Source organism: Labrys methylaminiphilus subsp. lupini (genome assembly GCF_051161885.1).
Lineage (GTDB): Bacteria > Pseudomonadota > Alphaproteobacteria > Rhizobiales > Labraceae > Labrys.
Map to the genome: position 1 here is coordinate 119,088 of NZ_JBMDIH010000002.1, position 57,671 is coordinate 176,758.

47 protein-coding genes (2 of these 47 cut by a window edge) are annotated in these 57,671 nt (G+C 63.7%); 29 read left to right on the top strand and 18 right to left on the bottom strand.

What is annotated here, in order from left to right; genetic code table 11:
• Together ACN6KF_RS26270 and ACN6KF_RS26275 are read right to left on the bottom strand one after the other, a co-directional pair.
• Positions 1 to 465, bottom strand: the 5' portion of a protein-coding gene (locus ACN6KF_RS26270) for an ABC transporter permease (RefSeq protein ID WP_434959868.1). Its footprint begins 297 nt before the window's first position; the window shows 465 of its 762 coding nt (coding positions 1-465); its start codon is at positions 463 to 465; its stop codon lies beyond the left edge, outside the window.
• Positions 465 to 1,415: an ABC transporter ATP-binding protein gene (locus ACN6KF_RS26275; RefSeq protein ID WP_434959869.1), complete on the bottom strand. Its 951-nt coding sequence runs from the start codon at positions 1,413 to 1,415 to the stop codon at positions 465 to 467. The genes ACN6KF_RS26270 and ACN6KF_RS26275 overlap by 1 nt, the downstream gene beginning before the upstream one ends.
• Before the next feature lie 93 nt (positions 1,416 to 1,508).
• On the opposite strand from ACN6KF_RS26275, the gene ACN6KF_RS26280 reads away from it, so the two are divergent.
• The 11 genes from ACN6KF_RS26280 (at position 1,509) to ACN6KF_RS26330 (ending at position 15,510) form a co-directional block, all read left to right on the top strand.
• Positions 1,509 to 3,320, top strand: coding sequence for an amidohydrolase (locus tag ACN6KF_RS26280; RefSeq protein WP_434959870.1), 1,812 nt, complete (start codon positions 1,509 to 1,511; stop codon positions 3,318 to 3,320).
• Between the two features lie 154 nt (positions 3,321 to 3,474).
• Positions 3,475 to 4,536 carry an ABC transporter ATP-binding protein gene (locus tag ACN6KF_RS26285; RefSeq protein ID WP_434959871.1) on the top strand — a complete coding sequence of 354 codons (1,062 nt, stop codon included), beginning with the start codon at positions 3,475 to 3,477 and terminating at the stop codon, positions 4,534 to 4,536.
• A 240-nt stretch (positions 4,537 to 4,776) separates the two neighbouring features.
• Positions 4,777 to 6,447, top strand: a complete 1,671-nt coding sequence (locus ACN6KF_RS26290) for a substrate-binding domain-containing protein (RefSeq protein ID WP_434959872.1) — start codon at positions 4,777 to 4,779, stop codon at positions 6,445 to 6,447.
• Between the two features lie 219 nt (positions 6,448 to 6,666).
• Positions 6,667 to 7,773, top strand: a complete 1,107-nt coding sequence (locus ACN6KF_RS26295; RefSeq protein ID WP_434959873.1) for a carbohydrate ABC transporter permease — start codon at positions 6,667 to 6,669, stop codon at positions 7,771 to 7,773.
• 16 nt (positions 7,774 to 7,789) lie between these two features.
• The gene (locus ACN6KF_RS26300; RefSeq protein WP_434959874.1) at positions 7,790 to 8,710 is read left to right on the top strand and encodes a carbohydrate ABC transporter permease; all 921 of its coding nucleotides are present in this window, start codon (positions 7,790 to 7,792) and stop codon (positions 8,708 to 8,710) included.
• A 140-nt stretch (positions 8,711 to 8,850) separates the two neighbouring features.
• Positions 8,851 to 9,156 carry a cupin domain-containing protein gene (locus ACN6KF_RS26305; RefSeq protein WP_434961305.1) on the top strand — a complete coding sequence of 102 codons (306 nt, stop codon included), beginning with the start codon at positions 8,851 to 8,853 and terminating at the stop codon, positions 9,154 to 9,156.
• Positions 9,157 to 9,335: 179 nt separating this feature from the next.
• On the top strand, positions 9,336 to 10,502 hold the full coding sequence (locus tag ACN6KF_RS26310) for a phosphoserine transaminase (protein WP_434959875.1): 1,167 nt from the start codon (positions 9,336 to 9,338) through the stop codon (positions 10,500 to 10,502).
• A gap of 115 nt (positions 10,503 to 10,617) precedes the next feature.
• Positions 10,618 to 12,207, top strand: coding sequence for a phosphoglycerate dehydrogenase (serA, locus tag ACN6KF_RS26315; RefSeq protein ID WP_434959876.1), 1,590 nt, complete (start codon positions 10,618 to 10,620; stop codon positions 12,205 to 12,207).
• 72 nt (positions 12,208 to 12,279) lie between these two features.
• Positions 12,280 to 12,621 (top strand): ADP-ribosylation/crystallin J1, encoded by a 342-nt coding sequence (locus ACN6KF_RS26320; protein ID WP_434959877.1) that lies wholly within the window; start codon positions 12,280 to 12,282, stop codon positions 12,619 to 12,621.
• Positions 12,622 to 12,786: 165 nt separating this feature from the next.
• Entirely contained in the window at positions 12,787 to 13,644 is an 858-nt protein-coding gene (locus ACN6KF_RS26325) for a type 1 glutamine amidotransferase (protein WP_434959878.1), read from the top strand.
• 234 nt (positions 13,645 to 13,878) lie between these two features.
• Positions 13,879 to 15,510 (top strand): mucoidy inhibitor MuiA family protein, encoded by a 1,632-nt coding sequence (locus ACN6KF_RS26330; protein ID WP_434959879.1) that lies wholly within the window; start codon positions 13,879 to 13,881, stop codon positions 15,508 to 15,510.
• A 218-nt stretch (positions 15,511 to 15,728) separates the two neighbouring features.
• On the opposite strand, the gene ACN6KF_RS26335 is transcribed toward ACN6KF_RS26330, so the two are convergent.
• A complete protein-coding gene (locus ACN6KF_RS26335) occupies positions 15,729 to 17,213 on the bottom strand; it encodes a mannitol dehydrogenase family protein (RefSeq protein WP_434959880.1) in 1,485 nt (494 codons plus the stop codon).
• A gap of 640 nt (positions 17,214 to 17,853) precedes the next feature.
• On the opposite strand from ACN6KF_RS26335, the gene ACN6KF_RS26340 reads away from it, so the two are divergent.
• The 8 genes from ACN6KF_RS26340 (at position 17,854) to ACN6KF_RS26375 (ending at position 25,883) form a co-directional block, all read left to right on the top strand.
• Entirely contained in the window at positions 17,854 to 18,627 is a 774-nt protein-coding gene (locus ACN6KF_RS26340; protein ID WP_434959881.1) for a ferredoxin--NADP reductase, read from the top strand.
• Positions 18,628 to 18,664: 37 nt separating this feature from the next.
• A complete protein-coding gene (locus tag ACN6KF_RS26345; RefSeq protein WP_434959882.1) occupies positions 18,665 to 19,078 on the top strand; it encodes a MarR family winged helix-turn-helix transcriptional regulator in 414 nt (137 codons plus the stop codon).
• Positions 19,079 to 19,260: 182 nt separating this feature from the next.
• Complete coding sequence (locus ACN6KF_RS26350) at positions 19,261 to 20,217, top strand: sugar-binding transcriptional regulator (RefSeq protein ID WP_434959883.1); 957 nt, start codon at positions 19,261 to 19,263, stop codon at positions 20,215 to 20,217.
• 389 nt (positions 20,218 to 20,606) lie between these two features.
• On the top strand, positions 20,607 to 21,863 hold the full coding sequence (locus tag ACN6KF_RS26355) for an ABC transporter substrate-binding protein (protein WP_434961306.1): 1,257 nt from the start codon (positions 20,607 to 20,609) through the stop codon (positions 21,861 to 21,863).
• Positions 21,864 to 22,129: 266 nt separating this feature from the next.
• Positions 22,130 to 22,996: a carbohydrate ABC transporter permease gene (locus tag ACN6KF_RS26360; protein ID WP_434959884.1), complete on the top strand. Its 867-nt coding sequence runs from the start codon at positions 22,130 to 22,132 to the stop codon at positions 22,994 to 22,996.
• 3 nt (positions 22,997 to 22,999) lie between these two features.
• Complete coding sequence (locus tag ACN6KF_RS26365; protein ID WP_105863843.1) at positions 23,000 to 23,830, top strand: carbohydrate ABC transporter permease; 831 nt, start codon at positions 23,000 to 23,002, stop codon at positions 23,828 to 23,830.
• Between the two features lie 35 nt (positions 23,831 to 23,865).
• Entirely contained in the window at positions 23,866 to 24,867 is a 1,002-nt protein-coding gene (locus ACN6KF_RS26370; protein ID WP_434959885.1) for an ABC transporter ATP-binding protein, read from the top strand.
• A gap of 233 nt (positions 24,868 to 25,100) precedes the next feature.
• Positions 25,101 to 25,883, top strand: coding sequence for an SDR family NAD(P)-dependent oxidoreductase (locus tag ACN6KF_RS26375; protein WP_434961307.1), 783 nt, complete (start codon positions 25,101 to 25,103; stop codon positions 25,881 to 25,883).
• A 215-nt stretch (positions 25,884 to 26,098) separates the two neighbouring features.
• Here the strand turns inward: ACN6KF_RS26375 and ACN6KF_RS26380 are convergent, their stop codons facing one another.
• Positions 26,099 to 27,520: a mannose-1-phosphate guanylyltransferase/mannose-6-phosphate isomerase gene (locus tag ACN6KF_RS26380; protein WP_434961308.1), complete on the bottom strand. Its 1,422-nt coding sequence runs from the start codon at positions 27,518 to 27,520 to the stop codon at positions 26,099 to 26,101.
• A gap of 188 nt (positions 27,521 to 27,708) precedes the next feature.
• The gene (locus tag ACN6KF_RS26385; RefSeq protein ID WP_434959886.1) at positions 27,709 to 29,226 is read right to left on the bottom strand and encodes a helicase HerA domain-containing protein; all 1,518 of its coding nucleotides are present in this window, start codon (positions 29,224 to 29,226) and stop codon (positions 27,709 to 27,711) included.
• Between the two features lie 89 nt (positions 29,227 to 29,315).
• Between ACN6KF_RS26385 and ACN6KF_RS26390 the strand changes: the two genes are divergently transcribed.
• Positions 29,316 to 30,848: a COG3904 family protein gene (locus ACN6KF_RS26390; RefSeq protein ID WP_434959887.1), complete on the top strand. Its 1,533-nt coding sequence runs from the start codon at positions 29,316 to 29,318 to the stop codon at positions 30,846 to 30,848.
• Positions 30,849 to 30,908: 60 nt separating this feature from the next.
• Here ACN6KF_RS26390 and hexR read toward each other — a convergent pair whose 3' ends face one another.
• Genes hexR through ACN6KF_RS26415 form a run of 5 tightly spaced genes read right to left on the bottom strand, consistent with a single transcriptional unit; the run spans position 30,909 to position 35,279 of the window.
• Complete coding sequence (hexR, locus tag ACN6KF_RS26395) at positions 30,909 to 31,802, bottom strand: transcriptional regulator HexR (RefSeq protein WP_434959888.1); 894 nt, start codon at positions 31,800 to 31,802, stop codon at positions 30,909 to 30,911.
• A 43-nt stretch (positions 31,803 to 31,845) separates the two neighbouring features.
• A complete protein-coding gene (locus ACN6KF_RS26400; RefSeq protein WP_434959889.1) occupies positions 31,846 to 32,721 on the bottom strand; it encodes an MBL fold metallo-hydrolase in 876 nt (291 codons plus the stop codon).
• A gap of 1 nt (position 32,722) precedes the next feature.
• Positions 32,723 to 33,655 carry a phosphoglycerate dehydrogenase gene (locus ACN6KF_RS26405; protein WP_434959890.1) on the bottom strand — a complete coding sequence of 311 codons (933 nt, stop codon included), beginning with the start codon at positions 33,653 to 33,655 and terminating at the stop codon, positions 32,723 to 32,725.
• A gap of 17 nt (positions 33,656 to 33,672) precedes the next feature.
• Positions 33,673 to 34,626 (bottom strand): shikimate dehydrogenase family protein, encoded by a 954-nt coding sequence (locus ACN6KF_RS26410; RefSeq protein ID WP_434959891.1) that lies wholly within the window; start codon positions 34,624 to 34,626, stop codon positions 33,673 to 33,675.
• Positions 34,623 to 35,279 (bottom strand): bifunctional 4-hydroxy-2-oxoglutarate aldolase/2-dehydro-3-deoxy-phosphogluconate aldolase, encoded by a 657-nt coding sequence (locus tag ACN6KF_RS26415; RefSeq protein WP_434959892.1) that lies wholly within the window; start codon positions 35,277 to 35,279, stop codon positions 34,623 to 34,625. The genes ACN6KF_RS26410 and ACN6KF_RS26415 overlap by 4 nt, the downstream gene beginning before the upstream one ends.
• Positions 35,280 to 35,521: 242 nt before the next feature.
• On the opposite strand from ACN6KF_RS26415, the gene ACN6KF_RS26420 reads away from it, so the two are divergent.
• Positions 35,522 to 37,030, top strand: coding sequence for a xylulokinase (locus ACN6KF_RS26420; protein WP_434959893.1), 1,509 nt, complete (start codon positions 35,522 to 35,524; stop codon positions 37,028 to 37,030).
• Between the two features lie 142 nt (positions 37,031 to 37,172).
• A complete protein-coding gene (locus ACN6KF_RS26425) occupies positions 37,173 to 37,931 on the top strand; it encodes an SDR family NAD(P)-dependent oxidoreductase (RefSeq protein WP_434959894.1) in 759 nt (252 codons plus the stop codon).
• A gap of 197 nt (positions 37,932 to 38,128) precedes the next feature.
• On the opposite strand, the gene ACN6KF_RS26430 is transcribed toward ACN6KF_RS26425, so the two are convergent.
• Both ACN6KF_RS26430 and ACN6KF_RS26435 read right to left on the bottom strand, forming a co-directional pair.
• Complete coding sequence (locus ACN6KF_RS26430) at positions 38,129 to 41,008, bottom strand: caspase family protein (RefSeq protein WP_434959895.1); 2,880 nt, start codon at positions 41,006 to 41,008, stop codon at positions 38,129 to 38,131.
• A 176-nt stretch (positions 41,009 to 41,184) separates the two neighbouring features.
• Positions 41,185 to 41,547 carry a hypothetical protein gene (locus ACN6KF_RS26435; protein ID WP_434959896.1) on the bottom strand — a complete coding sequence of 121 codons (363 nt, stop codon included), beginning with the start codon at positions 41,545 to 41,547 and terminating at the stop codon, positions 41,185 to 41,187.
• A 101-nt stretch (positions 41,548 to 41,648) separates the two neighbouring features.
• Here ACN6KF_RS26435 and ACN6KF_RS26440 point away from each other — a divergent pair, with 101 nt between their 5' ends.
• The 4 genes from ACN6KF_RS26440 to ACN6KF_RS26455 all read left to right on the top strand — a co-directional run bounded on the left by ACN6KF_RS26440 (position 41,649) and on the right by ACN6KF_RS26455 (position 45,802).
• Positions 41,649 to 42,113: a MarR family winged helix-turn-helix transcriptional regulator gene (locus tag ACN6KF_RS26440; RefSeq protein WP_434959897.1), complete on the top strand. Its 465-nt coding sequence runs from the start codon at positions 41,649 to 41,651 to the stop codon at positions 42,111 to 42,113.
• Positions 42,106 to 43,278 carry an HlyD family secretion protein gene (locus ACN6KF_RS26445; RefSeq protein ID WP_434959898.1) on the top strand — a complete coding sequence of 391 codons (1,173 nt, stop codon included), beginning with the start codon at positions 42,106 to 42,108 and terminating at the stop codon, positions 43,276 to 43,278. Before ACN6KF_RS26440 ends, ACN6KF_RS26445 begins: the two co-directional genes overlap by 8 nt.
• 97 nt (positions 43,279 to 43,375) lie before the next feature.
• Positions 43,376 to 44,950, top strand: a complete 1,575-nt coding sequence (locus ACN6KF_RS26450) for a DHA2 family efflux MFS transporter permease subunit (protein ID WP_434959899.1) — start codon at positions 43,376 to 43,378, stop codon at positions 44,948 to 44,950.
• A gap of 99 nt (positions 44,951 to 45,049) precedes the next feature.
• A complete protein-coding gene (locus tag ACN6KF_RS26455; protein WP_434959900.1) occupies positions 45,050 to 45,802 on the top strand; it encodes a helix-turn-helix transcriptional regulator in 753 nt (250 codons plus the stop codon).
• A gap of 20 nt (positions 45,803 to 45,822) precedes the next feature.
• Here the strand turns inward: ACN6KF_RS26455 and ACN6KF_RS26460 are convergent, their stop codons facing one another.
• From ACN6KF_RS26460 to ACN6KF_RS26470, 3 genes are all read right to left on the bottom strand, one after another.
• Positions 45,823 to 46,926, bottom strand: coding sequence for a polyamine ABC transporter substrate-binding protein (locus ACN6KF_RS26460; RefSeq protein WP_434959901.1), 1,104 nt, complete (start codon positions 46,924 to 46,926; stop codon positions 45,823 to 45,825).
• 108 nt (positions 46,927 to 47,034) lie between these two features.
• Positions 47,035 to 48,141, bottom strand: a complete 1,107-nt coding sequence (gene aguA / locus ACN6KF_RS26465; protein WP_434959902.1) for an agmatine deiminase — start codon at positions 48,139 to 48,141, stop codon at positions 47,035 to 47,037.
• Positions 48,142 to 48,335: 194 nt separating this feature from the next.
• Positions 48,336 to 49,667 (bottom strand): glycoside hydrolase family 15 protein, encoded by a 1,332-nt coding sequence (locus ACN6KF_RS26470; protein WP_434959903.1) that lies wholly within the window; start codon positions 49,665 to 49,667, stop codon positions 48,336 to 48,338.
• A gap of 266 nt (positions 49,668 to 49,933) precedes the next feature.
• On the opposite strand from ACN6KF_RS26470, the gene ACN6KF_RS26475 reads away from it, so the two are divergent.
• A complete protein-coding gene (locus tag ACN6KF_RS26475) occupies positions 49,934 to 52,063 on the top strand; it encodes a glycoside hydrolase family 3 N-terminal domain-containing protein (RefSeq protein WP_434959904.1) in 2,130 nt (709 codons plus the stop codon).
• A gap of 119 nt (positions 52,064 to 52,182) precedes the next feature.
• On the opposite strand, the gene ACN6KF_RS26480 is transcribed toward ACN6KF_RS26475, so the two are convergent.
• Positions 52,183 to 53,331: an alpha-hydroxy acid oxidase gene (locus tag ACN6KF_RS26480; RefSeq protein ID WP_434959905.1), complete on the bottom strand. Its 1,149-nt coding sequence runs from the start codon at positions 53,329 to 53,331 to the stop codon at positions 52,183 to 52,185.
• Between the two features lie 136 nt (positions 53,332 to 53,467).
• Positions 53,468 to 53,896 (bottom strand): RES family NAD+ phosphorylase, encoded by a 429-nt coding sequence (locus ACN6KF_RS26485; protein WP_434959906.1) that lies wholly within the window; start codon positions 53,894 to 53,896, stop codon positions 53,468 to 53,470.
• Between the two features lie 258 nt (positions 53,897 to 54,154).
• Here ACN6KF_RS26485 and ACN6KF_RS26490 point away from each other — a divergent pair, with 258 nt between their 5' ends.
• Positions 54,155 to 54,556: a DoxX family protein gene (locus ACN6KF_RS26490; protein WP_434959907.1), complete on the top strand. Its 402-nt coding sequence runs from the start codon at positions 54,155 to 54,157 to the stop codon at positions 54,554 to 54,556.
• 13 nt (positions 54,557 to 54,569) lie between these two features.
• On the opposite strand, the gene opgC is transcribed toward ACN6KF_RS26490, so the two are convergent.
• Entirely contained in the window at positions 54,570 to 56,066 is a 1,497-nt protein-coding gene (opgC, locus tag ACN6KF_RS26495) for an OpgC domain-containing protein (RefSeq protein WP_434959908.1), read from the bottom strand.
• Positions 56,067 to 56,633: 567 nt separating this feature from the next.
• On the opposite strand from opgC, the gene ACN6KF_RS26500 reads away from it, so the two are divergent.
• Positions 56,634 to 57,671, top strand: partial view of an alpha/beta hydrolase-fold protein gene (locus tag ACN6KF_RS26500; RefSeq protein WP_434959909.1) — the 5' portion only. Its footprint extends 3 nt past the window's final position; the window shows 1,038 of its 1,041 coding nt (coding positions 1-1,038); its start codon is at positions 56,634 to 56,636; its stop codon lies beyond the right edge, outside the window.

A 57,671-nucleotide genomic window follows, 5' to 3' on the forward strand; every position in this document is an offset into this window, starting at 1 on the left:
AAAGCCGAACAGGCTGAAGGTCACCGAAGTCAGCACCAGAAAGGCCAGCATCCAGAACGGGTGCTGGATGGAATAATGCGAAAAGGGCCAGGCGGTGATCAGGATGATGCAGCCCAGCAGGATGGATTTGGATGCCGCCGCGCCGACATAGCCGATGACGATCTCCACCACCGAGACCGGGGCCGACAGCACCTCGTAAATGGTGCCGATGAATTTCGGCATGTAGATGCCGAAGGAGGCGTTGGAAATGCTCTCGGTCAGGATCGCCAGCATGACCAGGCCGGGCACGATGAAGGCGCCGTAATTCACGCCGCCCACCGTGGGCATGTGGCTGCCGATGGCCGAGCCGAACACGATGAAATAGAGCGAGGTCGAGATCACCGGCGAGGCGATCGACTGCAGAAGCGTGCGGAAAGTGCGCGACATCTCGAAGACGTAGATCGCGCGAATGGCGTGAATGTTCATCAGTGCGCCCCCACCAGGCTGACGAAGATGTCCTCGAGCGAGGACTGGCTGGTCTGCAGGTCCTTGAAGCCGATGCCGGCTTCGCCGACGTCGTGGAGCAGGCGCGAGAGCACTTCCGGATCGTCCTTGGCATCGAAGGTGTAGATGAGCTGGTTGCCATTGTCGGCGATATCCAGGCGATAGGCGGCGAGGTCAGCCGGCACCGCATCGAGAGGCTGCTGCAGGCTGAGGGTGAGCTGCTTCTTGCCGAGCTTGCGCATCAGCTCGGCCTTGTCCTCCACCAGGATGATCTCGCCCTTGTTGATCACGCCGATGCGATCGGCCATCTCCTCGGCTTCCTCGATATAGTGGGTGGTGAGGATGATGGTCACGCCGTTCTCGCGCAGCCCGCGCACCATCTCCCACATGTCACGGCGCAGCTCGACGTCGACGCCCGCCGTCGGCTCGTCGAGGAAGAGGATGGTCGGCTCGTGCGAGAGCGCCTTGGCGATCATCACGCGGCGCTTCATCCCGCCCGACAATGCCATGATCTTGCTGTCTTTCTTCTCCCACAACGAGAGGTCGCGCAGGATCTTTTCCAGGAAGGCGGGGTTGGGTGGCTTGCCGAATAGGCCGCGCGAGAAATTCACCGTCGCCCACACCGTCTCGAAGGCATCGGTCGACAGTTCCTGCGGCACCAGGCCGATCTTGGTGCGGGCGGCCCTGTAATCCCCGACGATGTCATACCCGTCGGCGCGGATCGTGCCGCCCGAGGGATTGACGATACCGCAGATGATCGAGATCAGCGTGGTCTTGCCCGCCCCGTTCGGGCCGAGCAAAGCGAAGATCTCGCCGCGGCGCAGGTCGAGATCGATCCTTTTCAGGGCCTGGAAGCCGGACTTGTAGGTCTTGCTGACGCCGGACACCGCGACGATGACGTCCGCAGCGGACGGTGAATTGTTGGCTTTCATGACTGCCTCCCTGCGGGGAAATGGCGCCTTTCCAAACCAAGCGCAACCATGTTTCTTGAAAGATAGTGCGGAGTGGGAGGGGTCTTAGGGGGAATGAAGATGGTTAGCCATGGCCTGAAGGCAGGCTTGTTCGGCGCGGCTTTCACCGCGATTTCAGTGTTCGGCTCAGCGGGCGCCCGCGCCGAGGGGAGCGCCCCTGCCGACACGGTTTATCTCAACGGCACGATCTATACGGCGGACAGCAAGGACAGCGTGGCCGGGGCCCTGGCCGTGCGCGAAGGGCGCATCGTCTTCGTGGGCAGCAGCGGGGATGCCAAGCCCCATATCGGCCCACAGACCAAGGTGATCGATCTCGGTGGCCGTATGGCCATGCCGGGCCTGATCGACGGCCACATGCATCCCCTCGGCGGCGGCAAGAGCCTGACGGGCTGCAATCTCGCCTATGCCGCCCTCACCCTCGACCAGACCCTGGCGGCCATCCAGGCCTGCCTCGACCAGGAGACCAAAGCGGGAGACGATGACTTCCTGATCGTCAACAACTGGTTCCGCCAGAAGATGCTGCCCGCAGGCACCGACATGGCCCGCGGCGAGCTCGACAAGCTCAAGACCAAGCGTCCCATCCTGGTGATCAATTTCGACTATCACTCCAAGCTCGCCAACAGCCGGGCCCTGTCGCTCGCCAAGGTTAGCAAGGACACGCCGGATCCCAAGGACGGCAAGATCGTCCGTGACGCCGCCGGCGAGCCGACGGGCATGCTGGAGGATGGCGGCGACGCACTGGTGATGGCGGCGATGCCCAAGCTCTCGCCCGAACAGGAGGCGGAGCAGAATCTCGCTTTCGGGCGCACCGCCCTCGACGCCCTGCGCAAGGGTGGCATCACCAGCTTCCTCGAAGCGGCGGCCGAGCCGGGTGAGATGAACGCCTGGGCCACCTTGCAAAAGCGGGGCGAACTGACCGCGCGTGCCCATCTGGCCCCGAAAATTGCTACCGATACCGACCAGACGGCCGAAGCCCTGGTCAAGACCGTCAGCGACTACGCGGCTCGCTTCGATCAAGGACCGCTGCGGCCAGAACCGGGTATCACGCTGCGCAACGCCAAGATCTTCATGGACGGCGTCGTCCAGGCGCCGGCGCAGACGGGCTATACGTTGGCTCCCTACTTCGTCAACAAGGGCAGCGCCGACAAGCCGGACTGGCAGCCGGGCACGGTGAGCGGTTCGCTCTATGTCGCGCCCGACCGCCTCTCGCCTTTGCTGATCGGCCTCGCCGAGGCGGGAATCGATCCCCATCTGCATACCGATGGCGATGGCGCCGTCCATGTCACGCTCAATGCGATCGAGGCGATGCGCGCCAAGGTGCCCGGCAAGGACATCCGGCCGGCGCTGGCGCATAACGAAATGGTCGACCCGGCGGACCTGCCGCGTTTCGCCAAGCTCGGCGCCATTCCCGTCCTCTCCTTCCAATGGGGCGCGGCTTCGCCCGACCAGGTGGCCTCGATCAAGGAACAGGCCGGGCCGAAGCGCCTGCCCTTCGTCGAACCCTATGGGCAGATCTACAAGGCGGGCGCCCGCGTCGCTTTCGGCAGCGACTGGCCGGTCGATCCGCTCAACGAATGGTATGCCTTCCAGATCGCCGTCACCCGCAGCGACCCCAGCAATCCGGGCCGGCTCAATGCCGATCCCGGCCTGACCATCGGCCAGGCGCTCAGGGCGGCCACCATCGACGCCGCCTATGAGCTGCATCAGGACGAGGTCACCGGCTCGCTGGAGCCGGGCAAGTTCGCCGATTTGATCGTGCTCGACCGCAATCCGCTCAAGATCGCGCCGGAGGAGGTCTCCAAGACCAAGGTGCTGCTGACGGTGGTCGGCGGCAAGGAAGTTCATCGGGCAGAGGAGTTCAAATAGGGGGCAGTCGTGGCGGATTAGCCAGGCAGCTCCCGCAGGGAATGGTGCCATTCTCTCCGGCACATGGGAAAGAATGGCACCGACCTTGCCGAATGGCGAAGCATTCGGCTACCAATCTTCGTCCGACAAATCCAGGCAGAGGAAACCCCGCCGCATGGCCTCCGTTGATGTCATCGACGTCAAGAAATCCTATGGCACCCAGAAGGTCATTCATGGCGTGTCTGTCAGCATCGAGGACGGCGAATTCGTCACCCTGGTCGGGCCTTCCGGCTGCGGCAAGTCCACGCTGCTGCGCATGATCGCCGGCCTCGAGCCGATCACCGAGGGAAGCCTCAAGATCGGTGATCGCTTCGTCAACGACCTGCCGCCGCGCGATCGTGACATCGCCATGGTATTCCAGAGCTATGCGCTCTACCCGCATAAGACCGTGGCCGAAAACATGGGCTTCGCGCTCAAGATCCGGAAGACGCCGAAGACCGAGATCGACGAACGGGTGAAACGGGCGGCTGAGATCCTCGATCTCGGCCCCTATCTGGCGCGCTATCCACGCCAGCTCTCCGGCGGCCAGCGCCAGCGCGTTGCCATGGGCCGTGCCATCGTGCGCGCGCCCCAGGTGTTCCTGTTCGATGAACCGCTTTCCAATCTCGACGCCAAGCTGCGCGTGCAGATGCGCGCCGAGATCAAGGAACTGCATCAGCGCCTGAAGACCACCACCATCTATGTCACCCACGACCAGATCGAGGCCATGACTATGGCCGATCGCATCGTGGTGCTGCATGACGGCATCATCGAGCAGATCGGCTCACCCCTCGAGCTCTACGACCGCCCGGCAAACCTGTTCGTCGCAGGCTTCATCGGCTCGCCCGCCATGAATTTCATCAAGGGCCGGCTGGAAACCAGCCCGACGCCGCGCTTCGTCACCGATGACGGCATGGAGCTGCCCGTATCAGCCGTTCCGGCGGGGGGCGAGGGCCGGCGTGTCGTCTACGGCATCCGCCCCGAGCATTTTTCCCTCGGCGGCAGCCTGCAGGCCAGGATCAGCGTGGTGGAGCCCACCGGTGCCGAAACCCAGGTCTTCGCCCAGCTCGGCGAACAGCGGGTGCTCGGCGTCTTCCGCGAGCGGGTGACGGCCGGCTCGGGCGAAATCCTGGCGCTCCAGCCCGATCTGGCCGCCGTGCATCTTTTCGATGCCGAGACCGGTTTGAGGCTGAACTGAGATTTCCGGGTGCACGGACGTCCCGTCCGTTCTTGGAGCGATCGCGCTCGTTGCAGAAAAAGAACGGGCAAGATGCCCGTGCACCCGGAATGGTCTGACCTTTTTGTTGACGAGCAAACGAGGCCTTCCTAGCATCCGCACACTTCGCCACAACCAAGCGTTGTCGGAGCGGTTCGAAGAAACGTCCCTGCTGCGAAACAGCCAAGAATAAAACAAGCCATTCAGAACGGGAGAATCGACGTGAGAACGGAAGACTACAAGAATCTCCTCGCCCTGCAGGCGAGCCGCCGCGGGCTGCTCAAGGGCGCCGCCAGCGTCGGCGCTCTGGCTGCGATGGGCAGCCTGGGCGTCACCGCCGCCATCGAGCCGGCCCTGGCGGACGAAGCCAGCGACCTGCGCGCCAAGATCCTGCAAATCCCAGGGGTCGGCAAGGGTTCGCCCACCGATGCGGACTGGCAGAAGGTCGGCGAACTTTGCCTCAGCGCCACCAAGGCCTCCATCAAGGAAGGCGAATTCAAGGGCGTCGAGCTCTCCTTCATGGGGCTCAACAACCAGAACCTGCACAACCTCCTGTTCCGCGGTTTCCTCAAGCCCTGGGAGGCCTATACCGGCGCCAAGATCAACTGGATCGATCTCGCCCAGGCCGACTACAACCCTCGGCTGCAACAAGCCATCGCGACAGGCACGGTCGATTTCGACCTGCTCGAGATGGGGGCGCCCTTCGAGGGCGACGTCTGCGGCAAGGGCCTTGCTTCGGAAATGCCTGACTGGGTGAAGAAGCAGATCGACATGGACGATCTCGTCTCCTACCTCAAGCCACCCGTCGGCACATGGGACGGCAAGCAGTATCGCGTCACCATCGACGGCGACACCCACAATTTCAACTACCGCACCGACTACTTCAAGGACGAGGCCCTGGCCAAAGCCTGGAAGGAAGCCGGCAACACCACCGAATGGGCAGCGCCCCGCACCTGGCAGCAGGTGCAGGCGGTGACCAAATTCCTCAAGGGCAAGCAGGTCGACGGCCAGGATGCCTATGGCTATCTCGACGCCTGCAAGGCATGGGGCGGCTTCGGCTTCTATTTCCTCGGCAGCCGCGCCACCGCCTATGCCAAGCACCCCGACGACAAGGCCTGGCTGTTCGATATCGACACCATGAAGCCGCGCATCAACAACCCGGCCTGGGTGCGCGCCATCCAGGACGTGCTCGACGCCCTACCCTCCGAGCCCGCCGACCAGCTCAACGCCGACCCCAACACCACCGGCTTCCAACAGTTCCTCGGCGGCACCGGCTCGATGTGCGTGTGGTGGGGCGATATCGGTTCCAACGCCAAGACCAATGATTCCTCGGTCATCGGCGACAAATGCGGCTTCGACATCCTGCCGGGCTCGGACGATGTCTACAATGCCAAGACCGGCAAGTGGGACAAGCTGGCAAGCGGCCCGAACTTCGCACCCAACCTCGCCTATCTCGGCTGGGGCGTCTATGTGATGGCGCGCGTCGACAAGGACGAAAAGAAGCACAAGGCCGCCTGGAGCGCCGCCGCCCATCTCGGCGGCAAGGATCTGGCGCTGTGGACGGCGGTCTATCCCTCCGGCTTCCAGTGCTACCGCAACAGCCAGCACAATATCGAGGAGTGGGTGGCGGCCGGTTACGACAAGACCTTCATCTCCAACTATCTCGACTCGCAGTTCAACTCCTACAACCACCCCAACGGAGCGATCGAGCCGCGCATCCCCGGCATCTTCCAATATTACAGCCTGGCCGAGGACATCCTCGCCAAGATCTATGCCGGCCAGCTCAAGGCCCAGGAAGGCGCCGACCAGATCGCCGCGGCCTGGGAAAAGCTGACCGACCAGATCGGCCGCGAGAAGCAGATCAAGCTCTACAAGGCCTCGCTGGGACTGTAGGGTTAAGCACCCCCACGCCGATAAGGTACCTTCTCCCCTTGCGGGACCTGGCACTTTCCATGAAAGTGCCTTGGGTCCCGGCAGGGGGATGAAGGGTCTTGCGACCAATCCTGAGTCTGGCGGAGCCACCCCTCATCCGGCGCTTCGCGCCACCCTCTCCTGCGAGGGGAGAAGGCGGGAATCGCGCTTTTCAATCTCGTTTCGCGTCCTGGGGATCTGATGCCGCCGACCTCGTCTGCAACCGCCACACGCGCCTCCTCCTCCATCTCAGGCAGCCGCATCCTGCTTGGCCGGCTGCTGATCGGCCTGGCCTCCGTTCTCCTGGTCGTTGCCGCCCTGGTGCAGTTCCTACATGAAAAACAAGGCTTGGCTTTCGGCTTCGACAATTGGCGGCCCGTGCTCTACGCCTTCGTGCTGTGGTCGATGGCGCTCGGCGTCGGGCAGGTACTAATGCGAGGGGAAGCGGGCGAGCGCGCTTTGTTCATTCTGCCAGCCGTGCTGTTCACCGTGGCGATGGTGATCTTCCCCACCATTTTCGGCTTCTACATCGCCCTGACCGACTGGAACCTCTCCTCCTTCGCCGGCCAGCGCTTCAACGGCCTCGACAATCTCGTCGCGCTCTTCCACGACGCCGATTTCTGGAACGCCCTCGCCAACATGGTGTTCTACGTGCTGATGGTGCTGGTGGAATATGCCATCGCCTTCGGCCTCGCCCTCCTGCTCAACGCCGAGATCAAGGCCCGCAAATTCTTCCGTGTCGCCTTCCTCCTGCCTTTCATGCTCAGCCCCGTGGCGGTGAGCTGGATGGTCGGCAAGTCGATGATGGAATATCGCTACGGCCCGGTAGCCAAGCTGATGCGCGAACTGGGCTGGAAGAGCCCCTCCTTCTTCACCGATCCCTGGATCGCCCGCCTCTCGATCGAGGCGATGGACGCCTGGGTTTCGATTCCTTTCCTGATGATCCTGCTGCTGGCTGGCCTGCAGGCCCTGCCCAAGGAAGTGATGGAAGCCTCCAAGATCGACGGCGCCTCCGGCTGGCAGCAGTTCAAGGAGATGATCTTCCCCCTGATGCTGCCCGTCTCGATCACGGCGATCGTGCTGCGCATCATCTTCAAGCTCAAGCTCGCCGATATCGTGATCAACACTACCTCCGGCGGGCCCGGCGGGGCAACGGACACGGTATCGAGCTTCATCTACCGCGAATATCGGGACCGCTCGAATGTCGGCTACGGCACCATGCTGGCGATGTTCTATCTGGTGGCGATCATCGTCTTCGTCACCCTGCTTTTGAACGTTGCCAACCGCTTCATACAGCGCAGCAGTTGACCGGGAAGAGATCGACATGACGACGACAGCCATCCCGACCGCAGCGCCCCGCGACACCGCCTTCCGCCTGACCACCGTGCTCAGCCGCGTGCTGATCTATGGCGCGCTGATCGCCTGGGCCTTCATCTGCCTGTTTCCGATCTACTGGACGCTGACCACCTCGATGAAATCGGCTGTTGATGTCACCCAGGGGCATCTCATTCCCTGGCTCGACTTCCAGCCTGATTGGAAGGGCTGGCGCTCGCTCGGCCTTTCGCCCGATACGCTCGGCTCGACCTCGACGGTGCGCTCGGAATTCCTGTCGCGCTTCTTGAACAGCGTGATCACCTCGCTCGGCGCCTCGCTGCTCGCCGTGGTGATCGGCTCCCTGGCCGCCTATGGCCTCAGCCGCTTTCAGTACAAATTCGGCTGGATGCGCAACCGCGACATCTCCTTCTTCTTCCTGTCTCAGCTGATCCTGCCGCCGGTGGTGCTGGCCCTGCCCTTCCTGGTGCTTTACCGCGAGCTCGCTTTGCTCGACACCCGCATCGGCTTGATCCTGCTCTACACCCTCACCGTGCTGCCGATCGTGATCTGGATCATGCGAGACCAGTTCGACACTATTCCCACCGAACTCGACGAAGCCGCTTTGGTCGACGGCCTGTCGCTCTGGGGCGCCTTCTGGCACATCATCCTGCCGATCGCCCTGCCCGGGATGGTAGCGGCCTTCATCCTCGCGCTGGTGCTGACCTGGAACGAATATTTCTTCGCGGCCTTGCTGACCTCCTCGGATGCCAAGACCCTGCCGGTGATGGTGGCGAGCCAGACCGGCTCGCAGGGCATCAACTGGTGGTCGATGGCCGCGCTCGCCACCACGGCGATCGCCCCGCTCGCTTTGATCGGCATCTTCCTGGAGCGCTACATCGTCAAGGGCCTAACGGCCGGCTCGGTGAAGTGACGGGCAGTGCCCGGCCGAAATCCGTCGCTTTGCGATAAGGGCGTCACCGGTGGTCTGGTAGCTTCCGACCATCCACAACAGGAGTAATCGATTTGGCCCATCCCACCGTTTTCAAGTTTCCCGCTCCCGGCGCCGACCCGATGACCACCGACCTCGAAGGTTGGGTCGTGCGCGCCGGCTCGCCGACGATGAAGACCTGGGTGCAGCACACCTCGGCGGACGGAAAGATCATTTCGGGCACCTGGGCGGCGACACCAGGCACCTATCACGCCACCTATTCGGCCTATGAGTTCGTCCATCTCATCGAGGGCGAGATCATCATCACGCCCGACGGCGGCGAGGCAGTCACGCTCCGTCCCGGCGACGCCTTCGTCATCGAGGCCGACTTCAAGGGCGTGTGGGAGATCACCAAGCCCGTGCTGAAGCATTTCGTGGTGCAGGTCTGACAATACCAGGCGCGGCCGCGGCGTTTCTGCCACGGCCGCGCCGTCGAAAGGCTTACGTCAAAGTTTCCTGTATCCGACCATCAAAAGTCTCTTGACGCCATCCTCGCCGCAGCGCATACGGGCTGCGGGACATTCCTCCCCAACGAGGAACGCCCATCTGCGAGGATGGAGACATCGCGATGACACTGACAATGCCAGCGGCCAAGCCCGCTGTAGTCAACTTTTCGTCCGGCCCCTGCGCCAAGCGCCCCGGATGGACCCCCGACTCCCTCAAATCCGCCGCCCTCGGCCGTTCGCATCGTGCGAAGCTTGGCAAGACCAAGCTGGAACAGGCGATCGAACTGACCCGTGACGTGCTCGGCGTGCCGGCGGACTACCGCATCGGCATCGTGCCGGCTTCCGACACGGGTGCTGTCGAGATGGCGCTGTGGTCGCTGCTCGGCGCACGCGGCGTCGACGTGGTGGCCTGGGAGTCCTTCGGTGCCGAATGGGTCACCGACGTCGTCAAGCAGCTGAAGCTTGAAGATGCCCGCATCTTCAAGGCCGGTTATGGCGATATCGTCGACTTCCGCGAGATCGACGCCAGGAATCGCGACATCGTCTTCACCTGGAACGGCACCACCTCCGGCGTACGCGTACCGAACGCCGACTGGATCCCGGCCGATCGTGAAGGCCTCACCATCTGCGACGCCACCTCGGCCGCCTTCGCCCAGCGCCTCGACTGGGCCAAGCTCGACGTCACGACCTTCTCCTGGCAGAAGGCCCTCGGCGGCGAGGCTGCCCATGGCATGCTCGTCCTCTCCCCTCGTGCCGTCACCCGGCTGGAGAGCTATACGCCGGCCTGGCCGCTGCCCAAGATCTTCCGCCTGACCAAGGGCGGCAAGCTGATCGAGGGCATCTTCAAGGGCGAGACCATCAACACGCCGTCGATGCTCTGCGTTGAGGATTACCTCGACGCGCTGAACTGGGCCAAGGCCACGGGCAGTCTCGACGGGCTGATAGCCCGCGCCGACGCCAACCTCGCCGCCATCGAGCGCTTCGTCGAGAAGACGCCCTGGATCGACTTCCTGGCCAAGGATCCGGCCACCCGCTCCAACACCTCGGTGTGCCTGAAGGTGGTGGACGAGAGGGTGGCGGCGCTCGCTCCGGACGGACAGGCTGCCTTCGCCAAGGCGCTTTCTTCGGCCATCGAGGCGGAGAAGGCCGGGCTCGACATCGGCTCCTATCGCGACGCCCCTCCGGGCCTGCGCATCTGGTGCGGCGCCACGGTGGAGACCGCCGACGTCGAGGCCCTGATGCCCTGGCTCGACTGGTCGTTCCACAAGGCGATCGCCACACTTGGCTGATACTGGAGCGCGGACATCTCTGCGACATGCTGGCATGTCGTGATATCCGCTCTTCCTTGGACCCTCTCCGTTTCAAAATGCGGACAAAATGTCCGCGCTCCGCAGGAGCCTCCCCATGACCGCCCCCAAGGTTCTCATCTCCGACGCCCTGTCCCCCGCCGCCGTCCAGATCTTCAAGGATCGCGGCATCGAGGTCGATTTCCAGCCTGCCCTCGGCAAGGACAAGGACAAGCTCGCCGAGATCATCGGCAATTATGACGGCCTCGCCATCCGCTCGGCCACCAAGGTCACCGCCGCCATCCTTGCCAAGGCCACCAATCTCAAGGTGATCGGCCGCGCCGGCATCGGCGTCGACAATGTCGACATCCCGGCCGCCACGGCCCGCGGCGTGATCGTGATGAACACGCCCTTCGGCAATTCCATCACCACCGCCGAGCACGCCATCGCCATGATGTTCGCGCTGGCCCGCGAGATTCCCGCCGCCGACGCCTCCACCCAGGCCGGCAAATGGGAGAAGAACCGCTTCATGGGCGTCGAGATCACCGGCAAGGTGCTCGGCATCATCGGCTGCGGCAATATCGGCTCGATCGTCGCCGATCGCGCCGTGGGCCTGAAGATGCGCGTGATCGCCTTCGATCCCTTCCTGAGCGCCGAGCGGGCGCTGGAGCTCGGCGTCGAGAAGGTCGAGCTCGACGACCTGCTCGCCCGCGCTGAAATCATCACCCTGCACACGCCGATGACGCCGCAGACCCGGAACATCCTGTCGCGCGAGGCGCTGGCCAAGACGCGCAAGGGCGTGCGCATCATCAATTGCGCCCGCGGCGGCCTGGTCGACGAGGAGGCGCTGGCCGAGCTCCTGAAATCGGGCCATGTCGGTGGCGCTGCCTTCGATGTCTTCATCGAGGAGCCGGCCACGGCGAACCCGCTATTCGGCCTGCCCAACGTGATCTGCACGCCGCATCTGGGCGCCTCCACCTCGGAAGCCCAGGAGAACGTCGCCTTGCAGGTCGCCGAACAGATGTCGGACTATCTGTTGCGCGGCGCCATCTCCAATGCCGTCAACTTCCCCTCGATCACGGCGGAAGAGGCCCCGCGCCTGAAGCCCTATATCTCGCTTGCCGAAAAGCTCGGCTCCTTTGCCGGCCAGCTCACCGAGACCGACATCAAGACCATCCGCATCGTCTATGAGGGCGATGTCGCCCATATGAAGATCAAGGCGCTCACCTCCGCCGCGGTGGCGGGTCTGCTGCGTCCGGCTCTGGCCGACATCAACATCGTGGCTGCTCCCAGCGTGGCGCGCGAACGCGGTATCGTCATCGAGGAAACCACGCGCGAAAAGACGGGCGACCACGACAGCCTGATCACGCTCGAGGTCGAGACCGAGAACCTGACCCGAGCCGTGGCCGGCACCATCATCGCCGGCACCAAGCCGCGCATCGTGCAGATCAAGGGCATCAATGTGGAGGCGGACCTCCTGCCGCGCATGCTCTACATCACCAACCATGATCGCCCCGGCTTCATCGGCCGCATCGGCACGCTGCTCGGCGAGAACGGCATCAACATCGCCCATATGCAGTTCGGGCGCGATTTCGAGGGCGGCAATGCCATCGCCCTGGTCGGTATCGACCAGGTGGTGAGCGAAACCCTGCTCAAGGAAATCAACACCATCCCGAACGTGGTGCAGGTGAAGGCGCTGACCTTCTGAGGCTACGATAGCCATCTACGATCGGCCGGTGCCCGCTGTGTTGAACGGGGCATCGGCAAGGATAGGGACGACATGGCTGGGGTAACATTGTGGCGTCCCGTCGGTCCGGCGGAATTGGCGCTGATCCAGGCGAGCGACATGAAGACGTTTCCTCCGCGCCTGCCCGATCAGCCCATTTTCTATCCGGTAACGACGCGGGCCTATGCCGTGAAAATAGCGCGAGACTGGAATGTGCCGGCCAGCGGGTCCGGCTTCGTGACCCGTTTTGAAGTCGACCAGGCCTTCCTTGAACGCTATGCGATCCAGGATGCCGGCGGCAAGGATCATCAGGAATACTGGATCCCGGCGGAGGATCTTCCCGCCTTCAATGCCGCCATCGTCGGTGGAATCGAAATCGTCGACTCCTTTCCCTGAGCGAAGCCCCGCTCAGGCGGGTTCGTGCCGAGAAATGTTCGAGGCACGCATACCAAACGCTTCATTTTGCCGCCCCAATCCCCATCTTGTATGGATCATTACTCTTTCCCGCCGGCCCGCGGACTGCTAAACCCGGTCGCGGCAAAATGTGATCACAGGTGAGCGATGCGTCTCCTCGTCGTCGAAGGCAATGTCCGTGCAGCGCGTGAACGTCACCGCGCGACCTACGGCCTTACGCCGTCGGAATCCTATGCGGCAGTGCTGAAGAGCCTGGCACCGGATGCAGTCTGCGACATCGCTATGCCCGCCGACGAAGGCACCAACCTGCCAGATGCCGCAGGCCTGGAAAGCTATGACGGCGTCGTCATCACCGGCTCCGGCCTCAACATCTGGAAGGCCGAGCCGGAATCGATGCGCCAGGTCGAACTGGCCCGCGAGGTCTACAAATCCGGCACGCCCTTCTTCGGCTCTTGCTGGGGCCTGCAGGTCGCCACCGTCGCCGCCGGCGGTTCGGTGCGGGCCAATCCCAAGGGCCGCGAGGTCGGCATCGCGCGCGACATCACGCTGACCGCCGAGGGACGCGACCACCCTCTCTACACCGGTAAGGCACCTGTTTTCACCAGCCCCTGCGTGCATGGCGACGAAGTCGAAGCCCTGCCCGAGGGCGCCATTGTGCTCGCCAGCAATGCGGTGAGCGACGTGCAGGCTGTTGACATCAGCCATGACGGCGGCCGCTTCTGGGGCATTCAGTACCATCCCGAATTCTCGCTCAACGAGTTGACGGTGATCATGCGGCGCTACAAGCCGACTTTGCTCGCCGAAGGCTTCTTCCGCGACGACGAGGCTGTTGATCGCTGGGTGGCCGATCTGGAGGCGCTGGTCTCCGACAAGCGCCGCACCGATATTTCCTGGCGCTACGGCATCGGCCCCGACATCCTCGACGCCCGCCGCCGGCTGAGGGAGATCGAAAACTTCATCGAGCTGCGCGTGAAGCCGGTGATTTCCGAGCGCGGTCGCGGCTGACCTGAAATTACCGCATTCGATCGGTGCTGTGTCTCCGATCGCAATGCAACTTTGGTGTGCCGATCTACTGATCGGCATTCTCGAACGCGGCGCGTTTCGCTGAAGGAATGCCGATCAGGAGATCGGCACACCATGCTTCCGGCGCCCTTGTTCCCGTCGATACAGCCTAACGTTGCGGCCGCCATCGCGCCGCAATCCTGCTTTTTCATGGCGGTCCCGCAATGGAGATCCGTCATGTCCGCCGTCCCTCGCCTCGCTCTTACCGCCTTTCTGCTACTGGGCACCACGCCGGTCTTCGCGGGAGATCTGGGAGTGCAGTCGAAGATCGATGCCGTGGCTGTCTATCCCGACGGCGCGACGGTGACGCGCATCATCGAGTTCGACATTCCGGCAGGCGAAACCGTGCTGGTTACCAAGGACCTGCCCGTCGGTCTCGATGCCGCCTCGATCCGTGTCGACATGCGCGAGGCTTCCGGCGTCTCGCTCTCGGGAACCGATCTCGCCGACGCTCTGCTTGACGGTCCCGTTCCCGATGCCGCTGCCACCGGGGCCCTGCGCGATCTCAAGGACAAGCGCGAAGGCCTTGCCGGGATCGGCAAGGCTCTGCTGGCCAAGCGCGGCCTCATCGAGCGTTTTGCCAATGGCGCCACCTTCAATGCCACAAAGGAAGGCAGCAATGTCACCGCCCTGCGCGGTGCCTGGAATGCGGTCGGCGACGATATGACGGAGGTCAACGAGGCGCTACGCCAGAATGCCGTCAAGATCCGCGACCTCGACGAGGAGATCGCCAAGCTCCAGAGCCAGCGCGACGGCCGCCCGGAGGGCCAGAAGCGCACGCAACTTCGCCTCTCAGTCAATGCCGAGCAGGCCGCGAAAGGCCGCATCGCCGTCTCCTATCTGATCGGCAATGCCGGCTGGTCACCGCTCTACGATGCCCGGCTCGACAGCGAGAAGGGTGAGCTCGAACTCGTCAGGCGAGCCAAGGTCATGCAAGCGACCGGCGAAGATTGGAGCGACGTTGCGCTCACCATCTCGACCGCCCGAGCCACTTCGGGCGCCGCGCCTCCCAAACTCGCCAGCTATGTCCTCAATTTCCAACCCGACTATTTTGCACTGCCGGTCGACGCCCTGGCCCGCAATCGCGCTGAAGAGAGCGAGGCGCGCCCAGCGCCGCCGGCTGCCGTGGCAAAGCAAGCCCAACCGAGGCCGGGACGGGAAACCGAGGCGAAATTGAACACGGCCGGCTACCAGAGCGTGTGGACCCTTCCCGCCCGCGCCAGCGTGCCCTCGGGCCCCGGCTCGAAGGCGCTGCGTCTCGCCTCCGCCAAGCTCACCCCGGACATCGTGGCGCGAGCCGTGCCCTCCCTGCAGCAGACGGCCTTCCTCGAAGCCAGTTTCAGCAACGGCGAGGACACGCCGCTCTTCCCGGGTTCCGTCTCGATCTATCGTGACGGCCTCTATGCCGGCCAGACCGCCATGCCGCTCGCCACCAAGGGAGAACCCGTCCGCCTCGGTTTCGGCGCCGACGATCGCATCAAGGTGGAACGGGCCGTGACGCGCAAGGTGGAAAGCAATACCGGCATCACCCGCCCCACCACCAGCGAAAGGCGCGACTACAAGATCAGCCTGCGCAATGGCCGCCCCAACGCCATCAAGCTCTCGATCGAGGAAGCCCTGCCGGTGGCCGAAAACAAGGACATCAAGGTGGAGGCCTCAGCCCAGACGACGCCGCCGACCCAGCGCGATGCCGACAATCGTCGCGGCGTGCTGGTATGGACGGTGGATCTCGCCGCTGGTGCCACCAAGGATATCAATTTCGGCTACAAGGTCACCTGGCCGGGCGCCGAAACGATCAACCTGGATTAGGCCCTATAAGAATAGAGCGCGGACCAGCCTTCTCCCCTTGCGGGTATCGTCCACTCCACTTGGAGTGGACCGGGTGCCCCGAAGGGGCGGATAAGGGGAGATACACCACTTTGCAGAGGACGAGCTGACACCCCCTCATCCCCCTGCCAGGATCCAAGGCACTTCCGCCGGAAGAGCCAGGTCCCGCAAGGGGAGAAGGAGAACGCCATAATTTACTCTCAAGCCGTCTCGACCAGCAGCGCGTCCAGGGTCTGGCCGGCGGAGGTCGCCTGGATGGAGGCGACATAGCCGGCATAGAGCTTGGCGAATTCCATATGCTCGGCAAGGCCAAGCTTGGCGAAGGGGCTGGTGCGCAGGAGGTCGAGCGGATTGCCGCCGCGGACGAGCTCCCAATCTTGCTCGCTGAGGCGCGGCTCCACCACATCAAACGCCTCGCCCCTGTCGTCCTTGCCGGTCAGATAGGCCCCGAAACAGGCAAGGAAAAAGGCTTCGCGCCGGAGATCGCCGCCGTCGGCCAGCAGCATCTCCAGCGTCCTGGAGTGGAAAACCGGGATCTTGGCCGTGGTGTCGAAAGCGATGCGCAGCAACTGATCGTTGATCGCTGGATTCGAGAAGCGCTCGAGTACCGCGTTCTTGTAGTCCTCCAGCGAAACGCCCTTCGGCCCCTCGATGCGTGGAATGGCATCGCGGTCGAGGAAAGTCTCGAGCAACCGATGGAGGCGCTTGTCGCCGAGCGCCTCATGCACGATGCGATAGCCCATGAGAATGCCGGGCATGGCGAGCAGGATGTGCGAAGCGTTGAGCATGCGCCCCTTCATGAATTCGAAGGTCGGCACGTCGTCGCGCATTTCCACCCCGACTTCCTCGAAAGGCGGGCGTCCGGCGCGGAAGTCGTCCTCCAATACCCATTGGCTGAAGGTTTCACCCAAGGCCGGCACGGCGTCGTCGATACCGCTGCGCTGGTTGAGGCGATCCTTCACCTCGGGCGGGATCTGGGGCGCGATGCGATCGACCATCGAGTTGGGGAAGTCGACCTCGGCCTCGATCCAGGCCGCGAGTCCGGCATCACGGGCGCGGGCGAAGGAAACGATCGCCTTGCGCGCCGTATCGCCATTGTGCCGGAGATTGTCGCAGGACATCACCGTGAAAGGTCCTGTCCCCTGCTCGCGCCGGCGGCGCAAGGCCTCGACGATGAAACCGAAAGCCGTGCGCGGGGCGCCACCGGCCAGGTCGAGGGCGACCTCCGGGGTATCGAGCTTGAACACACCGGTGGTCTCGTCGAGATTATAGCCGCCCTCCGTGATCGTCAGCGAGGCGATGCGAGTATCGGCATGGGTGAGGCGCATCAGCACCGCTTCGGGATCGTCGGGCGCATGCAGATAATCCACCATGGCTCCAACAACCCGAGTGTTCGCCGAACCGCCGGGTGCATATTCGGTGACGGTATAGAGGCAGTCCTGGCCACGATAGGCCTCGGCCTTGGCCCGGGTGGCCGGAGCGTCGATCAGCTCGACGCCGCAGATGCCCCAGCCCTCATTGCCGGGCCGATGCAGGCAGCGATCGACATAGACGGCCTGGTGGACCCGATGGAAATTGCCGAGGCCGAAATGCACGATACCCGGGCGCACGGCGGAACGATCATACCCGGGAACGGCGATGGCAGCGCCGAGGTTTCCAAGGGTTTTCAAGGAAAGCTTCTTCAAGATCGTCTCCATGATGGCGGCGGCAGCCGCGACCCGGCGCCGTCTGACGTGAGGTCGAGCCGGCAAGACGAGCCTGCCCGAGCCTCCATGCTGGGGTTGGTGGATCCCGGATCGGGAACGGGGCTGCCCCTCCTGTTCTCGTCCGGCCGTAGCGTTTTGCGATTTGGTGGAATCACCAAGAATCGCAAAGATGCGTTCAAGCAAAGAACTAGGGCAAACCAGCGTTTCCGCCGAAACGCCCCTTGCTCTAGGAGCGGCAACGCCTGACCGCAATTCGAAGGCGTGCCTGCAACAACGCCATACTTGGCCTTGCTTCCCAGATTTTGGCAAGAGCTTGTTGCAGACGATCACTTTATCCATGTCGAAAATTCGTTTGCACACTAACGAATTTTCCCTAAAATTATCACCTCCACCGTGGATCGGCTCTAATTCACGCAATTCCTTGTTTATTTATTTGATTGCCAGATTATTTGCGGATATCTCCACGGTGAGAATGAGTGACGACCTAGGCAGAGTTTCCTGGCGAGGCCCCCGGATGGGCCTCGCCAGGAAACTCTGCAGATGTTTGATACATTGCAGCTCCTCCTGATCGTGGCCATGCCCGATCTGGAGAAAGCTGCTTAGCGGCGAGGCAGCCAGGATGAGCAATTTCAACGAAGAACGGGTTCTGAGCGTTCATCACTGGACCGACAAGCTGTTCAGTTTCACCACGACGCGTGATCCGGGCTTCCGCTTCGAGAATGGTCAGTTCACCATGATCGGCCTGCCGGTCAATGGCCGCCCGCTGCTACGCGCCTATAGCCTGGTCAGTGCCAATCACGAAGAGACGCTCGAATTCTTTTCCATCAAGGTGCAGGATGGGCCGCTCACCTCCCGCCTGCAGCATCTCAAGGAAGGCGATGCCATCATCGTCGGACGCAAGGCCACCGGCACGCTGCTGCTCGACAACCTCAAGCCCGGCCGCCACCTCTATCTCGTCGGCACCGGCACCGGCCTTGCTCCCTTCCTCAGCCTGATCAAGGATCCGGAGACCTATTCCCGTTTCGAGAAGATCGTGCTGATCCATGGTTGCCGCCAAGTCCAGGAACTGGCCTATGGCGAACGCATCACCCATGAGCTCCCCGCCCATGAATTCCTGGGCGAGTCGGTCCGCGAGCAACTGATCTATTACCCCACGGTGACGCGCGAGGCCTTCCGCAACACCGGCCGCATCACCGACCTGATCAAGTCCGAAAAGCTGTTCGAGGATATCGGCTTGCCCCCGCTCGACATCGAGCAGGATCGCGTGATGATCTGCGGCAGCCCCGAAATGCTGCGTGATCTCAAGGTCCTGCTGGAGGAGCGCGGCGCTGTCGAAGGCAATCATGGCGAGCCAGGCGATTTCGTGATCGAAAAGGCCTTCGTGGACAAGTAGGCTCGGCGTCCGACACCCGATTCGCCGCCAGGATGCCATGACCGATTACAGACTGGACGATCAGATTGGCTTCATTCTGAGGCAAGTCTACCAGAGGCATGCCGTTCTGTTTTCCGATGGTCTGGGTGAGGATCTGACGCCGATGCAATGGGCGGTGCTGGCCAAGCTCGCCGAGCTCGGCACCTCCTCCCAGAATCTCCTGGGCCGGCTCACCGCCATGGATGTCGCCACCGTCAAGGGGGTGGTGGAGCGGCTGTCTCGTCGCGGCCTGATTGAAACCAGGCCCGACGCCGAGGATCGCCGCCGCCTCGTCGTCTCCCTGTCGGCCTCCGGGCAAGCCCTTTATGCCCAATTGGTAGCCCGGGCAGCAAAGGTAACCGACCAGACCCTGGCACCCTTGAGCGAAACCGAGCGGGACGCCCTGCTCGGCCTGCTGGGCAAACTGCGCTAGGCCGCCGCCCGCCCGCCAACAATGCCTGCACGCATGCCAAGGCTCGCTTCCATCGCCGCCGGAATCAAAATCGTACCTCTGAGCGACAGCAAGCTTGCGTTGGTGGGCGATGAATGCATTCTAGGTTATAAAACTGGGCGTTCGCAACCAGCCTGGGCAAATACTCGGAGGTATGGGACATCATGAGCGACCTGGGAGACCTGCAAAACCGCAAGCTCGACCTCGCCACCCGCGCCGCCTGGCTCTATTATATCGACGGAGCGACCCAGGACGAGATCGCTACCCAATTCGACATTTCGCGCCAGAGCGTGCAGCGTCTGGTCGCGCTCGCGGTCTCGGAACGGGTGATCGAGTTCCGCATCCAGAGCCCCATCGCCGAATGCACAGCCCTGGCCAAGCAATTGCGCGAACGCTACGGACTGACCATCTGCGAGGTCGTGCCGAACGGCCTGCATGATCCCCTGGCGGCCGTGGGCCTCGCCGCCGCGCAGATCCTCGAGACCCAGTTCGGTCAGCGCGGTTCGGGTGTTTTCGGCTTTTCGACCGGCCGTACCCTGCTGCGCATGGTCCGCGAGATCTCGGCCAAGCCGCGCCCCGATCTCAAGATGGTGTCTATCGTCGGCAACGCCGCCCGTGATGGCTGTGTCAGCCCCTTCGAGATCGCCATGCGCCTAGCCGACAAGCTCGACGCCAAATGCTACCCGCTGCAAATGCCGGTGCTCGCCGACACCATCGAGCATTGCCAGTCCCTGCGAAGCCAGCCGGTACACACTCTGCTGCAGGAACTGGTGGAGACGGCACGGGCCGTCTATGTCGGCGTCAGCGACGTCAGCTACGGCTCCCCGATTCACCAGGACGGTTTCGTCCTGGAATCGGAGATGCATTATCTGCTTGAGAACGGCGCAATCGGCGAAATCGCCGCCTGGCCCTTCGATCGTAATGGCCGCATCTTGCAGAACGATTACACCGAACGCCTCCCCGGCTTCCGTCCCGACCGGCTCGCCCGCCTCGTGCCGGTGGTCGGCGTCGCCGCCGGCCAGCGCAAGATCGCCCCGATCCGCGCCGCCCTGAACGGCGACTTGCTTTCCGGCCTGATCACCGATGAACAGACGGCCGCTGCCCTGCTCGAGCAGTCCTAAAGCAAATCGCGTTCAGGCTTAACGCTTTTTCGCGCTACCCCTGCTTCCAAGCCAACGGATTGGCTCGAGCGTCTTTACGATTCTTGACGATTCCGGCACATCGCCAGCCCCCCCCTGCTCCCACCCAACACCAGCGACAGCACGAGCGCACGGAACGCTTCCGCGCCCGCTGGCACCTGTCTGCCCACTAGGTGCGATCCTGACGCATGAGGCGGCTTGACATTAAGCTGCGTCGCTGAGAATATGCCCTCGTATTGGGCGTCTGCCCACGCCCACAAGCCGTGACAAGCGGCGCGCATTTTTTACGGGAGGTTCTGGTGCAAACGGCAAAATCACTGATTGCGCTTGCAGGCGCGCTGGCCTGCGGCGTTTCCCTCGCCTGGTCCCCAATGGCCGGGGCCGCCGAGACGTTGACGATCGCCACGGTGAACAATGGCGACATGGTTCGGATGCAGAAGCTTTCGGAGGATTTCACCAAGGCCAATCCGGACATCACGCTGAACTGGGTCACGCTCGAAGAGAATGCCCTGCGCGAGAAGGTGACGACCGACATCGCCACCAAAGCGGGCCAGTTCGACGTCCTCACCATCGGTACCTATGAAGTGCCGATCTGGGCCAAGAAGGGCTGGCTGGTTGCGCTCGACAAGCTCGGCGACGGCTATGACACCAATGACCTGATCAAGCCGATCCGCGACGGCCTGACCTATGAAGGCAAGCTCTACGCCGCTCCCTTCTACGGCGAATCCTCGATGATCATGTATCGCAAGGATCTGTTCGAGAAGGCCGGGCTGAAGATGCCCGACAGCCCGACCTGGGACTTCGTGGCCGATGCCGCCAAGAAGCTGAAGACCGCCGACACCTACGGCATCTGCCTGCGCGGCAAGGCCGGCTGGGGCGAGAACATGGCCTTCCTCACCGCCATGTCCAACTCCTTCGGTGCCCGCTGGTTCGATGAAAGCTGGAAACCCCAGTTCGACCAGCCCGAATGGAAGGCGACGCTCACCTTCTATGTGAACCTGCTCAAGGAGGCCGGCCCGCCGGACGCTTCCTCCAACGGCTTCAACGAGAACCTGACCCTGTTCAACCAGGGCAAATGCGCCATGTGGATCGATGCCACGGTGGCGGCCGGCTTCGTGACCGATCCCAAGCAATCGACCGTGTCCGACAAGGTCGCCTTCGCCCTCGCCCCCAATACGGGCATGGGCAAGAATGCCAACTGGCTGTGGGCCTGGTCGCTCGCTGTCCCCGCCGGCTCGCAGAAGGTGGAAGCCGCCGAGAAGTTCATCGCCTGGGCGACCAGCAAGGACTACTCGGCCCTGGTCGCCAAGGTCGAGGGCAATTGGGCCGCGGCACCTCCCGGAACCCGCGCCTCGCTCTACAACAATGCCGATTATCAGAAGGCTGCGCCCTTCGCCAAGCTGACGCTGGATTCGATCATGTCGGCTGATCCGACCCATCCCACCGTCAAGCCAGTGCCCTATGTCGGCGTACAGTTCGTCGCCATTCCCGAGTTCCAGGGCATGGGCACCTCGGTGGGTCAGCAATTCTCCTCCGCCCTGGCCGGCTCGACCTCGATCGACGACGCCCTGGCCGCTGCCCAGAAACTGGTGACCCGGACCATGACCAAGGCCGGCTATATCAAATGACCCGTTCCTCCCGGGACGGGGCTCATCGCCCCTCCTGAAACTTGGCTGTCCCGGCTCTTCGTCACCGGGACAGCCACCTTCAAGACTTGAACGAAGCGTCTTGCGATTCGAAGAGATCACCAGGTTTTGCGGGATTGCCAAGATCTTGCGGGATTGCCGAGAATCGCCGGGACGTCGCAGCAAAGTACCCGATCAAATAGGCGTTCGGGCTTGAACGCGCTTTGCTCAGGAACATTCAAGATTTGGTCTGTGGGGAGGACCTCAAGATGGCAACGCAGCAGACGCGCGTGCTGGCCAGGGTGGCTGTCGCGCCCTCGGTCATCATGCTCTTCATCTGGATGATCGTTCCACTCATCCTGACGATCTACTATTCATTGAACAACTACACGCTCGACGACCCGACGAATTTCTACTGGAACAGCTTCGCGAACTATACCTATTTCCTGACGGACCCCACCTTCTTCAAATCGCTGGGCGTCTCGCTGCTGATCGTCGGCTCAGTGCTCGCCATCACCATCGTCGGCGGCATCCTGATCGCCCTTCTGATGGATCAGCCCTTCGCCGGCCAGGGCATCGTGCGCCTGATGGTGTTGGCGCCCTTCTTCGTGATGCCGACCGTGGCGGCGCTGATCTGGAAGAACCTGTTCATGAACGCCGATTCAGGCCTGCTGACCTGGGTCTCGCAGACGCTGCATCTGCCGGTGGTCATCTGGTTCACCAACTGGCCGCTCCTGTCGATCATCATCATCGTCGCCTGGCAATGGCTGCCCTTCGCCACCCTGATCCTGCTCACCGCCATCCAGTCCCTGGACGAGGAGCAGAAGGAAGCGTCCCAGCTCGACGGCGCCAAGCCGCTCTCCTTCTTCTTCTACATCGTGCTGCCGCATCTTTCGCGCGCCATCACGGTGGTGATCCTGATCGAGACCATCTTCCTCCTCAACATCTTCGCCGAGATCAAGGTCACCACCAATGGCAGCCTGAATACCGCCAACCTGCCCTTCCTGGTCTATCTCACCGAAGCGGGCGACCACGATATCGGAGCGGCCTCGGCCGGCGCACTAGTCGCCGTGGTGCTGGCCAATATCGTCGCCTTCTTCCTCGTCCGCATGATCGGCAAGAACCTGGAGGCTTGAGCCATGGCACGCGCAGTTTCCACCCGGCGCAAGGTCGCCGTTACAACCGCCGCCTGGATCGTCGGCTTTCTGATCTTCTTCCCCATCCTGTGGATGGTGATCACCAGCTTCAAGACGGAGGGCGAGGCTGGCATTCTGCCTCCCAAATTCGTCTTCTTCGAGTGGACGCTGGAGAATTATCGCAACATCTTCACCCAATCCAATTATGGCAGGGCCGCGCTCAACTCGATCTTCCTGTCGGTCGGCTCGACCCTGCTCGGCCTGATCTTCGCGGTTCCCGCAGCCTGGGCCATGGCCTTTGCGCCCGGCAAGCGCACCAAGGACCTGTTGATGTGGATGCTCTCCACCAAGATGATGCCGGCTGTCGGCGCCTTGATGCCGATCTTCCTGCTCTTCAACCGCTGGGGCCTGCTCGACAGCCGCTGGAGCGTGATGGTCGTCTTGTTCCTGCTCAACCTGCCGATCGTGGTGTGGATGCTCTACACCTACTTCAAGGAGATCCCCGGCGAGATCCTGGAAGCGGCCCGCATGGACGGGGCTTCGCTCTGGCGCGAGATCGTCTATGTGCTGACGCCGATGGCCGTTCCCGGCATCGCCTCCACACTCTTGCTCAACACCATCCTGGCCTGGAACGAGGCGTTCTGGACCCTGAACCTGACCACTTTCGATGCCGCGCCGCTGCCGCAGTTCATCGCGGGCTATTCGGCCAAGATGGGGCTGTTCTGGGCGACACTGTCGGCCGCTTCCACTCTCGCCATCCTGCCGATCGTGGTGCTCGGCTGGTTCTCGCAAAAGCAACTCGTGCGCGGCCTTACCTTCGGCGCCGTGAAATGACGAGCCAAAACACTTCAGAATGGGGAGCTGCGTAAATGGGGCGCTTCAATCTTCGCAATGTGCGCAAGGCCTTCGGTGAAGTCGTGATCATTCCCGATCTCGACCTCGACATCGAGGATGGCGAGTTCGTGGTCTTCGTCGGCCCCTCAGGCTGCGGCAAGTCCACTTTGCTGCGCCTGATCGCCGGCCTGGAGGACACCACCTCCGGCGAGATCAAGATCGACGGCGTCGACATGGCGCAGGCGCCGCCCTCCAAGCGGGGTCTGGCCATGGTGTTCCAGTCCTACGCGCTCTACCCGCATATGAGCGTGCGCAGCAATATCGCCTTCGCCCTCAAGATGGCGGGCGAAAGCAAGGACGTCATCGACCAGAAGGTCTCCAAGGCCGCCGCCTCGCTCAACCTCACCAATTACCTCGACCGCAAGCCGCGCCAGCTCTCGGGCGGCCAGCGCCAGCGCGTCGCCATCGGCCGCGCCATCGTGCGCTCGCCCAAGGCCTTCCTGTTCGACGAGCCCTTGTCGAACCTCGACGCGGCGCTCCGCGTCAACATGCGCATCGAGATTTCCCAGCTCCACAAGGACCTGAAGACCACGATGATCTACGTCACCCACGATCAGGTCGAGGCCATGACCATGGCCGACAAGATCGTGGTGCTCAATGCCGGCAATGTCGAGCAGGTCGGCTCGCCGCTCGAGCTCTACAACAAGCCCAGGAACCTGTTCGTCGCCGGTTTCATCGGCTCGCCCAAGATGAATTTCCTGAAGGATGCTTCGGCAGCAAACTACAACGCCACCACCATTGGCGTCCGCCCCGAGCATCTCAACCTGTCTCCCACCGAAGGACAGTGGAAAGGCAAGATCTCGATCTCCGAACACCTAGGCTCGGACACCTTCTTCTACATCGATCTTGACGAAGGCACCCGGGTCACCGCGCGAGCACCGGGCGAATTCAGCCTGAGCACCGGTGACACCATCTATCTCACGCCTCAGCCAGATCGCCTCCATCGCTTCGACGACAAGGGCTTGTCCCTGGCCTGAGCATGGGTCTGCCATCTGCGAGGCGGGTTCCCAGACCCGCCTCGCAGCCCGGCGCCTGCAGGGCAGCCGGTCGCGTCCGAATTCCCGCAAAAATGCCCGTCAATTGTAGGGCCAATGCAGGATTGACTTCGTCGAATCAGCATGCCGCATTAGATTGACCGTAGCTGCACGGGCTTTTGTTCCGTTTGCAAAATCGATGCAGCAAACGGGAGCGACGCATGAAAGGATCCGCGATGTACAAGAAGAAACTCGATCTCACGGGCCGCCACGCCCTCGTCACGGGCGGGGGGCGCGGCATAGGCTTGGCCTGCGCCGAAGCATTGGCCGAATTCGGGGCCGAGGTCGTCATCGCCGATTTCGACATGAAGGTCGCGGCCGAAGGACAGGCAGCCCTGGCGGCCAAGGGCTACAAAGCCGAAACGGTGCAGATGGATGTCACCAAATCCGATCAGGTGACCCAGGTCGCCGATGAACTCGCCGCCAAGGGCCGCACCGTCGAGATCCTGGTCAACAATGCCGGCATCGCCCGCTCGATGACGCCGGCCGAGGACGTCGCCGACGAGCATTGGCTCAACGTGCTCGACGTCAACCTGAACGGCGTGTTCTGGTGCTGCCGCGCCTTCGGCAAGCATATGCTGGCGGCCAAGAAGGGCTCGATCATCAATATCGGCTCGATGTCCGGCATCATCGTCAACAAGCCGCAGGAACAGTCCTACTACAACGCTTCCAAGGCCGGTGTGCATCACCTCACCAAGTCCCTGGCGGCCGAATGGGGCCTACGCGGCGTGCGGGTGAACTCCGTCGCTCCCACCTATATCAACACGCCGCTGACCGCCTATGCCGCGACGGACCCGGCCAATACGGCGATGTTCAAGACCTGGCTCGAGATGACACCGCAGGGGCGGATGGGCGAACCGGAAGAAATCGCCTCCGCCGTGCAGTTCCTCGCTTCGGACGCCGCGAGCCTGATGACCGGCTCGATCGTCGTCGTCGATGGCGGCTACACCTGCTGGTAGGAGCAGCACGCAAAGACGGACCTAACCTTCTCCCTTGCGGGAGAAGGTGTCCCGAAGGGACGGATGAGGGGTCTTACGACCCATCCCAGAGCTACCTCCTGAGAGGCCACCAAGAGTTGTGAGGTTCCGTCAACCCCTCATCCGGCGCTGCGCACCACCCAAGGCACTTCCCTTGGAAGTGCCAGGTCCCGCAAGGGGAGAAGGTTTTTCGCGCCTCAAGACGCGGCGCGGTTGTAGATGTCCTCGATCCGGATGATGTCGTCCTCGCCGAGATAGGAGCCGGTCTGCACTTCGATCAGTTCGAGTTCGATCTTGCCGGGATTCTCCAGCCGGTGGGTGGAGCCGATCGGAATGTAGATCGACTCGTTCTCATGCAGCGTCTTGATCTGGCCGTTGATGCTGACATTGGCGACGCCGCGCACCACGATCCAGTGCTCGGAGCGGTGATGGTGCTTTTGCAGCGAAAGCTGCCCGCCGGGCTTGACCACGATGCGCTTGACCTGGTGGCGCGCACCGAGATCCAGCGATTTGTAATGCCCCCAGGGCCTGTAGGACTGCAGGTGGTCCTGCGTCAGCCCGTTATGGCTCTGCTTGAGTTTCTCGACCAGCGCCTTGATGCCGGCGGCATCGTCGCGGCGGGCCACCAGCACGGCGTCGCCCGTGGTGATGACGGCAAGGTCGTCCAGGCCGACGACACAGACGAGTTGGCGTTCCGAGGACACCAGATTGTTGCGGGCATTGACGAACAGGGCCTCGCCGAGCTTGGCATTGCCGGCCTCGTCTTGCGGCGAGAGCTCGCGCACTGCCCCCCAGGAGCCGACATCCGACCAGTCGAAGCTGGCCGGAACCACGGCGGCGGCCTGGGTCTTTTCCATCACGGCATAGTCGACCGAGCGCTTGTCGCAACGGGCAAAGGCTTCGGCATCAAGACGCAGGAAGCCAAGATCGAGCTTGGCCTTGGCGACCGCCTCGTTCACAGCCTCGACCGTTCCGGCATCGCAACGGGCATATTCGGCAAGAAAGAAGCCGGCCTCGAACAGGAAATTGCCGGAATTCCACAGATAGCCTTCGCGCACATAGCGCGTGGCGGTCTCGGCGTCGGGTTTTTCGACGAAGCGGCGCACCTTCATGACGCCCTCGACCAAGGGCTCTCCGGCCTCGATATAGCCATAGCCGGTGGCGGGCTGGTTGGGCACCACGCCGAAAGTCACGATGCTCTTCTTGGCTGCCCCGCGACGCGCCGCCGCGCAGGCGGCCCGGAAACCTTCGATATCCCGCACGCGGTGATCGGCAGCGAGGGTGAGGACCGGCGTCCTGGCGCCGTCCCGCGAGGCAATGAAGGCCGCACCGGCCGCAATGGCCGGACCGGAATCGCGCGCCTCGGGTTCGAGCACGATATCGGCCTCGACGCCGATCGACAGCAATTGGTCGGCAACCAGGAAGCGATGGTCCTGGTTGGTGACGATGACAGGGCGACCGAACAGCTCGGCGCCACTCACGCGCCGCATCGTTTCCTGGAAGGTGGAGAGATCGCCGAACAAAGGCAGGAACTGCTTGGGCCGGCTGGCACGCGAGGCCGGCCACAACCGCGTTCCGGAGCCGCCGCAAACGATCAGGGGAACGATCTGGGTAGACATCATCCGCTCATATTTGAATTGGAGGAGCCATCGACTGAATAGCTCTATGCCACGATTATACCGGCAGAGGCAGGTGATTTTCAGGCCTGCTTTGGTTTATTTCGCTTCTCTTAGAGGGGGCATCGCCACCGCAACGCTAATGCTTCCGGATAGGGCGAGGTCTCCTGCGGCTGATGCAGCGCCCATCCTCATTCCGCGGCAGCCAGGCCGTCCCTGTCCAGCACCGGGCCATTGGGGTCGCCCGGCGCCGTTTCCCAGCCGAGGTCCGGAATCACCGCGATGCGGGCGCCGCGCATGTCGACGCGCGTCATCACGAAGTCGGCATTCTGCAGATGACGGATCTGGCTGCGGGCGCGCCCAGCCGAATGACTGCCGCAGCGCCTGGCGATCTCGGCGTCCGGCGGACATGGCAGCCCCGTCATCGCAGCAGCGGCAAGGATCAGGAACACGGCCTGGAGATCGGCGGGAACCAGGCGGGCATGGTCGAGCGCGCCCCGCCACTGTTCCTGGTCGACGCTATCGGGATCGAGACCTGCCCGGGCGGCGTTGAGCAGGAACTTGAACTCGGCCATGGCCGGCGGCGAACCGCCCAGCCGCTCGATGCGGCAGCGCACGATGAAGTCCTGATAGAGCACGGCATCGGTGCGGAAACTGGCATCCGGCTCCTCCATGATCGCAAAGGCGATACGGGCATGAGCCTGCTGCAGTTCGGCTGGCGCTATGGCGGGCAAGGCCTCCTCGCCGGCAGCCTCGGCTGGCCTGTCGCGCACGAGCTGTTCGAGAATCTCCGTGGTCGACATCGGCGGCGGCGTCACCACGCGGCGCTCGGGACGGGCGCGCGGCGCTGCCACGGGCACGGGCGCCAGGATGAGATCGCGCGCGGCATCACCCCCTTCCGGCAGCGGCGTCAGCTTCGGCGTTGCCACCTTGGGCCGCGTCTCCACCGGGCCGACCTTGATCGGCAGCGGGCGGCGCGAAAGGGCCGGTCCCAGCGCCACGAACTGGCCGCGCTGCAATTCCCGGAAGGTCTCGGCCTGGCGCCGATCGAGGCCGAGCAAATCGGCGGCACGGGCCATGTCGATATCGAGGAAGGTGCGCCCCATCAGGAAGTTGGACGCTTCGGCAGCGACGTTCTTGGCGAGCTTGGCCAGGCGCTGGGTGGCGATGATGCCGGCGAGGCCGCGCTTGCGGCCGCGGCACATCAGATTGGTCATCGCCCCGAGCGAGACCTTGCGCGCCTCTTCGCCGACATCGCCGGAAGCGGCAGGCGCGAAGAGCTGGGCCTCGTCGACCACCACCAGCATCGGGAACCAATGGTCGCGCTCGGCATCGAACAAGGCATTGAGGAAGGCCGCCGCCGCCTTCATCTGCATTTCGGCATCGAGGCTCTCCAGCACCAGCACGGCCGAGACCCGGTGCTGGCGCACGCGCTGGGCGATGTGTTCGAGTTCGGCCAGGCTGCGTTCGCCGTCGATGACGACATGACCGTAGCGATCCGACAGGCTGGCAAACTCGCCCTCGGGATCGATGATGACCTGTTGCACATGCGGCGCGCTCTGTTCGAGCAGCCGACGCAGGAGATGCGACTTGCCGGAACCCGAATTGCCCTGCACGAGCAGGCGCGTGGCCAGCAACTCCTCGATGTCGAGCATTGCAGGCGCACTGCCGGCGGCAGACGCGACGCCCATCTCGATTTCGATCTTCATCTCAAGTAGTGATTCCGGTTTCGCCCCAGCCATAGCGCCCCTGAGGGGCTGCTCACAACCCCCACCCACCCCTCAGCAGGGATTTCCACATGCGTGGCACGGTGGGGTTTGAAATCCGTTCCGTCACAGCCCGGGTGACTCTTGCTTTCGTCCTCACTCTACGGAAGGATGAACGTGGGCGGGCTTTCTCCAACAAAATTTGTGCGATGAAGACATTGTTGCTCATCGTCGGCCTTCTGGCTGCCATACCGCATTCGGCAAGCGCCGCCGCGAACCATCCTTGGCGTCTCGAACCGGAGATACCCGCGTTTCCGGCATTCACACTGCCGAATGCCCTGCCCGATCCTCCGTTTCTTCCTGCCGAGCCGCCTTCGTTCTGGACATCGACCGGCCTTGCCAATCTGATCGACTACCCGGCCCCCATGCTCGACACGCATCCCAGCAGGGAGCCGATGCAGATCACGGTCGTCCACAGCAGCACGCCAAATTGTGACGATCATTGCGCCGAATGGATTTCGGCCGAGGGGATGATCACCGACGACACCCCGCTCCTGTTTCGTATGACCTTGGCGCTTCTGGGAAAGCGCAAGCTGCCTGTGGTGATCTCCTCGCCCGGCGGGTCGGTTCGCGCTTCCTTTGCAGTGGGACAAATGATCCGCATCAGGGGGCTTGACGTTATAGTGGGCAGGACGGTGAAGGAGGCCTGCCCGGAAGGAGACAAGGCCTGCAACGGCCAATCCGCTGATGCGCGTCGCGGCACAGCCGTGGGCTTCGACGCGATCTGCGCCTCAGCGTGCGTCTACGTCCTGTCGGGGGGAGTCCAGCGCATCGTGCCTCCTCTCGGTGCACAGATCGGCGTACATGAGACCGTTCAAACTGGAACTTCGGTATGGATCGAGAGATCCCCCGTCAAAGATTCATTCGGGCGGGTCATCGGCTTTCGTTCGCAAATGCATGCGGTCGCCAACACCCTTCAGCAGGCCGCACCGCCCGCCGCCTATGTAAAGGCTGAGTCCTACCTGACTGCGATGGGCATCAGCAACGAGTTGATCAGCCTCATGCATCAAGCGGCTTCCAACCAGGTACGCTTTCTCACTGGCAAGGAGCTCGCAGATACCGGCCTTGCTACACAGAGGCTGACGATCGACGAGTACTTTGCAACGGCAGGCCGCCATGTGGCCGATGCCGTTGCACCGGCAATGGAGCGTTTGCCATCCACCGCACTTCCCTTGGCCGTTGGCGCGAACGACAAGGTCCCTACAGCCTCCCAGGACGGGCAACGGTCCGCAACCCCTTGCCCGGCATCCTTCGAGGCCCTTCCTGTCGAGGGAAAGCGGGCAACCGGCCTGGTGGATGCCGTGATGCCGCCAGACGCTGCTTCCGTGATCCTGCATGGCGTGGAAGAAACCTCGCATCTGCAAACACAGGCGAAATATTTCGAATTCAAGCGTATCGGCCTGCGTGTTTTCGCAAGAGGCAGAACTTTTGCGCCATCTGTGCTGGTCCCATCCGGCATGGCGGTGAAACCTGGTGACATCGTGACTTTTATCACCCGCCACCGAGATTCTACCCATCGGTGCCAGTTCGTGCCCAACCTGGCGGTCGCCGTTCGGCATTCCTGACGAACCGCTATGTAATGGCGCCTTGGAATATCCGAGCGTTCAGCCTCACAGGTACGGCGACTACTCGCCGATGCGATATTCGGCGAGCTTGCGCTTCATCGCCTGGAAACGCCGGACATGGGCCTCGTCGCGACGCAGGGCGACCGCGGTCGACAGCACGTCGATCACCACCAGAGCGGCAATGCGCGAGGTGGTGGGCGTATAGATGTTGGTATTGTCGAGCGTCTCCACCAGCAAGGCCACGTCGCAATGGCTGGCAAGGGAAGTCTCGAATCCGGTCAGGCCGATGACCTTGGCCCCGTTCTCGCGCGCGGTACGCGCCACCTCGATGATCGAGCGGCTGCGCCCGGTGTGGGAGATCACCACCGCAACATCGCCCGGCTTCATCATCGAGGCGACCATGATCTGCTGGTGAGTGTCGTGCTGGGCCCCGCAGGGCACGCCGAACAGCGGGAATTTTTGCTGGGCGTCACGGGCCACCACGCCCGAAGCACCCAGGCCGAAGAATTCGATGGCCTTCGCCTTTTCCAGAATGTCGATCGCCCGGGCCAGGGCCGCCTTGTCGAGGTGATGGCGCGCCCAGTCGAGGCTGGTGATGGTGTAGTCGAAGATCTTCTCGACCACGGTTTCCGGCGTATCTGTATCGAGCAGCACCGAATGGGTGGCCGGGGTGCCCAGCGCCAGGCTCTGGGCCAGGCGCAGCTTAAAATCCTGGAAGCCGGTGCAGCCGATCGCAGCGCAAAAGCGGATGACCGTCGGTTCGCTCACCCCTGCGGCCAGCGCCGTCTCCGCCACCGTCGCGTTCAGGATACGCTGGGGATCGGCCAGGATGAGGTCGGCGACCTTGCGGTCGGACTTGCGCAATTCGCCCAATGTCAATCGGATCACCTCGAGCACGTTCTGGATCGTGGTCCGAGGCGCCGGCTGCGATGCGGTATGATCCGGCAAGGTCATGGGCGGCTTCCCTTTTTCTGGCTCCCTCTTCGGGTCGGAGGGCTCAGACCGTCATCTCGGACGGACCTGCCAGCCTATACTCGATTCCCGTCCCGGCCCGAAGCAGACGGGTCGGCCCCGTCATCGCGGCGACCCTGGCGTCAATCGTTTCAGGTGCGAGCGTGTTGAAGGCAAACAGGCCGTAGTGGTGGGCGAGCACGGCAGAGATACCGCAGGACGATGCCAGTTCGACGGCCTCATCCAGGGTGAAATTGCCGGCAATGCCGGCCGCAGCCAGGGCTGGCGAACGGCCATTGACCGGCAGCAGCGCCAGATCGGCGGCCAGTGCCCGCACCTCTTCAACCTGTCCAGCATAGGGGATGGTGTCACCGGAGTGGAAGACGCGGATGCCGTTCACTCCAAGACCATAGCCGAGGAAGAGATGATGCCCCTGCCCATCCCGCTGCAGATCTTCGTGAGCGGCCCGCACGGCCTGCACTTCGATCGCATCGTCGAGGATCAGGGTCTCGCCGGCATCCATGCCGATGAAACGCTCCGGGTCGAGGCCGGTCCTGTCCTGCGCCAGTTTGAGCGAGGCCCTGGGCACCACCAGGCGCAGTTGCGCAAAGCGCCGGGCAAGCGGACCCAATGTCGCCGCATCGAGGTGATCGGTGTGATGATGCGTGCACAGGATGAAATCGAGCGGCGGCATTTCGTCGATCTCGATTGGCACCGGCATCATGCGTTCATGTGAAGGGCCGCGATCGCGATATTTCTGGGCCAGGGAATCCGAGAGATAGGGATCGATCAACAGGCGATGCCGGCCGCTGTCGAGGAGGAAACCGGCCTGCCCGAGCCAATAGAGCGAGAGACCGGTTTCAGGCCGGCTCGCAAGCTTTCCGGCCAGCAGGCCGGCAAAAGGCAGGACTTCCAGCGTCATCTCATGCCCTCCCCCGCAAGGCGTCCATCAAATTGGCGATGGCGACCTCGGCGGCCCTGTCGACGCTTTCCTGGGTGAAGCCGCCGATATGGCTGGTGGCAATCACCCGGGGATGGCCGGCGAGACCGAGGTTTGCCGGCGGCTCTTCCTCGAAGACATCGGTGGCGTAGCAGCCGATATGCCCGTCTTCGAGCGCTTGGCGCAGGCCCTTCTCGTCGACCAGCGACGACCGGGCCGTGTTGACCAGCACCGCGCCACGCCGCATCGCTGCGAATTCGCTGGCGCCGAGGAGCGGGCGGCCATCCGCCGGCGCCGGGCAGTGGAGGGTGACGACATCGGCCTCAGCCAGCATGTCCGATATCTCGACCCAGCGCAGGCTGTTCGCCTCGACATTCACGGCAGGGCGCTGCGGATCGTAGGCGAGAATCTCGGCCCCGAGCGCGGCAGCCAGGCGCGCGACCTCGGCACCGATGGCTCCGCAGCCGACCACGCCCACCTTGCGCCCGCGGATCTCCACACCGATCCGGCGCGGCCAGGTTCCCTGCTTGATACCGGCATCGCAAAGCGGGATCTGCCGGAGCGCTGCGAAGATCAGGCCGATGGCAAGCTCGGCCACCCCGGCTGCATTCGCACCGGCTGCGATGCGCACGGCGATCTTGCGCGCGAGCAGCGTGTCGATCGGCAAATTGTCGGTTCCGGTGCCGTTGCGGCTGATCGCCCGGAGCGAGCCCGCCTCGGCGATGACGCGCGGCGAGATCTTTTCCACGCCCGCCAGCCAGCCGGTCACGCCGGGCACCAGAGCGAGCAAATCCTCCTCGTCGGGCAATTTGCCGGGCGCCGGCATGACGATCTCATGGCCCTCGGTCCTGAGGCGCTCGACCAGGGGATGGGCCGTCGACGTCAGCGAGCGCGGCGTGACCAGAATGCGTTCCATATCTTCGGCTCTTCTCCCTATCCCTTGGAAGCGGCGATGGCGATCTCGCCCAGCCGCTCAAAGGAGGGACCGGAGGTGGGGATCTCGATGTCGAAGACCTCGGCGATCACCTGGGTCCAGCCGTGCAAGAAATAGGTCCAGCCATCCTCGATCTGGAGATGCCGCGCCGCCTGCTGGCGCCGGGCCTGGTCGAGGAAGACGAGATCGCCGCGATAGTTGAGATCCCACACGATGGCGCGCTCCGGAAAGACCGCCGCATCGGTGAGGGGCGAACCGGGAGCGTCCTTGCCAAGGCCGGTGGCATTGATCACCACCGAGCCCGGCTTGAGCGCGGCGGTGACCGCATCATTGTCAGCAGGATCGGGGGCGAGCACATAGTCGACCGGCACGGGCATGCCGATCTCTTCATGAATGCGCCGGATCTCGTCGAGGCGCGGCTGGCTGCGATTGGAGACCACGATGCGCGACGGCCGGTCGGCGCCGCGCTCCTCACGCACCATGTGCCAGGTCAAGGCAATGGTGGAGCCACCTGCCCCCATCGAGAAGAGTTCGGCGCCGGTGCGTTCGAAATGTCCCTTGGAAATGAAATTGTCGAGGGCAAGCCCGGAAGAGATCGGGTCCTTGGCGTGGCAGATCAGGCGCCCGTTGCGTTTGGACAGGCAACTCGTCTCCTCCATGCGCAAGGCAAAATCGTCGACTTCGTCGAACAGGTCCCGGCAGGCTTTGTAGAGGTCTATCTTGTGGGTGGTGACCAGCGCCCCCAGTGAGAGGGGATCGGCCTTGATGAAGGCGACCGCTTCGCGATAGGCGGCCGGGTCGGCATGAAGGGGAAAATCGATGCCCTTGATCACGGCATCCTTCAGGCCCAGGTGCTCTGCCCAGGCCGGGAAGACGCGCATGATCGAGCTTTTGGTCGTGGTCACGCCAATGAAATAGAGCGTCGGCTGCGTCGCCGGCTGGTAGCCGCTCATGCTGCACCCGCCCGGATCGCCTTGACACGCTCGACGGCAGCCTTTGCCTTGGCGGTGATCTCCGCGAATTTGCCGCCATTGATGTCTTCGGGCTTGGCGATCCAGGTCCCGCCGACGGCCGCGACGAAGCGATGCTTGAGCCAGTCGCTCATGGTCTCCAGCGTGACGCCGCCGGTCGGGATGAAGCGAACGCCGAGATGATTGAAGGGAGCGGCGATCCCCTCCAACGCCTTCGGCCCCCCCGCGACACCGGCCGGGAAGAACTTGCACAGGCGAAGGCCGGCGCGCGTCGCCAGCGTGAGATCCGTCGGCGTCATGATGCCGGGGGCGAAAGGCAGGCCGATGGCCTTGGCGGCAACGACGATCTCGGCATCGAAGCCGGGAGACAGGGCGAAACTCGCGCCACTGTCCTTGCAGGCCTGGACCGACTCCAGATCCAGCACCGTGCCGGCGCCGGCCAGGAAATCCGGCCTCTGGTCGCGCAGGATGGCCAGCACTTCTGCAGCGGCCCTGGTGCGGAAGGTGATCTCGGCGATCGGCAAGCCGCCAGCGGTCAAGGCGTCGGCCAAGGCAACCGCATGGGCGGGATCGTCGATCGCGATGACCGGCACCACGCCGATCGCCTCGATCTGCTCAATGGGATTGTTGGCCATGTCCGCGCTCTCCTCAGGGCTTGCCGACGATATCAGCATAAGTGGCAATTTTGTAGCAATGCTACATATTTCATCTCGCCTCGGCAAGGCACCTGGGATATTTTGCTGCGGCGCAGCATGAATTTGTCGGAATTTTCGGTTGACCCGCCGAAAAACGTGTAGCATCACTCCCAAAAATGCACAGGCGATGGCCGCGCCATATCCCGCCCGTCCCTTTTAAAAAGCGAGCCGAGGACACACCCATGACGCAGGATCTCATCCTGGCCATCGATGTCGGAACCGGCAGTGCCCGGGCTGCCCTGGTCGAGGCCGGCAATGGTGCCATCCTGGAGATCGCCGCCAGCGAATATGACCAGATCGTACCGGCTTTCGGCTGGGCCGAACAGCGCCCCGCCGATTGGTGGGCCGGCACCGTCTCCGCCATCCGCACCGTGCTCGAACGCCATGCTGGCGCCGCCGCCAGGATCCAGGCCGTCGCCGCCTGCGGCCAGATGCATGGCACCGTGCTGGTCGACGGCCACGGCAACCTCACCCGCGACACCGCGCCCTTGTGGAACGACAAGCGCACGGCAGGCCTGGTGGCGGCCTTCGAGCGGGACAACCCGCCCGCCTCCTATCTTTCCGAAAGCGGCAATCCACCGACGCCGGCTTGGCCCGGCTTCAAGCTCGCCTGGCTGCGCGACAACGATCCGGATGTCTATCGGGCGGCTGCCACCGTGCTGATGCCGAAGGACTACATCAATCTGCGGCTCACTGGCGAAATCGCCATGGACGAGGGCGACGCCTCCTGCAGCTTCCTGATGAATCCGACAAGCGGGACCTGGTCGAACGCGATGATCGATCGCCTCGGCCTCGACGCCGCCAAGTTGCCGCCGATCCGTTCGCCGCTCGACATTCTCGGGCATGTCACCGCGGGCGCAGCTCTGGAGACCGGCCTTGCCGAGGGAACGCCTGTCCTGGTGGGCGGGGCCGACTATCCCGTGGCGGTGCTCGGCTCGGGCGTCGTCCATCCCGGTACGGCATCGGACGTGATGGGCACCTCCTCCATCATCACCCTGGTGACGGGCGAGCCGCTGCTCGATCCAGAGATCTGCAACGTCCGCACCGTCGAGGGTCATTGGGGCCCTTTCACGCTGCTGGAGACCGGCGGCGATGCCATGCGTTGGGCCCGCCGCGCCTTCCACGAGAAAAGCCTGTCCTATGGCGACATCGTCGCCAAGGCAGCCGAGGCCCCGGCCGGTGCCGAAGGCTTGTTCTTCCTGCCCTTCCTCGCCGGCGAGCGGCTCGGCGCGCATCGCAATGCCCGCGCCCAGTTTTTCGGCATCGGCGCCAAGCATGGCCTTGCCCATCTCCATCGCGCCACGCTCGAAGGTGTGGCTTTCGCGGTCAACCGCCATATCCGCGTGATGGAGGCCTCCACCGGCCAGAAGCTCGAGCGCGTGGTCGCTTCCGGCGGCGGTGCCAAGACCGAACTCTGGCTCAAGATCAAGGCGAGCGCCTATAACGTGCCGATCCTGGTACCCGAAGAAACCGAATGCGGCCTCGTCGGCTGTGCCGCGATGGCGGCAACCGCCCTCGGGCGTTTCGGCAAGGTCGAGGACGCCGTCGCCCATTTCGTACGCTATGGCGCCGAGGTCCTGCCCGACCCGGCCTGGGCGGAAACCTATGCCCGCATGCAGCCGATGTTCGACCGCCTCTATCGCCATTCCCAGGCGCTCTACGACGATCTCGACCGGCTGCAGCAAGGCTGAACCGCCGCCTGGTCCCCCTCCCCAGAGCAAAATGACTTTTCTCCAATCGTCATTTTTCTCTAACTCTTTGTTTTGACACGTTTTCTTAATCGAAAAGTCGATCAACTTTTCTGGAAAACTCTCTGGCTTGAAGGAAACAATCATGCAGGACGTGCTCTCCGCCTTCCGTCCCGGCCTATTCGAAGGCAAGACTGTCGTGGTCTCCGGCGGCTCCAGCGGCATCGGCCTGGCCATCGCCCAGGGCTTTGCCGGCCTCGGTGCCAATGTCATCGCGACGGGGTCCACGCAGGCGCGCCTGGCGGCGGCCAAAGCCGCCAATGGCGACCGCTCCATTCGTTTCGAACAGCTCGACGTCCGCGACAAAGCGGCGGTCGACCGCTTCTTTGCGGCCCTGCCGGCGCTCGACGTGCTGGTCAATGCCCAGGGGATCGCCCGCCCCGAAGCCGAATGGACCGAGGAAACCTATCTCGAAGTCATCGACGTCAACATGAACAGCGCCATGCGCCTCGCCATGGCGGCCCACCCCCTGCTGGTGAAATCACAAGGGTCCATCATCAACTTCGCCTCGATGCTGAGCTATCTCGCCGATGACAGCGTGCCAGCCTATTGCGCCAGCAAGACCGGCATCATGGGGCTCACCCGGGCCCTCGCCCACAAATTCGGGCCCGAAGGCATCCGAGTCAACGCGATTGCGCCCGGCTATCACCGCACCGACATGACCAAGCCCCTGTGGTCCGACCCGGTGCCGGCCGGAAAGATCGCCAATAAGGCGGCGCTCAAGCGCTGGGGCACCGTCGACGATCTCGTTGGCACCGCCCTGTTCTTTGCCTCGCCCGCCTCGATCTTCGTGACCGCTACTACGCTGCCGGTCGATGGGGGCTATGTCGTCAGCGGCTTCTGATGCCAAGAGTTCGATGACTCTTGGTTCCGTCTGATGGTTTTCGCCAAATCTTTGATTTGGTATCGAAAATCATCAGGTGTCCAAGGCCAGGGCGCACCAGCATCTTCGAGACCTGGCATGACAAGGCTGCATCGCAAGACGCATTGGCCAGAAGCAAAACCGCCCGGCGCGAGCCGGGCGGTTTTCCTTGTCAGGCTTCATTCACAGGGCGGCGCCCCTGGCGTGCCGCACCGACGCTGGCGCCCGCCGCCGGCGGGAGCCGGGCCGCGTTCGCCCGGCGGCGGCCGCATCTGTTGCATCGGCCGGGGGGCCTGCCCGCCGAATTCCGGCTGGGCGCGCGGTGAAGGCGGCTGCCGGTTCATGCGAGGCTGCGCATTCATGGCCGGTGCCATTTCAGGCGCGGGTGCCGGATTCAGGCGCTTCTGGCGCGGTGGCGGCGCGCCATTGTCACCAGACCCGCCATCCGGCTGGGCCTGAAGGCGCGGGCGGCGGCCGGCCGGCTGGACCGGCGCATCCGGCTGGCCGGGACCGGCATCGGGTTGCCGGTTCTGCGGACGCCGACGCCCCGGCAGCGGCTGCATCTGCCCGCTGCCATCCGGCAAGGCTTGGCCAGCGGGCGGTAGCGGCTGGCCGAAGCCCTGACCGTCCTGCGCTGGACGACGCTTGCGGCCGGCCGGCTGCGGCGGCGCACCGCCTGCATTGGGCAAGGCCTGCCCGTCGGGTGCGGCACCAGGCACCGGCGCCGGTGCGCCGCCATCCTGGGGCTGGCGCCCTTGTGGCTTCTTGCGGCCGGGACCCGGCTGCTGCTGACTGCCTGCCTTCGGCAAAGGCTTGCCGAGCTGGTTCTCATCGGTGGCGGGTGGCTGTCCCCCGGGCAAGGCCGTGCCATCAGGCTGTTGCCGGCCGCCGGGACGCAGGCGCCCCTTCTGTCCGGGGAGAGGCTGGCCGGGCTGCGCCTGGTCAGGCTGTCCTTCGGGCTGGGTGCCCGGCAAGGGCTGGCCCAACTGGCCGGGTTTGGCCGCCTTGCCGCCAGGTTGCAGACGGCCCGGCAGCGGCTTGCCAGCGAGCGGCGGCTTGCCGTTGTCGAGCGGCAGGGCCTCGCCGTTCATGCCGGGCAGCGCCTTTCCAGGCTGAGCCTGGCCGGGTTTGAGGCCAGGTTGGGTCTGCCCCGGCTTGAGTTCTCCAGGCTGTGCGGCCTGGCCCGGCAGGAATTGTCCAGGCTGGCCTTTTCCGGGGAGAGCCTGACCTGGGAGTGCTTGCCCTGGCTGAGTCCGCCCTGGCTGAGCCTGACCTGGCTGAGCCTGACTTGGCAGGAACTGGCCGGGCTGGCCCTTTCCGGGAAGTACTTGTCCAGGCTGCCCCTGGCCTGGCAGAGCTTGGCCCGGCAGCAGGCGCCCAGGCTGTTGCGGTGCACCTGGTACCGGCGGCACGCCGACCTCACCCGGCTGTGGCGCCACGACTGGCTGCGTCATCCCAGGTTGCCCACCCCGTCCCCCACGATTGCGCAGGAAGGGCGGCAGGGCAACGCGAGCGGCGGCGGCCGCTGCACCGATGGCGATCGCCGCACCGGCTGCCTTCTCCCCGGTCGTCAGGCCACCCTCGCCCTCTTGGGGCCGCATGCGCTCCGGCGGAGCCTCCAGCGTCTCGTTGATGATGGTGGCATTGTGGATGTTGTTGAAGATGAAATTCTGCGGCGGCGGCTCGACATAGCGCGGCGGCCGTACCCATTCGGGCATCGCCACATAGCGCGGCGACGGCAGCACATAGTCGTCGATCGGTGGGGGCGGTGGCGGCAATTCCACGAAATCGCGGGGCGGCGGCGGCAGGAAGATCACCGGCGGCGGTGGAGGCGGCGGCAGATCGAATTCGGGGTCGGAGAAAATGATCACCGGCCGTTCGACATAGACCACCTCGACCTCGGGCGGCGGCGGCACGTCATATTCGATCACGTCGAAGGTCGGCGGCGGCTCGATCGCGGCGGACAGATATCTCAGCCGGCGGCGGGCATCCCAGGCATGGGGGCCGCGCGGATAGCGCTTGAGATAGGACCAATAGGCATTCGGCGTATCGCGCTTCCAGGTCTCATGCCAGGTGATGGCTTCGCGCCGGGCCGCCACGATGGCGCGCACGCGCTTGGCCATGGCATCACGCGGAAAGGCGGTCAGGAAGTCCTGGTAGCCCTGCATGGTATCCCGGTCGACGGCGGCGACATAGGCATCACGCGCGTCGAAATCGGCGATGCGCTTGGATTGCATCGCCCTGTCTTCCTCAAGCGAAACCTGCGGGGCCGGTGCATCAGCCGCACGGTCGAAGAAACTGAAGGGGGCGCCGAGCTTCGACGCGCTCCAGGGCAGCACCGCGCCGTTGGTCTTCTCGCTCACCCGCAACCGGGTGCGGTCGAATACGTCGTTAATCGGCAGCCCCCCCGTGCGCATCATTTCGGCGAGAGCCTGCGCATAGGCGCCATACGGCCCCTGCTCGGGCGGCGCCGCCGTGCCGGGGGCCGCGTTGAAAGCGATCAGGGCATTGGGCTCGGCATCGACGAGCGCCAGGCCACCGGCGAGGGGCTGGTCACCGCGGGCAAATTGGTTGGCACGCGCACCATCGACCACCACGATACTGGCCTTCAACTGCAAGGCACCAAGCGGCCGAATGAAATCGGAGAGCCGCACCGCCTCGGCTGGTATGGAAGCAGGCGTCTGAATGGCGGAGTCGACGGGCACGAAATAATTCTGCCCTTCCGACTGCAGGCCATAACCGGCGAGATAAACGAAAGCCACCGTGTCGGGTCCCGATGCGGAGGCTTTGTCGAGGAACTCGCGGAACGCCTTGCGCAGCGAATCCTGGTCGAGATCGCGGGCGCCGGTGACGTCGAACCCGGCAGCCTGCAGGGTCTGGGCGATCAGGCCCGCATCATTGGCGCTGGTCGCCAACGGCCCGGCCTTGTAGTCGGCATTGCCTATGACCAGGGCAATGCGCTTTTCACCCTGGCTTTGTGCCCGGGCTGGTTGCAGCGGCAAACTCGCCACAAGCAGAATGAACAGGAGCGCAAAAGCGCTGCGGAATGTCGCGGACATTGATCTGGCCCTCTTGGTTTCCACCCGGCGTGGGCCGAGCTCGAACGGCTCATGGCCTGTGAGTACAACCTAAGCGATAGCTTGGCCGACTTGTATGGCGTGTGAACCAAAGGGGGCTGTTTTGGGGCGTTGTGGAGGCAATAGCGAGGCCAGCACCCGAAAGCGGACCGGGAACGCTAGTTTTGGTCCTGGCAGAGGATGATCGGCGATGCCAGGGCGGCGACATAGCCGGCGCCCTGATAGACCTGGGCGTTGTTGGCGCCGGGCGGCAGGAGGAAGGATCCGCTCACCACCTGCGGGACGTTGCCGACCTGCAGGAGGCTCCAGCTGAAATTGCACAGTTGCGCCGGCTTGGTCGGCGCCAGGTGAGAGCAATTGAGCAGCGCTCCTCCCAGCATGGCCGCGCCGCCGCAGCTGACGAAGCGCGGGGCAGCAACCGCCGGATCGGTGCCGAGCGCCAGGGCAAGCAAGGCCGCGCAAAACAGGCCAGCCCCTGTCAGTACCCGGCTTCGATCAAATCTTGCGTGATCAGCAGGCATTTTGCGGTTCGTACCCATCTGCCCGATTGCATTTGAGGCATCCTTGTTATAATCATACATAAACATAAGCAAGCTTATAATTAGAACGGCATGCTCTAGATATGGTCAACCCGCCCACCCTCGGCTTCATCCTGCATGACGTCGCCCGCCTGATGCGCAAACGCTTCGAACAGCAAGCCGGCGATATCGGCTTGACGCGCTCGCAATGGCAGGCGCTCGCCTTTCTCTCCCGCAGCGAGGGTATCCATCAGAGCGGGCTTGCCGAACTGCTCGAGATCGAGCCGATCACCCTGGTGCGCATTCTCGACAAGCTGGAAGCGCGTGGGCTGATCGAACGGCGCCAGCATGCATCCGACCGCCGGGTCTGGCTGCTTTTCCTGACGCCGGCCGCCCATCCCATTCTCGCCGAGATGCGCGCTGTCGGCGACAGGACCCGGGCCGAGGCCCTGGCGTCCATCCCGGACGAAGACCGCGTGAAATTACTCGACACCCTGACGCAGATGAAGGCCAACCTTCTCGAAGCCTGCCGCCAGCCGGTCGACGACAAGGAGGCAAATCATGGCTGATGGCAGTAACCAGGCCCAGAAACTCGAAAGCCCTGTCGAGATCGACCGGCTCGCCGGCGACAAGGCCAATCAGGGCACATCCACGCCGCAGCCGGCCAAGATGCGCAAGCGCTCGCTGACCCGTCCCCTGCTGTTTGCCTTGCTGCCGATCGCCGTCGTGGCTGGCGGCTACTTCTATGTCACCGGCGGGCAGGTGATGGAGACGGACAATGCCTATGTGCAGGCGGCGATGGTCGGCATATCGACCGATGTCGCGGGCACGGTGGTGGAGATCGACGTCGTCGAGAGCCAGGCCGTCAAGAAGGGAGACGTGCTCTACCGCATCCGTCCCGACAGTTACCGCACGGCGCTGGAAGGGGCGGAAGCGCAGCTCGGCACCGTGCGCAACCAGGTTCTGACCCTGCAGGCGAGCTACGCCCAGGCCGAGGCCCAGATCGTCCAGGCCAAGGCCGACATTCCCTTCTACGAAGCCCAGTTCAAGCGCCAGCAGGATCTGCAGGCTTCAAGCGCCGCCTCCAAGCAGACCTTCGACCAGGCCAAGCACGATCTCGACGCGGCGCGCCAGAAGGTCATCGTGGCCGAGGCCAATGCCCAGGCCATGCTGGCCCAGCTCGGCGGCGACGCTTCCCTGCCGGTGGAAAAGAACCCCTTCTACCTCCAGGCCCAATCGGCCGTCGACAATGCCAAGCGCGATCTCGGCGACAGCGTGGTGCGAGCTCCCTTCGACGGCATCGTCACCAATGTCGACGCCCTGCAGCGCGGCGCCTATCTCAACGCCTCCCAGCGCGCCTTCAACCTGGTCTCCACCACCAATGTCTGGGTGGATGCGACCCCTAAGGAGACCGAGCTCACCTATGTCAAACCCGGCCAGCCGGTCGAGATTTCGGTGGACACCTATCCGGGCGTGACCTGGACCGGCAAGGTCGAGACCATCAGCCCGGCCTCCGCCTCGAGCTTTTCCCTGCTGCCGGCACAGAACAGCTCCGGCAATTGGGTGAAGGTGGTCCAGCGCATTCCCATGCGCATCAGCATCGATCCTGCGCCCGACAAACCAAGCCTGCGTTTGGGCATGAGCGTAGTGGTCGGTGTCGACACCGGCCACGCCCGCGGCCTGCCCAGCTTCGTGACGAGCTGGTTCGGCCAGGCCAAGCCGAGCGCCGGCTGACGACAGAGCCGCCGCGCCTTCCTGCGCGCCGGCCCGCCCTTTGAGCACCTAATTATTTCATCACCATAGTCCCATATCGTTGCGAACGAGGCCCGCCATGAGCGCATCCGCCACCGCGAGCGCCGGCCCGATACCCAGCCCTGCCCGCCCGGCTCCCACGGTCGCCAATCGCGGCGCCATCACCGCCTGCGTCATCCTGGCAGTGATCATGCAGGCGCTCGACACCACCATCGCCAATATCGCCCTGCCGCATATCCAGGGCAGTGTTTCCGCCAGCCAGGACCAGATCAACTGGGTGCTGACCTCCTATATCGTGGCGGCGGCGATCATGACGCCGCCCTCCGGCTTCCTCGCGGCCCGTTTCGGCCGCAAGCGCCTGCTGCTCGTCTCCATCATCGGCTTCGTGGTCGCCTCCATGCTGTGCGGCATGGCCCAGTCCCTGATACAGATCGTCGGTTTCCGCCTGATGCAGGGCGTGTTCGGCGCCGCCCTGGTGCCGCTGGCCCAGGCTATCATGCTCGACATCTACACGCCCGAGGAGCGCGGCGGGGCCATGGCCGTGTTCGGCGTCGCCGTGATGGTGGGACCGGTACTCGGCCCCGTCATCGGCGGCTGGCTGACCGACCACATTTCCTGGCGGTGGATCTTCTACATCAACCTGCCGATCGGCCTCGTAGCCATGCTCGGCGTGATGGCCTTCGTCACCGAGACCCGCAGCAGCACGGCCGTCAAGCTCGACTGGCTCGGCTTCGGCATGCTGTCCATCGCCATCGGGGCCCTGCAGGTGCTGCTCGATCGCGGCGAACAGCTCGACTGGTTCTCCTCGGGCGAGATTCAGCTCGAGGCCCTGATCTGCATCGGCACCTTCTACATCTTCCTGGTCCACACCTTCACGGGCAAGGAACCCTTCGTGAAGCCGCGCCTGTTCGTCGACCGCAATTTTGCGGTCGGGGTGGTGCTCATCTCGGCGGTCGGCCTGACCTATTACGCCGCCATGGCGCTGATGACGCCCTATCTGCAATCACTGATGGGTTATCCCGTGGTGACCGCCGGCCTGGTGATGGGGCCGCGCGGCATCGGCACCATGGTCTGCATGTTCATCGTCGGCCGCCTGGTCGGAAAGCTCGACACGCGCGTGCTGTTGCTGATCGGCTTCGGCCTGACCGCCTGGTCGCTCTACGACATGACCGGCTGGACCCCCGATATCTCGCAATGGCAGATCATCGTCACCGGCTTCGTCCAGGGCGCCGGCCTCGGCTTCCTGTTCGTACCGCTCACCACAGTGACCTTCCAGACCCTGGATGCCAGCCTGCGCGGCGACGGCACCGGCCTCTACAACCTTTCGCGCAACATCGGCTCCAGCGTCGGCATTTCCATGACCGCCGCCCTGCTGACCGAAAAAACCCAAGCCAATCACGCCGATATCGTCGCCCACATCACCCCCTACAACCAGACCCTGCAGGACATGACCCGGGCGAAGATGATCGATCCGATGAGCGCCGCAGGGCAGACCATGCTCGACGGGATGGTCACCCATCAGGCGACCATCATCGCCTATATCGACGATTTCAAGCTGATGATGCTGCTGACGCTGGCTGCGATGCCGCTGGTTTTCTTCCTGAGAAAGGCAGCAAAGCCGCCGGAGATGGACCACAGCATGGCAATGGAGTGAGGGCTTGCCGAGGCCAGCCGGCTCATCCGCACCGATTTGAGCCCGCAGGACTTTATGCCATGTTCTTGGCAGACTCGAAGAACATGCGATGGCCATCCCATGGAATCAGGGCTCCCCTTCTCCCGCTTTGCGCAGTGGAACCGCGGCCTCGCCGAGGCGATCGTCGCGACGTCCCCGACGCAACTTGCGGGTCGCTTTGCGCCGACTGCCCGTGATCTGCTGGCTGCGGACAGCTGCCATGTCGGCCTCTATCTGCGGGAAGGCGCCTGCGTGACCATAGACGGCGAGCGGCCCGACCGCTGGAACCGCCAATATGACAGGGGCCTCTTTCGCGAAGATCCCTTCTTCCAGAAATTCGCCGCCACGCAGGACGACTTCCTGCTGCCGCTGTCCAGCTTCGACGCGTTCCACTTCGAGAGGACGCCCTATTATCGGGACTTCTACCTGCCGTCGCAGACCATCGACGAGATCACCGGCGTGTTCAATCTCTCCCCCGGCGTCGCCGGCTACGTGACCTTCTTCCGCCATATGGGCAGCCCCAGCTTCATCCCTGCCGACCTTGCACTCGCTGAAGGCGCCGGCGATGCTGTCCGGCTCGTGCTGGGGCGGCTTTGGCAGCTCTGGCAGTCTGGCGCTTCGATCAGGGGAGCCGCCAACCGCGTCGAACTCAGTCCCCGGGAGGGCCAGATTCTCGACCTCCTCATGGATGGCGGCTGCGCCAAGACCATCGCCCGCACGCTCGCCATATCGCCGGGCACGGTGCGCAATCACATCAAGAGCGTCTATGCCAAGCTGGGCGTCCATTCCCAGGTCGAACTGCTCGCCGGCGGGGGCGACAGACGCATGCTTTGACGCGGCGTCTCAGGCCAGGCTCACTGCCCTGTCAGGATCCGCGTCCACGCCCTGGTTTGACGGCGGAGCACCGCCGCGTCGGAATTGGTCACCACGAACAGCCGGGCCTTCACCTCCTCCGGAGGATAGATGCCGGGGTCCTTGGCAATCGCCTCGGTGAGCAGCGGCCGCGCTTCGGGCACTGCATTGGCATAGGATATGAAATTTGAATTGGCGGCCGCGACGTCAGGCCGCAGATTGAAGTCGATCCAGCGCATGGCATTGTCGGGATGCGGCGCATCCTTGGGCACGGCCATGGTGTCGAAATTCACCAGCGTGCCCTCTCGCGGAATGGCATAGGCCACCTTGACCGGCTTGGCCGCCGCCGCACCACGCGTCTTGGCCTGCAGAATATCGCCGGACCAGCCCAGCGCCAGGCAGATGTCGCCATTGGCCAGGTCATTGATGTAGCGCGAGGAATGGAAATAGCGGATGGAGGGCCGCACTTTCTTCAGCAGAGCCTCGGCCTTGGCGAGGTCATCGGGTGCGGTGGAGTGCGGATCGAGCTTGAGATAAGCCAGCGCCATGGGGATCACCTCCGTCGGCGCGTCGATCATGGCAACGCCGCAATCGGCGAAACGCTGGACGATCGCCGGGTCGAAGATCATGGCGAAGGAGTCGACGGGCGCATCCGGCATCCGGCGCTTGATGGCCTCGATATTGTAGCCGATGCCGTCCGTCACACCCATATAGGGCATAGCATGTAGGTTGCCGCGATCGGCCTGCGCGATCAGGGCCAGCACCTTCGGGTCCACCTTGGCGGCGTTGGGCATGGCCTCGCGCCGTAGAGGCTGCAATGTCTCGGCCTTGATCTGGTTCCTGAGGAACGGAAAGGCGGAGGGATAAACCACGTCATAGCCGGAGCGGCCCGCGAGCAGTTTGGTCTCCAGCATCTCGTTGCCGTCGTAATTGTCGTAGACGACCTTGATCCCAGTCTCTTTCTGGAATTTCTCCACCGTGTCGGGCGCGATGTAATCCGTCCAATTGTAAACGTTGACGACTTTCTCCTCCTCCGCCCGGACTGGAGCCAGGCCGATAAGGGCGAGACATATGACAAGGACGACCGAACGAAGCAGGGAGCGCATGCGAACCTCCTTTGCAGTCTAGGGAGCGTTTCCGGTCCGCTCAGACCGGAAAGGTGCCCATCTCGTTGAGATCATGAGGAGAATTATCCAGGCAGACCGAAGCCGGCTCTAGGCGCGACGACCGGCATAAACAGGCAGCGTGATGCAGGCGACATTGCCGCCGCCGAGCAGGATCTCGCGCGAATTCTCGATTCCGACGATGGCATGGTCGGGGAAAAGCTCGGCCAGGATGGCTTTGGCCGGGCGGTCGAGGGCGCAGCCGAATTCGGGAACGACCACCACGCTGTTACCGGGATAGTAGTTGATGTAGCTCGCCGCAATGCGGTTGCCCGCCGGCCGCGCCCAGGTCAATTCGACCTGGTCCACCCCCTCGCTTTCCTCCGTCGTGGTCTCGATCGGCAGGGGATGGGGCAGCTTGTGCACTTTCAGCGCTCTTCCCCGGGCGTCGCGCGCCGAGCGCAGCACGTCCTCGGCCTCGCGCACGATCTCATATTGCGGATCGTCCTTGTCGTCGGTCCAGCTCAGCACCACCTCGCCGGGGCGCACGAAGCAGCAGATATCGTCGACATGGCCGTCGGTCTCGTCGAAGGCGAAACCCCGCGGCAACCAGACGATGGTGTCGATGCCAAGATAGTCGGCGAGCTGCTGCTCCACCGCCGCCTGGCCAAGATGGCCGTTGCGGTTGGCATTGAGCAGGCATTGCGCGGTGGTGACCAGCGTGCCCTGCCCGTCGCATTGCAGGCCCCCGCCCTCAGCGATCAGGCTGGAACGGTAACGGTCCATCCGCTCGATTTCGAGGACCTTGTGGGCGAGCTGGTCATCGAGATCCCAGGGGAAATAGAGCCCGCCATTCAGCCCGCCATAGGCATTGAAGGTCCAGTCGACACCGCGCACCTCGCCCTGGTCGTTGACCACGAAATTGGGGCCGCTGTCGCGCAGCCAGGAATCATTGCTCGACATTTCGACCAGCCGCACCGCATCGGGCAGGCATGCTCGGGCATGGCGCCATTGCCGCGCCGAGACGATCACGGTGACGGGCTCGCTTGCAGCAATCGCCGCGGCGACACGTACAAACAGCTTTTGCGCCGGCTTGGCCCCCAGCCGCCAGGTGTCGGGCCGTTCGGGCCAGATCAACCAGCAACCGGCTTTCGGCTCGAACTCGCCGGGCGCGCGGAAACCATCCTGGCGGGGCGTGGTGGTGAGCGTTTTCGACAAGGCGTCCCCTTCCGATGCGAGGCCGCTTCAACGGCCTGCCCGATATCGTAGGGGCCCTGCCGGGGCCGGCGCCATGTCCCATTTGGGATATAGCGTTTTCCAGAAAAGTTGATAGACTTTTCGATTAAGAAAACGTGTCAAAACAAATAGTTATAGCAAAATGTGATTCAGGGAAATCGCATTTGCTCCAGCGCTCACCCAGCCTTCCGCCTTGCCTCCACCGCCGTGATGAAGCCGGCATAGCTCCAGGCCAGATGCTTGGCCGAGGTATGCTCGCCGGTCACCCGGTCGAACTGCTCGGACATTTCGCCGTCATCGGGCGTGAAGGCACGGATGGTCTCCAGATAGGCATCTCCCCGCGCCTTCAGGCGATCGGCTGCTTGTGGGTCCTCCGCCCGCAGGGCGGCCGCGCGCAGATAGCAGAATTCGGCTGCCGCCTGCGTCGAGAAATAGTAGGCCCCGCCGGAGTAATATTCGTCGCCCCGGTAACGGCCGAGGGCAATGCCGCGCCCTTCCGGCCGGCCACGGTTGATCGCATACTCCTCTTCGAAGGTCGCATCGAGGCGATCCAGCGTCGCTTCCATCCGGGCATCGTGCGGCGAATGGGTGGGCAGGGCGCCACCGGCATGGATAGAAGCGAGGATGACGGCGATATCGAGGTCCTTCGGTGTCGGCTTGCCGTCCTCGGTCAGGCGCGAACGGTAGAACCCCTCCTCGGGTTGCCAGAAATGGTGGAGACGGCCCTGGATCTCGGCGGCATCCGCCCGGGCGCGCTGCGCGGCCCCGGCATCGCCCTGCGCCGCCAGCCAGGAGGCCCCCTCCTCCAGTGCCGCCGCCTCGATGCGCAGCGTGTAGTAGTGATGCGCCTTTTCTTCCTCCCAGATGTCGTAGCTCGGCTCACGCCAATGGGCGAGGACGAAGCGGATATCCTCGTCCAGCAAGGTTGCGATGTTCGCATCGTGCCGAACGCCGAAACCACGGTGGTTGCTCCAGCGCAGCACCGTCAGCACTCGGGCTGCGATGCCATCATATTGCGGACGGTTCCAGCGTGAAATGTCGAGGCGGCCGTCCGGATTGACCCGCGTCTCGCCCCGCACCGTATGCGCGGCGAGATCGGCGTCGTCGCGCAGGAACTGTTCGAAATCCGGACTGACGCGGTCGCGCCAGCCGGGTTGCAGCGCCCTGCCCGGATCGGTGCGGATATCATCGAGACCCAGGCTGAAATCCACGAAATCACAGAAATGGGCCGCTGCCGTCTCGCTGTCGAGCCAGCGGGGGTCGATCTGTCGCAGCGCGTCGATCACCACGGCCGAGTCGCGATACCAGTGGAAGAAATAATCGGGATCCGGATCGTAGGAGGCCGGCACGGGCGATGCCACCACCGACCCTCTTTTCGGCGTGATGCTTTGGCCGAAGCCCGGCCGTTCCTTCACAGTGGCCGTGGCGGAGATTGCAAGCTGCATGTTCCTGACGGCAATGGGATATTGCCGCTCGATCCAGCGATCCAGGTCCGTGATCACACTCATCTGCTCTCTCCGATTCTCGGAGCAAAATGCGTTAATCGGAAACGGCATTTTGCTCCAACTCTTTGTTTCCACGCCAATCCAACCGATTGGCCAGATCGTCTTTGCGGTTCCTGGCGCTTCCGCCAAATCGCAATATCTCTGGCGATGCTAACCAAGGTAGGGATTGAACAGAAGCCGCGAGGCGTTAAGCAAGGAGCAGAAGCTGATTTGCTCATCGGCCCCGCCGATCCCGCGATCAGCAAAAGCCTGCCGAACGAGGAGTTGTGATGAGCCGCATCGAGACCCTGCTGTCCAAGATGACGTTGCGAGAAAAACTCGGCCAGCTCAATATGGTTGCCTCGGGCTATGCGGTGACCGGCCCGTTGCTCGGTGGGGACTCGCCCGATGCCATCCGCTCCGGTGATATCGGCAATCTTCTCAACATGGTCGGCGTCGATCACGTCAACGAGGTCCAGCGCATCGCCGTGGAGGAGTCGCGCCTCGGCATTCCGCTGCTGCTCGGCTTCGACGTCATCCACGGCCACAAGACGGCGTTTCCGGTGCCGCTGGCTGAGGCCGCCATGTTCGATCAGGCCGCCTGGGCCCGTACGGCGCGCATCGCGGCGGTGGAGGCCTGGAATGATGGCCTCGCCTTGACCTTCGCTCCGATGATCGATGTCTCCAGGGACCTGCGCTGGGGCCGCATCGTCGAAAGCGCAGGCGAGGATTCCTGGCTCAACGCCGAAATGGCGATCGCCAAGATCAAGGGTTTCCAAGGCTCGGATCTCTCGGCCGTCGGTTCGATCGCCGCCACCGCCAAGCATTTCTGCGCCTATGGCGCACCGGTGGCCGGGCGTGAATATGCTTCGGTCGATGTTTCCGACCGCGCCTTGCACGAGATCTATCTGCCGCCCTTCGTGGCCGCCGTGAAGGCGGGCGTTGCGGCAATCATGCCAGCCTTCAACAGCCTGGCCGGCATGCCGATGACGGCGCATGAGCCGCTGCTCAAGGGCTGGCTGCGCGACAAGCTGGGCTTCGACGGCGTCATCATCAGCGACTACAACGCCGTGGCCGAACTGATGAACCATGGTGTGGCCGGCAACCTGGCCGAGGCCGCTGCTCTCTCCCTGCGGGCGGGTGTCGACATCGACATGGTCTCCAACGCCTATCGCAAGCACCTGCCCGAGGCGCTGTCATCGGGCCTCATCACCATGGAAGAGATCGACGCCAGCGTGCGGCGCGTCCTCGGCCTCAAGGAGCGGCTCGGCCTGTTCGATCAGCCTTATCGGCGCGGCACGGCTCCACTGGCCGCCATGGCCGGCAAGATCGACCATCATGAAGTCGCCCGTGACGCGGCGCGCAAATCCTGCGTCCTGCTTACCAATTACAACGAAGCGCTGCCGCTCACGCGCACCGAGCGCATCGCACTGATCGGCCCCCTCACCGACGCCCAGGCCGATATGCGCGGCCCCTGGGGCGGCGCATCGGTCGCCGAGGACAGCATCACCCTGCGCACCAGCCTCGGCAAGGTCGCCACTGTCGTGGTGCATGCCGAGGGCGTGAAGATCAACTCAGACGACACCTCCGGCATCGCCACCGCGGTGGAGGCGGCGCGCCTCGCCGATACCGTGGTGCTATGCCTGGGCGAGGCGGCACCGATGAGCGGGGAAGCCGCCAGCCGCGCCCATCCGGAGCTTCCGGGCAAGCAGCGCGAACTCGCCGAGGCCATCCTGGCGCTCGGCAAGAAGGTGATCGTCGTGCTCTTCGCCGGCCGGCCGCTCACCTTGCCCTGGCTCTTCCCCAAGGCCTCGGCCGTGCTGATGGCCTGGTTTCCCGGCGAGCAGGCAGGCCCGGCCATCGGCGACCTCCTGATGGGGCAGGAATTGCCCTCCGGCCGCCTGCCGGTAAGCTGGCCCGACACGGTCGGACAGGCGCCGCTCTACTACGAGCAATATCCGACCGGACGCCCCTTCAACCCGAACGACCACTACACCTCCAAATATATCGACGCCCCCAATGCGCCGGCCTTTCCCTTCGGCCATGGCCTCACCTATGGCGCCTTCAGCCTGTCCGGCCTGAAAGTGAGCAAAACGATATTCGGGCCCGACGATACCATCGAGGTCAGCGCCACGGTTACGAACACCGGCAAACGCGCCGCCTGGGAGACCGTGTTCCTGTTCACGCATGACCTGGTGGCGAGCCTATCCCGGCCGCTGCTGGAGCTGAGGGGCTTCGCCAGGATCAGCCTCGATTCCGGCCAGAGCGGCACCGTCACCATCACCTTGGCAGCCAGGGACCTCGCCTTCCCCGGCAAGGACCTGCAGCCGGTTCTGGAAGCCGGCGACTTCGAGATCAAGCTGGGCTCGAGCGCCAGGCGCAGCCAACTCCTGAACACCAGGGTGACGCTCAAACTGTGAGACGGACTGGCATAGGTTGCGATTGCCGGACCGTATTGTGGGTTTGAAAAATCCAGACGATCTGCGCGAGAAACTGACCGCGGCGACACGCGTCGGGCAGTCCTTCGCGTGGGGCAGGTTCAGGAACGCAAGCGAATGTTCTGGCGCGTGAGCTGTGCGATGGTGGTACAGCCCATCAATTTCATGCCGCGCTCGATCTCGATCCGCATCAGCTCCAGGGCGCGTTCGACGGCGGGCTGCCCGCCGGCGGCAAGCGGGAAAAGGTAGTAGCGGCCCAGCCCGACGGCCTTCGCTCCCAGAGACAAGGCCTTGAGGACATGCGTCCCGCGTTGCACGCCGCCATCCATGATGACGTCGATCCGGTCGCCCACCGCATCGACGATCTCCGCCAGCTGGTCGAAGGCGCTACGCGAGCCATCGAGCTGGCGACCGCCGTGATTGGACAGCACGATCGCACTGCAACCGATCTCGGCCGCGTGCCGGGCATCTTCGACCGACATGATGCCCTTCAGGCAGAACGGCCCGTTCCAATGTCTAATCATCTCGGCCACGTCATCCCAGGACATGGAGGGGTCGAGCATCTCGGTGAAATAACGGCTGATCGACAGCGCTCCGCCGTCCAGCTTGAGGTGCTCTTGCAGCTGAGGCAGCTGGAAGCGTTCATGGGTGAGGTAGTTGACCGCCCAGGCCGGCTTGATCGCGAATTGCAGCATGCCGGCAAGTGTGAGCCTGAAGGGAATGGCAAAGCCCGTCCGCTTGTCACGCTCGCGATTGCCGCCCGTGATGCTGTCGACCGTCAGCATCATCGCCTGCACGCCCGCGCTTTTGGCGCGCGCCATCATATCGCGATTAAGGCCTCGGTCCCTGTGGAAATAGAACTGATAGATTTGCGGCCCATCGCTGATCCGCCGCGCTTCTTCCAGGCTGACCGTGCCGAGCGAGGATACCCCGAACATCGTACCGTATTTTCCCGCCGCGGCCGCGACGGCCCGCTCGCCCTGGTGGTGAAAGAGGCGCTGGAGAGCAGTCGGCGAACAATAGACCGGCATGGCCAGCTTCTGCCCCATGACCTCGACCGACATGTCCACCTCGGCCACCCCGCGCAGCACGTTCGGCACCAGGTCGAAGGCCTCGAAGGCGGCCGTATTGCGCCGATAGGTCACTTCGTCATCGGCACCGCCGTCGATGTAATCGAAGATCGGCCCCGGCAGACGCTGCTTGGCCATGCGACGAAAGTCGTGAAAATTGCAGCATTGCCCGAGGCGCATCTGGTTGCTCGCTTGGTTCGGCCCGGGCGCACTCTAGGACATGGCCCGAAACATTGCCCAGGCCCTGCCATGCAGTTCGATGCAGAAAGCTGAAGATGACGGCCTGCGCGGCCCGGTCACAGGCGTTCCACTGATGCTACGCAGGCAGCGCAGACAGGCTGAGGCATTGCTCGAAACTGAAGGGGCGCACGGTCAAGGGCGCGATCGAACTCGCCCTGGGATGTCTCGGATTCATCAAGATCAGCCTAGCTTCCGGCAGGACGGCTGATGGCACCGAGGCAAGCAGGGAGCGGCTGGAGGACAGCCAGTCATCGCCTCTCGCCCGCTTTTCGATCGGATCCGGCGTAAAGGGGATCGCCTCCGGTTCCTCCTCGGTCTCGGTCCAGCCCAGCAGATAATCCTGATCAATTCCTTCAAGATCACGCGGCAGATAGCGCAAGACGATGAGGACCGCGAGGGCCGCCTCCGAAGCGAAATTGACCACGGGCCGCCCCGGGGAGGTCCAACGGGCGCCATGGCGCTCAGCGCCGCTGCCATCGAGAGCCAGGAAAGGGCGCCGCGCCAATCGCCATAACCGCATGCCGGTCCGAAGCCTCATCGTCGCAAGAATTCAGCGCAGGCACATACTCTCGCAGCCGATTTATGCAACGGAAAAGGCATGGAGTTCCAATCGGCCGCTCACCCGCTGCCTGCCGGCCAGCGTGGACAAGCCCGTAACACCCCGCTCTCAAATTTTTCGGCCGTCTTGTCGGCTCCCCGCTCTGATCGACGTCCTTGTGGCAACGGGCGGATATCCCGCCCCCGCCAACACAGAGGACCGATCATGTCGAGCCAGACTGCCTCCATATCCAGGGGTGCCTATTGGACGGGCATCGTGCTCAGCACCCTGGTGGTGCTGTTCCTCATCTTTGACGGCGCCATCAAGCTGGCGCCCTTACAGGTGGTGATCGATACCATGCAGGGCCTGGGCTATCCGCCCGAGCATGCCCGCACCATCGGCGTGATCACCCTCGCCGCCACGGTGCTCTACACCATTCCGCGCACCTCGATCCTGGGAGCGGTACTGCTGACCGGGCTTCTCGGCGGCGCCATCGCCACCAATCTCAGGGCGGGCACGCCGATCTTCAGCCACCTTCTGTTCGGGGTCTATCTCGGCGTGCTGATGTGGGGCGGCCTCTATCTGCGCGATGCCAGGGTTCGTGCCATCCTGCCCCTGCTGAGCTGAGGTGGGGGCTGGTTCAGCCCCGCACCATCACCGGGCCGCCGGCCGCCTTCTCGGCCTCGCTGAACTTGGCGGCGGCGCACAGGAAGGCGATGCCGCCACAGACGAGGGCGATCTGGATCCACAGCGAATCGTGGCCCGTCATCAGCACCACCTGGCCCGCCCCGGCCAATAGCGAGAGCAGGAAGAACACCAGCAGGCTATGGCGTCCCAGCATGATCAGAGGCTGCATCACCCGCAATGAAGCGAGTTTCGGCGAGATGCCCAATCCGTAAATGAAGCTGGCCATGCCCAGGAAGTGCACGAGGCGGCCGAGGCCGAGATTGGTCTTGTCCAGGTCAAGCCAGCCATAAACAGCCTCACGCACGCCGAAAGACAGGCCGAAGCCGTTGGTGACCACGAAGGCACCTGCGAAGACGATCAGGCCGCCAAGGGCGAACAGCGGCTTGGAGATCGCAAGCCGGCCCTGCTGCAGCAGCAGGCCGACGGCGATGCCGATCGCCATCATGAACTGCCAGGTGAAAGGATTGAAGAACCAGCCACCGGCGATCGGCCAGGACGGCAGGTTCCAGCCATAATAGCGGGCCAGGCCGTAGAGCAGAGCCGAGGCGGCCAGCATCACGCCAATATGCAGCCGCGCCAGATAGAACAGGGCGGGCACCAGGGCGATCAGGGCGATATAGAGCGGCAGGATATTGAAATAGCCGATCTGGTGGCCAAGCGAGAGCGTGCCGAGCAGGAAGGTGCTGGCATCCTGGGTATAGAGGTCACGTCCATGCATCGCCATGAGATCGGGCATCCGCCAATGCAGCGCACCGGCTGAGAAGATCGCGATGCCGGCCAGCGTCATCAGGACATGGACGCCATAGAGCTTCAGGGCGCGCTTGCCGAGCGCCAGGGAGACGTCGGCCTCCTTGCCGGCGTTGAACTTGCGGCCATAGGCCAGCGCCATGGCGACACCGGACATGAAGACAAAGGCCTCAGCCGAATCAGACAAGCCGAAATTACGCGAGGTGATGACCTCGAAGAGGTTGCCGGGCATGTGGTTGATGAAGATCGTGCACAGCACGAAGCCGCGCCACATATCGACGGAGATGGCGCGCTGATTGGGCTTCACCGCCGGGCTGGCAGCGACCGGACGCGGCGGGTTTTGCCGGCGATCGGCGACATAGTCGATCAGCAGGCGCACCGCCTCGCAGGCACCGAAGATCAGGATTGCGGTGAGGGCAAACAAGGCCAGCGCCGGAAGCTGGGCGGGCGCCAGCCACAACGTATAGAAGGGCTGGATGAACAGGAAGGTGACGACGGTAGCCGTCAGCAGGATGGCGAACAGGCCGATCCCGAAGCCGAACAAGACCTCAGCAAGTACAACCGCAGGTAGAAACACGAAATATGAATAGCTATGCCAGCCCAGATAGGCCTGCAGGAAATAACACGGCACGAACAGAAAGGCCGTGAGCAGATAGGGGCGGATCGTCTTCACCAGTTGGGAGGGGCTGGATTGAATGTTCATGACACGCGCCTTCCACTTCCATCAAGTCGTCTCGCCGCGACGCGCTCGGATTGCCGCGACCGGCCACCAACACTTTGGTACCCTTCTTTCAGCGCCTCGCTCAACTGAGTCCTGGAGCTTGGGGCATAGTGGCGGTCTCATCCTGTACGGGGGATGAACGAGCTGGGAGCAAAAAAGTTGCCAGAAAAATTGCCAGAAAAGCTGCCTGGCGTGTTGCATCATCGCCACGCCGGTCGACAAAATTGACGTCAAACCGCTTTTGATTGGAATTTTGTGATTGTTTCCCAATTTGTGACACAGCTTGTCGGCATAAGCGCTCCGTCAAGCAGCCTCAGCGCGCGGCGTGTTCCGGCATCGATCCCGTCTTTCAGCGGCAACGATGCAACGGATGTGTCCAGCGATTGCCGGCTTTCGACGAATTCGCTTGTCGCACGGACACAATACGAGCTTGAAATGCGCATGGCTTGGCCGGAATCCGCACGTGTTTTTTCTGTTCTCCGCAGGATCTCAAACGCTTGCGGAGTTTCCCGATACTGCCCGCGAATGGGCAGTATCGGGAAACTCCGCTTGGCCGCAGCGCTTTGCCTCGGCCTCCTGGCCGGACTGGCGGGCGGCAGTCACGGTGCACAGGCCAGCACGCTCGAGGAAATGTCCTTTCCTAGCAAGGCCTTGGGCAGGCCTTTGACCGTGTCGGTCTATCGGCCGGACCTGCCGGCCCCGGAAACGGGTTGGCCGGTGCTCTATCTCCTCCATGGGCGCGATGCGAACAATCGCGACTGGTCCTCTCTCGCCACAATCAAGGCCACGCTCGATCGCCTGATCAAAAGCGGGCGGATCAACCCGATGCTGGTCGTGATGCCGTCCGCCGGCAATAGCTGGTATGTCGATTCTGCCGATGTGAAGGGCCCGGGCAACTACGAAACCGCGCTCCTCAACGAGTTGCCGACCGCTTTCGAGAAGCGCTTCGCGCCCCATTGCACCCGCAAGTCCCGTGCCATTGCCGGCATTTCCATGGGCGGCTTCGGCGCGCTGCGCTTCGCCTTCAAGCGGCCGGATCGCTATGTCGCGGTTGCCAGCCTGTCCGGCGCTCTGTGGCAGAATATTCCGACCTCCCAGACCATGACGGCATGGCCGGGAGCGAGCGGCAGCTATTTCAAGCGCATCGATCAGGCGACCGTGGTCGGCGGGCCCGACCTGCCGCCGGAGGGCGCCCATTTCGGCGGCGCTTTCGGTACGCCCTTCGATGCCAGGCGCTTCAATGACGCCAATGTCTTCACCTTGCTCGCCCGCCAGATCGAGGCCGGTAGCGAACTGCCGGCGATCTACCTTACCGTCGGTGACCATGACGGCCTCAATTTCTGGCGCGGATCCATGGCGCTCTACGAGACGCTGATGGCCGACAAGCTCAACATCGAATTCCGCGTCACCGATGGCGACCACACCTGGTCGCTGTGGCGCAAGACCATCGAGGACGCCCTCGAATTCGTGGATTCGAAGTTCACCCCGGTGACCGCTCCGCCCCTGGTGGCCGTGAGCCCCGCCATGCCGAGCGCCGCCAGCGGCGAACCAGCGCCCAAGATGGCCGGCGGCGAGACCGTGGTGAAA

Excerpts from the sequence above, each read along its gene's own strand:
- ACN6KF_RS26470 (WP_434959903.1), bottom strand. The coding sequence starts at position 49,667 with ATGAGTGTGATCACGGACCTGGATCGCTGGATCGAGCGGCAATATCCC.
- ACN6KF_RS26375 (WP_434961307.1), top strand. The coding sequence starts at position 25,101 with ATGTACAAGAAGAAACTCGATCTCACGGGCCGCCACGCCCTCGTCACG.
- ACN6KF_RS26430 (WP_434959895.1), bottom strand. The coding sequence starts at position 41,008 with ATGTCCGCGACATTCCGCAGCGCTTTTGCGCTCCTGTTCATTCTGCTT.
- ACN6KF_RS26450 (WP_434959899.1), top strand. The coding sequence starts at position 43,376 with ATGAGCGCATCCGCCACCGCGAGCGCCGGCCCGATACCCAGCCCTGCC.
- ACN6KF_RS26280 (WP_434959870.1), top strand. The coding sequence starts at position 1,509 with ATGAAGATGGTTAGCCATGGCCTGAAGGCAGGCTTGTTCGGCGCGGCT.
- ACN6KF_RS26345 (WP_434959882.1), top strand. The coding sequence starts at position 18,665 with ATGACCGATTACAGACTGGACGATCAGATTGGCTTCATTCTGAGGCAA.
- ACN6KF_RS26405 (WP_434959890.1), bottom strand. The coding sequence starts at position 33,655 with ATGGAACGCATTCTGGTCACGCCGCGCTCGCTGACGTCGACGGCCCAT.
- ACN6KF_RS26355 (WP_434961306.1), top strand. The coding sequence starts at position 20,607 with ATGGCCGGGGCCGCCGAGACGTTGACGATCGCCACGGTGAACAATGGC.
- ACN6KF_RS26305 (WP_434961305.1), top strand. The coding sequence starts at position 8,851 with ATGACCACCGACCTCGAAGGTTGGGTCGTGCGCGCCGGCTCGCCGACG.
- ACN6KF_RS26295 (WP_434959873.1), top strand. The coding sequence starts at position 6,667 with ATGCCGCCGACCTCGTCTGCAACCGCCACACGCGCCTCCTCCTCCATC.
- ACN6KF_RS26400 (WP_434959889.1), bottom strand. The coding sequence starts at position 32,721 with ATGACGCTGGAAGTCCTGCCTTTTGCCGGCCTGCTGGCCGGAAAGCTT.
- ACN6KF_RS26320 (WP_434959877.1), top strand. The coding sequence starts at position 12,280 with ATGGCTGGGGTAACATTGTGGCGTCCCGTCGGTCCGGCGGAATTGGCG.
- ACN6KF_RS26350 (WP_434959883.1), top strand. The coding sequence starts at position 19,261 with ATGAGCGACCTGGGAGACCTGCAAAACCGCAAGCTCGACCTCGCCACC.
- ACN6KF_RS26490 (WP_434959907.1), top strand. The coding sequence starts at position 54,155 with ATGTCGAGCCAGACTGCCTCCATATCCAGGGGTGCCTATTGGACGGGC.
- ACN6KF_RS26455 (WP_434959900.1), top strand. The coding sequence starts at position 45,050 with ATGGAATCAGGGCTCCCCTTCTCCCGCTTTGCGCAGTGGAACCGCGGC.
- ACN6KF_RS26410 (WP_434959891.1), bottom strand. The coding sequence starts at position 34,626 with ATGAGCGGCTACCAGCCGGCGACGCAGCCGACGCTCTATTTCATTGGC.
- ACN6KF_RS26325 (WP_434959878.1), top strand. The coding sequence starts at position 12,787 with ATGCGTCTCCTCGTCGTCGAAGGCAATGTCCGTGCAGCGCGTGAACGT.
- ACN6KF_RS26310 (WP_434959875.1), top strand. The coding sequence starts at position 9,336 with ATGACACTGACAATGCCAGCGGCCAAGCCCGCTGTAGTCAACTTTTCG.
- ACN6KF_RS26285 (WP_434959871.1), top strand. The coding sequence starts at position 3,475 with ATGGCCTCCGTTGATGTCATCGACGTCAAGAAATCCTATGGCACCCAG.
- serA (WP_434959876.1), top strand. The coding sequence starts at position 10,618 with ATGACCGCCCCCAAGGTTCTCATCTCCGACGCCCTGTCCCCCGCCGCC.
- ACN6KF_RS26475 (WP_434959904.1), top strand. The coding sequence starts at position 49,934 with ATGAGCCGCATCGAGACCCTGCTGTCCAAGATGACGTTGCGAGAAAAA.
- ACN6KF_RS26480 (WP_434959905.1), bottom strand. The coding sequence starts at position 53,331 with ATGCGCCTCGGGCAATGCTGCAATTTTCACGACTTTCGTCGCATGGCC.
- ACN6KF_RS26385 (WP_434959886.1), bottom strand. The coding sequence starts at position 29,226 with ATGAAGATCGAAATCGAGATGGGCGTCGCGTCTGCCGCCGGCAGTGCG.
- ACN6KF_RS26440 (WP_434959897.1), top strand. The coding sequence starts at position 41,649 with ATGGTCAACCCGCCCACCCTCGGCTTCATCCTGCATGACGTCGCCCGC.
- ACN6KF_RS26275 (WP_434959869.1), bottom strand. The coding sequence starts at position 1,415 with ATGAAAGCCAACAATTCACCGTCCGCTGCGGACGTCATCGTCGCGGTG.
- ACN6KF_RS26370 (WP_434959885.1), top strand. The coding sequence starts at position 23,866 with ATGGGGCGCTTCAATCTTCGCAATGTGCGCAAGGCCTTCGGTGAAGTC.
- hexR (WP_434959888.1), bottom strand. The coding sequence starts at position 31,802 with ATGACCTTGCCGGATCATACCGCATCGCAGCCGGCGCCTCGGACCACG.
- ACN6KF_RS26330 (WP_434959879.1), top strand. The coding sequence starts at position 13,879 with ATGTCCGCCGTCCCTCGCCTCGCTCTTACCGCCTTTCTGCTACTGGGC.
- ACN6KF_RS26445 (WP_434959898.1), top strand. The coding sequence starts at position 42,106 with ATGGCTGATGGCAGTAACCAGGCCCAGAAACTCGAAAGCCCTGTCGAG.
- ACN6KF_RS26415 (WP_434959892.1), bottom strand. The coding sequence starts at position 35,279 with ATGGCCAACAATCCCATTGAGCAGATCGAGGCGATCGGCGTGGTGCCG.
- ACN6KF_RS26390 (WP_434959887.1), top strand. The coding sequence starts at position 29,316 with ATGCGTGGCACGGTGGGGTTTGAAATCCGTTCCGTCACAGCCCGGGTG.
- ACN6KF_RS26340 (WP_434959881.1), top strand. The coding sequence starts at position 17,854 with ATGAGCAATTTCAACGAAGAACGGGTTCTGAGCGTTCATCACTGGACC.
- ACN6KF_RS26365 (WP_105863843.1), top strand. The coding sequence starts at position 23,000 with ATGGCACGCGCAGTTTCCACCCGGCGCAAGGTCGCCGTTACAACCGCC.
- ACN6KF_RS26460 (WP_434959901.1), bottom strand. The coding sequence starts at position 46,926 with ATGCGCTCCCTGCTTCGTTCGGTCGTCCTTGTCATATGTCTCGCCCTT.
- opgC (WP_434959908.1), bottom strand. The coding sequence starts at position 56,066 with ATGAACATTCAATCCAGCCCCTCCCAACTGGTGAAGACGATCCGCCCC.
- ACN6KF_RS26425 (WP_434959894.1), top strand. The coding sequence starts at position 37,173 with ATGCAGGACGTGCTCTCCGCCTTCCGTCCCGGCCTATTCGAAGGCAAG.
- ACN6KF_RS26360 (WP_434959884.1), top strand. The coding sequence starts at position 22,130 with ATGGCAACGCAGCAGACGCGCGTGCTGGCCAGGGTGGCTGTCGCGCCC.
- ACN6KF_RS26380 (WP_434961308.1), bottom strand. The coding sequence starts at position 27,520 with ATGTCTACCCAGATCGTTCCCCTGATCGTTTGCGGCGGCTCCGGAACG.
- ACN6KF_RS26300 (WP_434959874.1), top strand. The coding sequence starts at position 7,790 with ATGACGACGACAGCCATCCCGACCGCAGCGCCCCGCGACACCGCCTTC.
- ACN6KF_RS26435 (WP_434959896.1), bottom strand. The coding sequence starts at position 41,547 with ATGCCTGCTGATCACGCAAGATTTGATCGAAGCCGGGTACTGACAGGG.
- ACN6KF_RS26420 (WP_434959893.1), top strand. The coding sequence starts at position 35,522 with ATGACGCAGGATCTCATCCTGGCCATCGATGTCGGAACCGGCAGTGCC.